Raw genomic sequence first — 57,671 nt, 5'->3', positions numbered from 1 at the left:
GGGGCGGCGGGTACGGGGCACTCCCGCAGCGTCTCCAGCCGCAGGACCCGCACCGGGCCGGGCAGTTCGGCGGCCAGCGGCGCGCAGCCCGCGTCCACCAGGACGGGCGGGCGGCCCAGATGCTCCCACACCGGGCCGACCCGCCGCGCGTCAGGCGCGAGTGGCACCGGCACCAGCCCGGCCGCCAGCGCACCCCAGAACATCGGCTGGAAGTCCTCGCCCCGGTCTGCCAGCAGCGGCAGACAGGTGCCGGGGGCGACCCCGGCCGCGCGCAGACCGCCCGCGACGCGCAGGGACACCTGGAGGAGCTCCCGGAAGGTGACGGCCCTCTCGGTGCCGTCCCCGCGGACATGGACGAGGACTTGCCCGGGGGACTCGTCCGCCGCGATCAGCAGGACGTCCAGGAGCGTTGCAGGAGCCATGGGTCCGTTCGTTCGTGCTCTGGTGGATCGTGTGCGGGTGAATCGTTCATGCGGCGTCGCATGGGCGCCGCGCGGCGGGCCTTCGGTAAGGAGGAGGGCGCAGGCCGGCGCCGCGTTCCCTCGTTCACGGTGCGCCCGGCCCCTCAGTGCGCCGGGCGGGTGCGACCGGCGCGTACCCCGGAGGGGCGCACCTCCCGTGCCAGCGCGGCGATCTGCTCCGGGCCCACCCGGCAGCAGCCGCCCACCAGCCGGGCCCCGGCCCGCCGCCACTGGGCGAGCCGGTCGGCCGAGAAGGTCGCCGGACCGCGCCAGGCGCCCGCCCCGGCGTCCCAGCGCTCACCGCTGTTGGGGTACGCCACCACCGGTTTGCCGGTCACCCGCGCGGCCACCGACACCGCCCGGGCCACCTCCTCCGGGCGGCAGCAGTTGACGCCCACGGCGACGATCTCCTCCGCGTCCGCCGCGACCGCGAACGCCTCCTCCAGCGGCTGGCCCGCCCGGGTCCGGCCGCCCTCCACGCTGTACGACAGCCAGGCCGGCACCCCCAGTCCCCGTACCGCCCGGACCAGGGCGCGGCCCTCGTCGGCGTCCGGCACCGTCTCCAGGGCCAGCGCGTCGGGCCGGGCGGCCGCCAGCACCTCCAGCCGCGGCCGGTGGAACCGTTCCAACTCCCGTACCGACAGGCCGTACTGCCCCCGGTACTCCGAGCCGTCGGCGAGCATCGCCCCGTACGGGCCGGCCGAGGCGGCCACCCACAGCGCCCGGCCGGGGGTGCGCGCCTCCGCCCGCCGGGCCGCCTCCCGGGCCAGCTCCACGCTCCGCACCAGCAGCGCGGCCGCCCGGTCGGGGCCGATGCCGCGGCGGGCGAACCCCTCGAAGGACGCCTGGTAGCTCGCGGTGATCACGGTGCCGGCACCCGCCTCGAAGTACGCCTGGTGCGCCGCGACCACCGCCTCGGGGTCGTCACCGAGCAGCTGGGCCGACCACAGCGCGCCGCCCAGTTGGTGTCCGGTGGTCTCCAGCTGGTGGGCGAGGCCGCCGTCCAGGACGAGCGGAGGGCCGGAGGAGGTGAGCACCTCGCTGAACGACGGCCCGGGAGCGCTGATCATGCCAGGCAAGCTAGTCGAAGCCGGGCCTCGGCGCAGGAGTCGGAACCGTATCGAGACCGATCGGTTCCGATCCGGACCGGTCGCCGCGGACCGACGGCTGATTGGGCCGGCGATCACCGGGTAGCGGGACAGCGGTGCCGGACGAGCGGCGCCCGACGAGCGGCCCGGGTGGCCGCCCGCCCCCGGAAGGAGACCCGCCGTGCTGATGGCGCACCCCGCCGTACTGGACAACCTGGTCGAGGAGTACGCCACGCTGGTGGCCCTGCACGCCGAGGAGGGCGGGCCGGAGGTCCGGGCGCGGATGGACGAGCTGGCCCGCACCTTGTGCACCGCCACCGGCACCGCCGACATCGACACCGCCCTGGTGGCGGCCCGCCACCGGCTCCCGGGCGCCCGCCCCGAGGACGACTCGCTGCTGGTGGCCTGAGCGCCCCCCGCTCTCGCTCCGCCCCCCGGCATTCTCCTCCGCCCGGCCGGGTCAGCCCGGCGGGCAGCGGTCCCGCAGGGCGGCCGGCGCGGGCCACGGCGAGCCGGCGGGGAGGACCCGGCCGGTACGGGCGTCGCGGGCCGGCCGTCCGCCGTGGAGTACGCCATGGGCGGCCGCGCCCCCGGCCGGGTGGGCCGATCCAGGGCACCCGCCCGTACGAGGCGCCCGGGACCGGCACCAAGCCCAAGGCAGCTGTCCCTCACCGGGCCCGGGCCGCCGGGCCGTTGAGGGCGGAGGCCAGCTGGGCGCGGGAGCGGACGTCCAGCTTCTGGTAGATCCGGGTCAGCCGGGCCTCGACGGTCTTCACGCTGACATACAGCCGGGCCGCCGCCTCCTGGTTGCTGGCGCCCGCGCCCACCAGCCGGGCCAGCCGCAGTTCCGCGTCGGTGAGCGCGGCCAGCGCACCGCCGCACGCGGGCTCCAGGGCGGTGGGGCCGTCCGCCGGGGCCGGGCGGTCCGCGGTGAGCCCCAACCAGGGCGCGGCACCGGCCCGTTCGAAGACCGCGGCCGCCGCCTGGAGGGCCGAGGCCGCCGCGGATCTGCGGCGCCGACGGCGCTCCACCCGGGCCAGCGCCACCAGGCACCGCCCCTGCTCCAGCGCCAGCCCGTGCCCGGCGAACCGCTCGGCGGTCTCCACCAGCAGCTCCGCCGCCTCGTCCGGCCGGCCGCCCGCCGCCAGGCAGAGCGCGTACACCCGGTCGTAGCCCAGCAGCACCGTGGCCCGGCCCAGCCGCTCGGCCACCGGGCCCACATCGGCCAGCAGTGCCCGGGCCTCGTCCGGCGCGTCCGCCGCGAGCAGCGCCTCGGCCAGCTCCTCCTGCCAGCGCAGCATCGCCGGGTCCACGGTCGACCGCACCCAGGTGTCGTCCCGCACCCGGCGCAGGGTCTCCAGCGCGGCCGCCACCTCGCCGGTGAGCAGCTGCACCCGGCCCAGGGCGTACAGGGCGCGGGACAGGAACACCTGGTCGCCCTCCTCCTCGGAGGCCCGCACACTGCGCCGGGCGTAGCCGGCCGCCCGGGCGAAGGAGCCGCCCGCGGTCTCGGCCACCGCCAGCGCGTACCAGGCCGGGCCGGGGGAGAGGCCGGCCTCCAGGGTCAGCGCCAGGCACCGCCCGGCGTGCGCCAGCGCGGCGGCGCACTGGCCGCCCCGGGCCTCCACCTCCACCAGGGTGCGCAGCAGGTCGATGGCGTCCTCGGTCGATCCGCGCCGCTCGACCAGCGGCAGCAGCGCGTACGACTGGTCGCGGGCCGCACCGAGCCGGTCGTCGAAGAGGGCGTGCCGGATGGTGAGGAGCTGGGCGGCGTTGCGCACCCCGAGCGGCCGGTCGGTCATCTCCAGCGCCCGGGCCTGGGCGAGGGTGTCCTCGGCGCCGGGGGAGCCCAGGATCCGGTCCATCCGGGCCTGGTGGGTGAGCGCCTGGGCGGCGGTGTGCCGGTCGCCGACCGAGGCGGCCAGCACGGCCGACTCCACCGCGGCCGAGCGGGAGCGCACCGGGTCGGCGTCCGCCAGCACGTACTTGACCGCCAGCCGCAGCAGGACCGCCGCCCGCAGCCCGGGCTCGTCCTCGGAGTCCTCCATGGCGTGCACATACATCTCGTCCAGGTCGGTCAGCCCCTGGCCCGCGGTGTCCAGCACGGCGAGCCGGGCGCGGACCCGGTCGGCGGGGGCCGCGTCCCGGGCGAGGAGTTCGGCGGCGGCCCGCAGCGCCAGATCCGCGCGGGCCGCGCGGGCCGCCTCCTCGGCTGCCTCGACCAGCCGGCCGATGCGCCGCCCGGGCAGCGCGGCCGGGGTGGACTCGGCGGCCAGCAGGGCGAGTTCCGCGGCGAGCGCGCCCTGCCCGCGGCCCCGGGCCCGGTCGGCGGCGCCGGCCACCTCGGCGGCCAGCTCCTCGTCGGGGGCGTCGGCGGCCAGCGCCCGGTGGCGGACCTCCTCCACCGGGTCGTCCGCGATCCGGGCCAGCGCGGCGTGCCCGGCGCTCCGCTCGGTCCAGCAGGTGTCCCGTACCAGGGTGGAGGGGAGCAGCCCGGCGGTGAAGGCGACCGTGCCGTCCTCGGCGAGCGCCACCAGCCCGGCCCGTTCGGCCGCCGCCAGCTCGGCCTCGGCGGCGGGGCGGCCGGCCCGGCGCAGCAGCGCGGCGGTGGGGCGCAGCGCGAGGGCGGCCAGCAGCAGGGTGGCCCGGACCTCGGGGGAGGCGGGGGCGAGCATCCGCCGGGCGGCGTCCCGGGCCCGCCCGGACAGCGGCAGCGCCTCGGCGTGGTGGACCGGCCCGGGGGCGTCGGCCAGCGAGCGGCCGACGGCCAGGGCGAGCCGCGGGTTGCCGCCGCTGGTGCGGTGGATCCGGCCGGCCAGCCGGGCCGGCAGCCCGTGCCGTACCAGCAGCTCGGCCAGTTCGTCGGCTTGGAGCGGCCCCACCAGCAGGACGTCCGCCTCGGCGGCCACCCAGAGCGGCAGCGGGGCGGTGGTGTCCTCCCGCTGGGGTGCCGGGGTCTCCACGGCGAGGACCCGCAGGGTGTCCGGCGCCAGATGGAGGGCGAACCGCAGCAGGTCGGCGCTCTCGGCGTCCACCCGCTGGGTGTCGTCCACCACCAGTAGCACCGGGGCCCGCTCGGCGAGCGCCCGCAGTACCCCGGCGAGCGCCAGGCGCAGCGCCATCGGGTCGAGCGGGGCGCCCTCGGGGGCGGTGGCCTCACGGCAGAGCACCGCCACCGCCTGGCGCTGGGGGCCCGGAAGCCCGTCCAGGGCGTGGCCGGGCACGGAGGCGATCAGGGCGGCGGCGGCCGCGCCGGTGAGATGGCGGTCGGCGGGCTGGGGCGCCAGCCAGACCACGGCCTCGCCGCGGGCCTCGGCCCGTGCGGCGGCGGCGTGCGCGACCTCGGTCTTGCCGATGCCCGGCGGCCCGGTGAGCAGGGCCCGGCCGCGGCCGAGCAGCACCCGGTCCAGCCGTCCCAGCAGCTCGGCCCGGCCGACCGGGCCCAGGCCGCCGGGCGGCGCGGGGTCCATCGGCGCGGAAGGATACGGAGCCGATCTCACCTGCGTGCCACCACCCTCCGGCGCGGCGCGGACCCCCTGTCCACGGCCGTCGCGGCCGGATCAGCGCGGGGATGTGCTGGGGAGCGGCCGTTCGAGCCCAGAGAATACGAACGCCCCGGTCCGCGTCCAGGGGTCGTGTCCGGCATATGGACAGCCGGCCCCGGGCACGGCGGCGGGGCGCGCCCCCGGGACTGACCCGGGAACGCGCCCCTGACCTGCGGTGATGTGCTTTCGCTGGGAGATCAGAAGGTCAGACCCCAGGAGTTGATGTAGCCGGTGTCACCCGATGCCGTATCGCGCACCTGGAGCTTCCAGGTGCCGTTGGCGCTCTCGCTGGAGGCGTTGACCGTGTACGAGCCGGTGACGTTGGCGGCCGAGTCGCTGCCGCTGGAGTTCTTCAGCCGGTAGGCGGTGCCGTCCGGGGCCACCAGGTCGACCACCAGGTCGCCGCGGTAGCTGTGCCGGATGTCCACGTCCACCTTGAGCGCGGCGGGGGCGGCGCCGGCGATCCCGCTGACGGTGATCGGCGAGGAGGCCGTGGCGTTGTCCGCGATGGTGACGTCCGCGGTGTTGGTGAAGCTCTTCCCGGCCGGCGGGGTGGTGCCGCCGGTGACCGCGGCGACCGTCTTGGCGGCGTCGGCGATACCGGTGCCGCAGCCGCCGGAGCAGGTGCCCGGCAGCGGACGGGCGTTGTTCTTGATGGCCGTCTCGATCTGGGCCGGGGTCAGGCTCGACTTGGCCGACTTCAGCAGCGCGGCGAGCCCGGCGATGTGCGGGGCGGCCATCGAGGTGCCCTGGTAGGCGGCGTACGACTCCGCGGACTGGGTCTTCTGGCCGGAGTTCAGCGTGGACCAGATGCCGTTCTGCGGGGTCTGCGTGGTGCCGTTGCGGGTCTCCCCGCCGGGCGCCGAGACGTCCACCGCCGAGCCGTAGTTGGAGTAGTAGGCGCGGCCGCCGGAGCGGTTGGTGGAGGCCACCGTGATGACGTTGGCGCAGTTCGCCGGGGTGGAGTTGGCGGCGGTGGTGTTGCTGTTGCCGGCCGCGACGACCACCGTGGTGCCGCGCGAGAAGGCGCCGTCGATGGCGTTCTTGTAGACGCTCGGGCAGGTGGCGCTGCCGCCGCCCAGGCTCATGTTGATGACCTTGGCCGGGTTGGGGTTGGCCGGCACGCCCGGGACGCTGCCGCCCGAGGCCCAGGTGATGGCGTCGGCGATGTCCGAGGAGGAGCCGCCGCACTTGCCGAGCACCCGCACGTGCTGGACCTTCGCCCCGTAGGCGATGCCCGCGACACCCTTGCCGTTGTGGGTGGTCGCGGCGATGGTGCCCGCGACATGGGTGCCGTGCCAGGAGGACGGGCCCGCCTTGGAGTCGGGGTCGCACTCGGCGTCGTAGTCGTTCCAGTCGCCCTCGTCGCGCGGGTCCGCGTCGCGGCCGTTGCCGTCGCGGGCGTCCGCCGAGGAGGAGATGAAGTCGTAGCCGGTGACCGTGTTGGCGCTCAGGTCGCTGTGCGCGGCGATCCCGGTGTCGATCACCGCGACGGTGACCCCGCTGCCGGTGGTGGTGTCCCAGGCGGTCGGCACGTTCATGCCGCCGGTCGCCTCGAACAGGTCCCACTGCTTGGCGTAGTCGGTGTCGTTGGGGGTGACGGCCAGCGGGTAGGCCCGGATGTCGGGCTCCACGGTGGCGACCGACGAGTCGGCCTTGAAGGCGGCCATGACCTCGGCCAGGTCCTTCTTGCCCTCCGCGCCGGCGCCCAGGTCGACCAGGGCGGCGCCGCCGGCGAGCCGGCGCTCGAAGGACAGCTTCTCGCCGGTCTCCTTCGCCTTGGCCGCGGTGTCGCTGCGGGCCGCCTCGTTGGAGGTGGCCTCGGCGGTACGGGCCTTGTAGGTGACGATGACCTTCTCCACGGGCGCGCCGGCCGGCGTGTCCATGGACTGCGAGACGGGGGAGGGGGTGGGGGTGGCCTCCACGGCGAGTGCCACCGAGGAGGTGGCGGCCGTGCCGGCGATCGTGGCGCAGACCGCCGCGATCGCTATGAGTCTCCGTCGTGAACCGTTCAAAGGTGTTGCCCTTTCCAGGAGCCGCCCCGGCGACTCCCGGGGCGGCTGACGGTGCTGGGTCGCGCCGTTGCGAGTGGCGGCGGGGCACGGGACCGCGGAGACACCGTGGGGGTGGCGCTCCGTGGCCCCTGGGCCGGGTGTTGCCCTGTGCGCCGCCGCCGGCGCGGCGGCCCCTTGGGGAAGGGGCCGTACGGCAGTCGGATTACATGCACCTGACATTCAGGTGCACCGGAACCGCCGGTGCGCCAGACAGTAGGGACAGCCAGGCACCCCCCGATACGGGGAAAACCCTTGTCACCCCCGCCACCTGCGATCCCGCCCCTCGCCCCCGGGCCCGCTACCGGCCCGGAGCCCCCGTCTCCGGTACGAATCCGAAGTCCACCGGGACCCGCGGCGGCCCCTCGCGGCGCACTCCCTCCAACACCTCGGCCAGCCGCGGCGGCCACACCGGCTCGCCCGCGTCCGCCAGTTCCCGGGGCGACCACCAGCGCCACCGCAGGATGCCCTCCTCGGCATGGACGCCGGCCGCCTCGGCGAGCGGGTCCCGGCGCGGCCCGTACGCCAGGAAGATGTCCTCGGACTGGCGCACCGGCACCCCGGCCCGGGTGAAGTCGTGCTCCCAGCGGCACAGCGGGGTGCCCTCGCACTCCACCCCGCTCCAGCCGGTCTCCTCGCGCAGTTCGCGCCGGGCCCCCGCGAGCGGGGTCTCGCCCGGGTCGAGCCCGCCGCCGGGCAGCGCCCAGTGGACGCCGACCTCCTCGTTGTCGTACCGGAACAGGAAGACGGACCCGCTGGGGTCCAGGACCGCGACCCGCGCCGCCCGCCGGGGTATCCGTGTGATCATCGGACCAGTCTGCGGGGGCCCGCGCCCGCTACGAGCCCCGGGCTCCCTTGGTCCAGGCCGCACGGCGGGGCCGGGACCGGTGGGGGAGCACCGGTCCCGGCCCCGGGCGCACTCAGTACGCCGTGGCTATACGGTCAGCGGGTTCAGCGGGCCTCCAGGGTGACGTCGTCCACCACGAAGGAGGTCTGCAGCGACTGGTCCTCCACCCCGGTGAACTTCACGGTGACGCTCTGCCCGGCGAACTGCCCCAGGTCGTGCGTCTTCTGGACGTACCCGGTGTTGCTGTCCACGTTGGACAGGCTGGCCAGGGTCTTGCCGCCGGCCGTCACCGTGAAGGTGTCGTAGACGGTGTTCTCGGTCTCGTCGGTGTCGATGTGCACCCAGTAGCTCAGCTTGGCCGAGGTGCAGCCCGCCGGGATGGTCACCGTCTGCGCGGCGCTGTCGGTGCGCGGCGAGCCCCAGCCGTTCAGCCAGGCCATGTACGAGCCGCTGCGCGGCGACTGGCCGGCCTGGTTGGTGATGACCTCGGTCTGGGTCCAGGGCGAGGTGCCGTTCTCGAAGCCGCCGTTGACGATCAGCTGCGCCGGGGTGCAGTTCCCGCCCCCGCCGCCGACGGTCAGCGTGTAGGCGGTGGAGTGGCTGGTGGTGCCCGCCGCCGTCACGGTGAGGGTGTACGTACCGGGCGCGGTCGAGGCGCCGACCTGCACCGACAGGGTGGCCGAGGCGCCGGTGGTCACCGAGGTGGGGCTCACCGTGGCGGTCACCCCGGCGGGCGCCCCGGAGACCGAGAGGTTCACGGTCTGCGCGGCACCGCTGAGCGTGGCGGTGTTCACCGTGGCGGTGGTGGAGCCGCCCGGGTTGGCACTGCCGGCCGCCGGGTTGAGCGAGACCGAGAAGTCCTGGGCCGGGGTGTCGCTGCCGACCGCCTGCTTCCAGATCGCGTAGGCCACCCCGTCCGCACTGCGGTCCAGCACGGTGGCGTTGATGTTGCTGGAGGTGTCACAGGAGCTGTGGTAGCAGGAGTCGTACGCGGCGTTCGCCGTGCCGCCCCACTTGGACGCCTGCGCCGAGGTCTTGCGGGCGCTGGCGCCGGCCGCGTAGCCGGAGGTGGCGATGCCCGCCTGCTGGAAGGAGTAGTCGTCGCTGCGGCCCTGGCCCTCGGTGTTCTCCTCGGGCGCCAGGTTCAGCGAGGTCCAGTACGCCTTCAGCGGGGCGGCGGCGGTGGAGTTGACGTTGTTGATGAAGTAGCCGCCGTTGGTCGAGCCGACCATGTCGAAGTTGTAGTACGCCTTGATGGCCGAGCGCTGGGCGCTGCTGAGCTGGCCGACGTAGAACTTCGAGCCGTTCAGGCCCTGCTCCTCGTCGGTCCACCAGGCGAACCGGACGTGCTTGGTCATGGTCGGGTTCTTCTGCGCCAGCACCAGCGCGGTCTCCAGCAGGGTGGCCGAGCCGGAGCCGTTGTCGTTGATGCCGGGGCCGGCCGCGACGCCGTCCAGATGGGCGCCGAACATGATCGTCTGGTCACTCGGGCCGCCCGGCCAGTCGGCGATCAGGTTGTTGGACGGGTAGCGGCAGCTGGTGCAGTTCTGCTCGCTGACCTGGAAGCCGGCCGCCTGGAGCTTGCCCTTCACATACGCCAGCGACTGGGTGTAACCGGCGCTGCCGGCCCGGCGGTTGCCGCCGTTGTTGGTGGCGATGGTCTGGAACTGCGACAGATGCGCCCGGACGTTGGCCACGTCGATGTTGGGCGGGTCGGTGCCCGGCTGGGTGCCGCCCACGTTCAGCGTGTAGTCCACGGTGTGCGACAGGGTGCCGCCCTGGCCCTTGACCACCACGGTGGCGGAGCCCGGCGCGGCGTTGGCCGAGGCGGTCAGCGTCAACGTGGACGACTGCCCGGACTGCACGGTGGCCGGGTTGAAGGCGGCGGTGACCCCGGACGGCAGCCCGGAGGCGGTCAGGGTGATCTGCTGGGCCTGCCCGGTGGTGGTGGAGGTGGCCACCGTGGTGGAGACCGAACCGCCCTGCTGGACGGTCCCGGCGGACGGGTTCAGCGCCAGCGAGAAGTCGTTCTGGCCGGACGGGGTGCAGGTCGGGTCACCGGACTGCGCGGGCACGCTGATCGCGTCCCAGGCCGCCTTGGTCCTGGTGAACAGCCCGCAGGTGGCGTCCAGGTTCTTGGCCGAGGTGAGGGTCGCCGTGCGGTACTTCTTGTACGACATGCTGCTGGTCTTCAGCAGCATCCCCCCGTAGAAGACCTTGCCGGCGTTCTGGATGCCCACGCCGGTCAGCGTGCTGTTGTTGCAGGTGGAGCTGTTGGGCTTGCCGCCGCCGGGGCTGGTCCCCTCGGCGAGCAGATAGAACCAGTGGTTGAGCGGACCGGCCGCCGCGTGCACCTCGGTGTTCGGTATCGAGGAGCTGTAGCAGGCCGGGTCGTTGTTGACCGCCGGCGGGTTGTACATGTTGCGGATCGGCCCCCGGCCCTGGAGGTCGATCACCTCGCCGACCGTGTAGTCGGGGGTGTCGTAGGGCGAGGGCTGGTTGATGTACGCTTCGGCGAGCGCGCCGAAGATGTCTCCGGTGCCCTCGCCGAGCCCGGACTCCTGGCCGCTGGTGCCGCCGGGGGTGTTGGTGTCGATCGCGTGCCCGTACTCATGGGCCACCACGTCCACACCGGCGATCCACTGGTTGCGGCTGTTGCGGCCGATGGTGACCTGGCTGCCGTCCCAGTAGGCGTTCAGCTCGTTCAGCCCGACCTTGGCGGGGAAGGAGCGGCCGCTGCCGTTCACCCCGTTGCGGCCCAGCCAGTTCTTCAGCATGTCCCACTGCTTCTGGGCCGCGAACATCAGGTCCGTGCAGCCGGTCTCCTTGGAGGTGGCCTGCCCGGTGCCCCAGGAGTCGGTGGACTTGGTGAAGACCTGGCCCGTGCTGTAGTCCGCGCAGCTCAGCCCCGTCCGGTTGGGGTCCCGCAGCGAGTACGAGGAGCCGGCGGCGGTGGTGTCGATGGTCAGCGGGTTGGGCCCGTTCCACTGGCTGTTGCCGCTGCCGGCCACCACCTCGTCATGGGTGTCCAGCACCTTGCCGGTGCGGGCGTCCACGAAGACATGCAGCCGGCTGGGGGCCTTGGCGGTACGGCCGGTGAGCACCGTCTCCCAGGCCAGCGCCTGCCGCCCGTCGGTGATCTTGACGACCAGCCGGTGGCTGTCGACCTTGTCGACCCTGGCCAGCCTGGACCGGGACACCGTCTCGGCCCGGGCGGCGGTGACGGACGGCTCGGTGGCCACGTCCACCGCCTTGGCGGAGGCGGCCTGCACGGCGCGGACCTCGCCCTCGCCGTCGGCCAGCACCACCGTGTCGCCGCCCACCACGGGCAGCCCGCGGTAGCTGCGCTCATAGGCGACCGAGTAGAGGTTTTTCAGCCAGGGGGTCACCTGGCGCCGCTCGTACTGCTCCTGGGGCGCGTTGACCGCCGCGTCGAGGCCGCTGTGGACGGCCCGGTCGGCGGCGGCGACCGCCCGGGCGGCCGGATCTGCGGCCACCGCGGACGTCGGGGAGGCCGCGGCGGCCGGCTGGACGAGCACGCCGGCGAGCCCGGCGGTCAGTGCCAACGCGGCCGCGGCGGCGGTGAGTCTGGAGGGATGCACGTGGTCACTCCATGGGTGGGGGAGCGCGGACAGGCGGTTGCCCGCGGCGCCGAGTATGGGCGTGAACATGCCGCCTCGGCCCCATCCCGGAAGGGCATACGTGCAGGGTTATGGTGCGCGGCGCACCCGGGTGCGTACGCTGCCGCAATGCAGCTGGAATTGAGACATCTGCAGGCGGTCCGCCGGATCGCGGAGTCGGGCAGCCTGACCACCGCGGCGCGGCGCCTCGGCGTCTCCCAGCCCGCCCTCTCCGCCCAGCTCCGCCGCATCGAACGAGCCGTCGGCGGCGAGCTGTTCACCCGCGGACCGCACGGCGTGGAACCCACCGAGCTGGGCCGCTTCGTGCTCGCCAAGGCCCGCCGGGTGCTCAGCGAGATGGACTCCCTCGGCGCCGAGGTGCGCGGCCGCGCCCCCGGCGGGCCGCTCCGGCTCGGCTGCATCCTGCTGGTGCTGGTCGACGGGCTGCTGGACCGCACCGACACCGTGATGGCCGGCCAGGAACTCACCGTGGACGTGGGCGTCTCGGTGACCGCGCTGGTCCGCGCGCTGGCCGCCGGGCAGTACGACGCCGTCCTCTACGGGGAGGTCAACGAGCACCGGGTGGCGCTGCCGGACTGCGCGGACACCCGCACCGTCGTCCCCCGGGAGCCCTTCTGCGTACGGCTCGCCGCCGACCATCCGCTGGCCGTCCGGGACACCGTGGAGCTGGCCGACCTCGCCGGGGAGCAGTGGCTGGCCCTCGCCGAGGACGACGACGGCGGCCCCGAGGCGCTGGTGGAGGCCTGCGCCCGGGCCGGGTTCACCCCCCGGCTGCGCTACCGCACCACCGACCGCCAGCTCGGCCATGAACTGGTCGCCGCCGGGCGCGCGGTCGCCCTCACCCAGCCCACCGCCAGCGCCACCGCCGGCACCGTGCTGCGCCCGCTGGCCAGCACCCCGCTCACCGGCCGGGTCCGCCTCGCCTGGAACCGCTCGACCGTCACCGCGGCCCAGGCCGGACTGCTGCACCGGGCCGCCGCGCTCGCCTATCTGGCCGTGGTGGACACCAACGCCTTCCACCGCGCCTGGTTTAACGAGCATCCCGGGCTCCACCCGGTGCTGGACTGACCGACCCGCCTTCGAGGCCCCGGGCGGCTCAGCGCCCGGCGCCCACGTTCCACGCGCTCCAGGACGGCGCCACCCCGGTGAGCTGGCAGACCACCAGATACAGCGGGATCGGCGGGGTGTACGGGGAGGTGGCCTCCGGGTGGTGGATCAGCCGGGGCCCCCGGTCCGGCACCCGGGCCCCGGGCGCGTAGCAGGAGGGCAGCGGCCAGCGCAGCTCGGCGTCCGAGCCGGCCGGCACCAGGAACCACCACCACTCCGGGTCGGCGAAGACCAGCCCGCGGCCGGACAGCCGGGACAGCACCCGGAACCCGTGCCGGGCCGGTACCCCCACCGCGTCGCAGCCCAGCGGCGTGGGCAGGGGTGAGCGCAGCCGCACCTCGCCGTCCGGCTCCGGGCGGCGAGGTGGCGGTGTGCGGCGGGAGCCTGCTGCCAGCAGGGAGGCCATCGACCTCAGCATGGTTCGGCGAGGTCGTCGTGGGCGAGCTCCGCCCAGACCACCCGGCCCACTCCATGGCGGGCGTCGTACGCGCCCCAGGCGGTACTGACCGCGTCCACCAGCATCAGCCCTCTGCCGCCCTCCTCGGGGGCGGTCCGGCGCAGCTTGGGCCCGGCGGCCGGGCACCCCTCGTCCTGCACCGCTATCCGCAGCTGCTCGCCGCAGTCCCGCAGCTCGCAGACCACCCGGTGGCTCGCGGTGTGCACCACGGCATTGGTGACCAGCTCGGAGACGACCAGCATCACGCCGTCCGAGACGTCCCCGGACACACCCCAGAGCACCAGCCGCTCCTCCACCAGATGGCGGGCGCGGCAGACCGACTCGGCGCCGGCGGGCAGCTCGAAGGAGAAGCGGCGGACATCAGGGGAGGTCGCGACCGGGGACCGCTGGGCCATGAGCTGGGGGGTGAGCGCATTACCAGGTACCACGGTCGACTGTCCTTACGTGGGAAAGCGGCGCCCTGCGCCGTGTCTCCCCCACGGCGGGCGTGGCAGCCGCGTGAACTGGTTCACCAGGCTGGTTCCAACGGAATACTTTGCTCCTGCCGCGGACACTTGGCAAGTGCCACTCTGAAAAGTGCAGAGTGCCGTGTTCTCGATCGTCTTCCCATGGCACACTCATCGAAACAGCGCGTGGGGAGGTCATCAGTGAGCGAGCCGCGGTCCGCCCCCACCGTGGGGCAGGTCGTACTCGGCAAGCGTCTGCAGGAGCTGCGGGAGGCCGCCGGTCTCAGGCGGGAGGAGGCCGCCAGGGTCCTGAGGGTGGCCCCGGCCACCATCCGCCGCATGGAGACCGCGGAGGTCGCGCTGAAGATCCCGTACGTCCAGCTGCTGCTGGCCGCCTACGGGGTGCCCGCCCAGGAGGCGGAGGGCTTCATCCAGCTCGCCGAGGAGGCCAACCGGCCCGGCTGGTGGCAGCGCTTCCACGACGTGCTGCCGAACTGGTTCTCCATGTACGTCAGCCTGGAGGGCGCCGCCTCCGTCATCCGGGCCTACGAGCCCCAGTTCGTCCCCGGACTGCTCCAGACCGAGGAGTACGCCCGGGCCATCCTGCGCGGCGGCGCGGTCGGCCAGATCCGGCACGACGACATCGAGCGCCATGTGGCCCTGCGGATGGAGCGGCAGTCCCTGCTGACCAGGCCCGAGGCCCCCAGGTTCTGGGTGATCATGGACGAGACGGTGCTGCGCCGCCCGGTCGCCGGCGACCCCGCGATCATGCGCGGCCAGATCGACCGCCTCCTTCAGGCGGCCGAGCTGACCAACGTCACCCTCCAGCTCGCCGAGTTCGCCAGCGGGCACCATCCCGGCACCTACGGGCCGTTCGTGCTCTTCCGCTTCGCCGTGCCGGAGCTGCCGGACATGGTCTACAGCGAGTATCTGACCGGGGCGGTCTACCTCGACGCGCCGCCCGAGGTCGCCACCCATCTGGAGGTCATGGACCGGATGGCCGCCCAGGCGGCCACCGCCCACCGGACGAAGGAGATCCTGCGGGACCTCCGCAAGGAGCTGTGAAGCAACCCATGGATCGCATATACAACGGCATGCCCGCCGCCGACCTCGGCGCCGAGGGGTGGCACAAGCCGTGGAGCGGCGGCAACGGCGGCAACTGCGTCGAGGCGATGAAGCTGGCCGACGGCCGGGTGGCGGTCCGCCAGTCCGCCGACCCCGACGGGCCCGCGCTGATCTACAGCCACGGCGAGATCGCCGCCTTCATCCAGGGTGCCAAGTCCGGCCAGGCCGACTTCCTGCTGAACTGATCACCGTACGTATCGACGCATGCGCGGATTCGGGAGCGCTCCCACGCCCGGAGGGTGGCCGGGAAACCCGAGGCAACCCCGGGAAACCCGAGGCAACCCGGGAAACCCGAGGAATCCCGGGAAACCCGAGGACCGCCCCCGGTCGCCGTCCGCCGCCTCCGAACCGCTACCCTCCGTGCCCGCCCGGCCGGACCAGGGTCACCAGGAAGCTCCGTGCCGCACCGGTGTTCCCGGCCGCGTCGATCGTCCGGTACTCCACCCGGTGGGTGCCGTACTCCGGGGTCGCGTCGTCCCAGGGCACCACCCGCGGGGCGCCCAGCTTCCCGTACACCAGCCCGTCGATCTCGGTCCCGCCCGGGGTGAAGCGGAACGGCGCCTCAGCGTCGGTCGGCCAGCCGTAGTACGTGTACCAGCCGTCGCCGTCCACCCGGAACTGGCGCACCACATACCCCTCCCGGTCGTCCCGGGCGGTCAGCGCCATGGTGAACGGCCCGTCGTAGACGTACTCCACCGGCCGCCCGGGCCGCCGCACCGTACGCAGCGGCTTCGACAGCTCATAGGCCGCCGTCGCCGGCCGGGCGTCCACACTCCAGCGCAGCTCCTGCCCGGTGCCCGCGATCCGGGCGGTGAGGGTGTGCGTCCCCTCCCGCAGCCGCAGCCTCGACAGATCCAGATCCCGGTCGTTCGCCCCGGTCGCCACCGGCCGCCCGTCCAGCCGCCAGCGCACCTTCGGCACGCCCCGGACCGGATGGGTGGTCTCCGCGTACACCGTGGACCAGGCGCCGACCGGCCGGTCCGTGGCGGTGTGCGCGGCGAAGGCCGCCGGCTTCTCGGAACGGGGGGTGCGCACCGCCGGGTCCACCGTCCATTCCACCGTGCGGGTCAGCGCCGCCGAGCCGCGGATCGCCGGGTCGCGGACGAACGGCGTCGGGTCGACGACCCGCGCGGTCAGCCGGTGCTCGCCGCCCCGCAGCCCCAGCCGGCGGAGATCGACGGCCCGGGCGCCGTCGTACCGCCGCAGCGGCCTGCCGTCCAGCGACCAGCGCACCTCCAGGGCCCCGCCCTCCGGATGCAGGGTGTCCACCGAGACGGTCCGGTCGGCGCCGATCGGCTCGGCGTTCGGGGTGTGGCCCTGGAGCAGGTCCACCTTGGCGGAGATCGCCTCCACCATCACCTCCCGGCCCACCTGGTCGAAGGGGTAGCCCAAAGTCTTCATGATCGAGTGCCGACTCGGCCGCCACACCCCCTTGGTGGAGTACAGCCCGCCCTCATGGCGCCCGATCACCCCGCCGGACTCGCTCTCCTCGCCCAGCCACCGCCACCACTTGGCCCGGCGCTCCCGCATCTGCGCCTCGGTGAGCACCGTGTGGTGCGCCGAGTCCGGCTCCCCGCCGGTGTACGTCCCACCGGGCACCCCGCGCCCGTAGTAGTCGTACTCGTCGTCCAGACCGCCCAGCGAGTGCCCGATCTCATGCGGGGTGATCAGCGCGGAGAGCGCGTTGCCGCCCGAGGCGGTGGCCCAACTGCCGCCCGCGCCCCCGTAGGTGTCGCTGTTGGCGAGGGCCACGATCTGCCGGTTGGCGGCCGTGGCGCCCGGCACCAGATCGGCGTACGCGGCGGCCGCGCGGCTGTCCACGGTCAGCAGCCGCTGCACGCTGGAGGCGTTGCAACCGCCCCAGAAGGCCATCCCCAGCGGGGTGTTCCGGCGCGGCGCGTCCAGCGAGGGGTCGCAGTCCACCCCCGACTCGGGTGACGCCACCTCCACCGCCCAGACGTTGATGTACGAGCGGTAGGAGGCGAAGGGCTCCACGCTCCACAGCACATTGAGGTGCTTCTCCACATCGGCCCGGAACTCGGGGAGCTGGTCGGCGGTGTAACCGTCCCCGAGGATCACCAGGTTGAACCGCTTGGCGGCCGGCCCGGTGGTCTGCACCGGGACCACCGTGGCCGCCGGATCCACCACCGGGGCGGCGGTGACGGGGGAGCGGGGGCCAGCGCCGACGGCCGGTCCGGCCCCGGTGAGCCCGGCGGTCAGCAGGGCGGCCGCGACGGCCAGCGCGGCGGCCCGGCGCGTACGGCGAGAGGTTCTGCGAGGTGTCATGGGCGGCGAGCGTACGGCCCTTCGCGTATCCCTGAACAGACCCGCTCCGGTCAGTCGGCCACCCTTCCCGGCCCACCAACTCACCCTTTCATCAATGGAGATACCCCAGCCCCGGGTGCTCGGCCAGATAGCCGTCCAGCAGCCGCCGGGCCACCGCCACCGAGTCCACCAGCGGATGCAGGGCGAACGCCCGTACCGCCGCCTCCCGCGACCCGCTCTCGCTCGCGGCCAGCACCTCCCGCTCCACCGCCTTGACCGCCGCCACCAGTCCCACCGCATGGCCGGGCAGCGGGGAGACCGCCAGCGGATGGGCCCCGTCCGCGTCCACCAGGCAGGGCACCTCCACCACCGCGTCCGCGTCCAGTGCCCCGAGCGCGCCCTGGTTCCGCACGTTGAGGATCAGGGTGGCCCGCTCGTCCCGGGCGATCGCCCGCATCAGCGCCAGCGCCACCTTCTCGTAGCCACCGGACTCCAGATCCTCCCCGCCCCGGTCCCCGGCGCCCGCCGCCTCCCGGTTGGCCGCCATATAGGTGGCCTCCCGGTCGGCGAGGGTCCGCCGCCAGGCCCCCAGCGCCGACCCCTCGCCGTACGCGCCCAACTCCTCGTAGAACCCGGCCTGCTGGTCCCGCAGATACGCCCCCCGGGTCCGCTCCGCGCCCCGGTAGGCGGCGACCGCCTCCCGGTTGAAGTAGTAGTAGTGCAGATACTCGTTGGGCACCGCGCCCAGTCCGCGCAGCCACTCGGCGCCGAACAGCCGCCCCTCCTCGACGGTGTTCAGCGCCGCCTCGTCCGCCAGCAGCCCGGGCAGCAGATCCCGCCCGGCCACCCGCACCCCGCGCAGCCAGCCCAGATGGTTCAGGCCCGCGTAGTCGTAGAACGCCCGGTCCGGGTCGGCGCCCAGCGCCCGCGCCACCCGTCGCCCCAGCCCCACCGGCGAGTCGCAGATCCCGATCACCCGCCCGCCCAGCACCCGGGACATCGCCTCGGTCACCAGACCGGCCGGATTGGTGAAGTTGATGACCCAGGCGTCCGGGGCGAGCGCCGCCACCCGCCGGGCGATCGCCGCCGCCACCGGCACCGTGCGCAGCCCGTAGGCGATCCCGCCCGCGCCGACCGTCTCCTGCCCGAGCACCCCCTCGGCCAGCGCCACCCGCTCGTCCGCCGCCCGCCCGGCCAGCCCGCCCACCCGGATCGCCGAGAACACGAAGTCCGCCCCGGTGAGCGCCGCGTCCAGATCCGTGGTGGCCTCCACCACCGGGGCGTCCCCCGCCCCGGCAGCCGCCGCCTGCTCGGTCAGCACCCGGCCGATCGCGGTCAGCCGCCCGGCGTCCACATCGTGCAGCGCGACCCTGGTCACCCGGCCCTCGCCCCGGTCGGCCAGCAGCGCCCCGTACACCAGCGGCACCCGGAACCCGCCACCGCCCAGAATCGTCAGCTTCATGCCCGCCAACCTACAAGCGGCCCCCGCCGCGCCCCACCACCGGCAATCCGGCGAAACGCCCGCCCCGCCATCCGTCCGGTCGATACGATCCCCAAGGCGCCCGGCGGGCCCCGGGAGCGCCGGATCCGCCGCCGCGACCAGGCGAGGCGCACCCGTCCGGACGCCGGGCCGCCGCATCAGGGGAAGAGACGGCCGCCGACGGGGGAGCGCGTTATGCCACTGGTCTATGTCCACGGGATCGCCAACCGCCGCGGCCGTGGCGCCTATCGGGCCGACGCTCTACGGGACGAGTTGTTCCGCGAGCATCTGCTGTCGGCGCTGCCCGGCGGCCGCGACCAGCCACTGCACACCGCCCACTGGGGCGACCTCGGCGGCTCGCTGGCCTGGAACGGCGACAGTTTCCCGGAGCGGGGCCTGCAGAGGCTCGGCGGTGACGACGACCCGCTGGCCCAGCTGGCGGCCGAGGTCACCGAGGACATCGCCCGCCGCACCGAGCCCCGCCCCGAGCGGCTGGTCCTGGATGTGGCGCTGCGCTCCCTGCCGGACGCGGTGGACCTGCTGTTCACCCTGGCCGGTCTCGAAGGACGGGAGCAGGAGGCCTCTGCCGAGGAACTGGCCTCACTTTCGAGCCGGTTGGCCGACCACTACGCCTTCGCCGAACCGGCCGACCCGGCGGACCGGGAGTCGCCCGGTCCGCCGGACTGGCTGGCCGGGCTCCGCGACGACGACGAGCTGCTGGCGGCGCTGGCCGAGCGGATCAGACCCCCCGGCGCCGTGAATCCGGGTGGCGACGACACGGAGGTGCTGGGGGGAGAACGATCACGCTCGCGGCCGTGGCGCACCCTCGGCTCCGCCGTCAGCCGGCTGCGTCGGACCGTCACCGGCCGGGTGCTGGCCCGGCCGGTCGGCCGCCTCCGCACCCGCGCGGTGGACGCGATCCCGCTGCTGATCGGCGATGTGACCACCTATCTGGCTCGGCGCGGCACCCGGGAGGATCCGGGGCCCATCGTGCGGCGGGTCGGCGGAGTGCTGGAGCGGGCCGCCGCCGAGCGCACCGGCGCCGATCCGCTGGTGGTGCTGGCCCACAGCATGGGCGGCGACATCGTCTACGACCTGCTCACGCACTACCGCCCCGATCTCCCGGTCGACACCCTGGTCACCGTGGGCACCCAGGTCGGGCTGTTCGAGGAGCTGAAGCTGTTCCGGGAGAGCGACCCGGCCGTCACCGGCGGCAGCGGCGCCCGGGTCGCCCTGCCTGCCGCCGTGGGCCGCTGGCTCAATGTGGTGGACGGCGCCGATCCGCTGGCGTTCTGCGCCGAGCCGGTCTTCGAGGGGGTCAGCGACTACACGTACACCTCCGGGGCGCTGTGGGCGCACAGCGCCGCCCTGCACCAGCCGATGTTCCTGGCCAGGCTGGCCGACCGGCTCACCTCGGCCGACGGCGGCTTCGGCGCCGGTGGCGGTGCGGTGTGACGCTGGTCTTCCACCAGGACGTACCCGGCCCGGGGATGCACGCCCTGGTGATCGGCGTGGCCGGCTACCCGCACTGCGGCGCCGCCGCGCCGGAGGGCTCCCTCCCGGCGGGGATCCCCGACGTCTCCACCGCAGAGGTCACCGCGCTGGAGATGGCCGGCTGGCTGGTGGAGACCCAGCGCAAGGACGCGGTGCTGCCGCTGGCCAGCCTGGAGGTCCTGGTCTCCTCGGCGGCGGGCGGTCCGGCGCCGGTGCTGGAGGTGGACGGGCAGTCCAAGAAGGTGGAGGGCGCGGCGTTCGACCCGGTGTGCGAGGCGATCATCCGCTGGCGCGACCGGTGCCAGGACCCCTCGGCCACCGCGCTCTTCTACTTCGCCGGCCACGGTCTCGCCCGCTGGCGGGGCGATGAGGCCCTGCTACTGGCGGACTTCGGCAGACTGCCGGACGCTCCCTTCCAGAAGGCCCTGGACACCCACCGGCTGGTCGACGGCATGGGCTACTGCCAGGCCCGCACCCAGCTCTTCTTCTTCGACTGCTGCCGCGAGATCCGGGAGGAGGCGCTGCAACTCGACCGCCTGAACGCCCAGGTCGTCCTCACCCCGGGCAGGAACGACTGGCTGCGGCGGACTTCGCTGCTCACCCTGCACGCCACCGCCCTCGGCGGCAGTGCCTTCGGCCGGCGTCGGCAGCCGACCCGGTTCTCCCGCGAACTGCGGGCCGCCTTCGACGGGCTGGCGAGCGAGCAGGGCGAGGACGGGGTCTGGCGGATCCAGGCCGGGAAGCTCCTGGGCGCCGTGCAGTCCGTCCGCGACCGGACCACGCTCCCCGGCGACGAGCGCGACCATCTGCCCACCTCGGGATTGGTCGAGGCCCCCACCCAGCTGCCGATCCGCGAGCTCGACGGCCCTCCGCTGGTGCCCTTCAGCATCCGGTGCGACCCTGCGGAGGCCGCCCGTGCGGCCGAACTGCTCCTCACCGATCGGGCGAGCGGGGCGTCGGTCGGCCCGGGGCGGCCCGGCAGCCCCTGGCAGGGGGAGACCCGCGCGGGAATCTACGACCTCACCGCGCGCTTCCCCCACGGCGGCTGGCGGGACGTGTCCGAGAAGAACAGGTGGCTGTTGCCCCCGCGCTACTCCCGCCGGATGCCACTGGAGCGGTCATGACGGGGCGCTCTCCTTGGTATGAGCCCTTCCGGGGATTGGCGGCCCGGGTGTCCCTGGAGACCGATGAGACACCGGCAGGCCAGATCGCCGCGGTGGTACGGGTGATGGACGAGCGGCTGCGCCAGATCGGCCGGCTGGTGCTTCGCGCCCACACCAACGAAAGACTCGAACTGCCCGGGCCGGGCCGTTACCTGCTGGCGGGCCACACCCCCTGGGGCGCGGAGCTGCGGGCGGAGTTGGACACGGCCGAGTGGGTCGGATGGGTAAGGCTGGCAGTGGACCCGCAGTCCGGCACCCAAGCCCCGGGTGGTGAGGCACTACCGCACCTGCGGCTGTACTGGCCCGGCCGCGAAGGCCCGGTGTCCCGTTGGTGGCCGAGCTCGTCGTTCGGCTGGCTGCCCGTCGCCCGGCAGGGATCCTCAGGGCCGGGGAGCTGGATCCTGGAGGCACCCGGACCGGAGGGGCTGAGGGTGCTGACGGTGGTGCCGGAGGGCGGTGAGGTACGGCTGGTGCCGCTGCTCGGCCCCGCCGGCCCCGCCGGCCCCGACGCGCCCGGTGCGGCGTCCCCCCCGCTGCCGCCGGGCTTCGGTCCGCCGCACCCGGCCGCACCCGGCTGGGCGGCCGTCCCGCCCCCCGGTACCGCGCTCACCCTGCTCGGCTACCTCCACCGCGGGTCGATGGACGAGGCCGCCGCGCTCGCCGAGGCGGTGATCTCCGCCCATGGGCCGTCCCCGGACGACCTGCCCGACCCGCTCACCGCACTCGCGGTGGGGCGGCTGCTGCTGGCCGTCTCCGACCCGCGCCGGGACCGCTGGATCGAGGCGCTGGTGGAGACCAGCCCGTTCCGTACCGACGCCCGGGTGCTCGCCTGGGAGGTGGCACGGCGCACCGAGGGAGCCGACGCCGTCGAGGCCGCCGACCGGGCGCGGCGGGCCGCCCGGGAGGCGCCCCCGCTGCTGGCCGACCACCATGAGCGGCTGGTGCGGGCGCTGGACTGGGCCGCCCTGGTGACGGGGGACCAGGACGGCGAGGGTGATCTGCGGCGCGAGTTGCTGCGCGGGTACGCCGCCGTGCCGGGCCTCTTCACCACGTACACCGGTCTGGGGCCCGACGCCCCCCAGCCGGCCGACCGCACCCGGATCGTCGACCGCACCCTCGCGGCTCGGCCGGGCACCCCGCTGCCCCGCCTGCCCTCGACTCCTGACAACGCGAGCCCCTTCCCCGAGTTCACGTCCGGCGCCGCTTGGGGACCGGTCGCGGCGCGGCACGGGGGGCCCGTCCCGATGGGACCGCCGGCCGACGAGGACGAGGATCCGCCCGACTTCCGCGCGGTCCACAGCCTCCCACCCGCCCCGGCCGTGATCGCGATGTCCCGGTTCGCGTCCGCGACCGACCCGGACGCGCCCGATCCGGAGCCGGCCGACTGGGCCACCGGCGACGGCCGGCTGACCGGCACGGTCAGCCCGCAGTCGGGGCGGCAAGCCCTGCTGACCGTTCGAACGACCGCCGCCCGGCCGCCCGCCCCGCCGCCCGGGGTCCCGTTGGCCGCCGTCACCGTCAGCGAGGGCGGTCGCGGGCCGCTGACCCTGCTGGTACCGCTGGCCGCGGAGGAGAGCGAGGCGGAGGCCGACCGGCTGGCCGGCGAGGTCGTCTTCCCCCTCAGCGGCTCCGGAGCCGGGTTCGTCGCGGTGGATCCGGCACTGCGCCAGGCCGGGGAGCTGACCGAACGTGAGGTGACGGCGATCGGGGCGTCCTTCGCCGCCGCCACCCTGCGCGGCCAGAACCTCTGGCGGCAGGTGGCGCGAGCGCTGCCCCCCGACCATCCGGTACGCACCGAGGTGATCGCCGAGATCCGCCGCCAGAGCTGGGGGGACGGCGCCTCCTGACCGCCGCCCCGACAGGAGCGACCGGCCGGTCCCCCGTACGGGACCGGCCCGAACGGGGGACCCGTCATGACCGAGACCGGACACGACCGGGCCGGTGAGACGCCGGAGCGGCCCACCCGGCAGCCCGCCCGGGCCCCGAAAAGCCCCGCGCCGGACCAGCCGTACCAGCGCTTCCGGGAACTGACCGGAGCTGACCGCAACTGGGTCCGGGTGCTGGCCGAGACCCTGCGCGAGGCCCCCGGCGACCTGGACGGACTGCTCGCCCCGGGCAGCGAGGCGTACCGGGCCCTGGCCGAGCACGACGACCGGGGCGGCGAGACCGACCGGGACGACCCGCTCGCCCCGGCCCTCTCCTTCGGTCTGCGCACCGCGAGGGTGCTGCTCGAACTGGCCCGGGCCCTGGCCGACCCGGACGCGGGCACGGGACGGGCGGAGCGGGCGGTGGAGCAGGCCGCCCGGCACTGGCGGGACCGGGGCATGCTGGTGGCGTGTCCGGAGACACCGGCGGCCGGTCCGGGGCCCTTACCGCGGGCCGACGGCTCCGCGGCGGAAGACCTCCTCCCGCCCGGCCTCCCCGCCGTGCGGGCGGCCGTCGAGCGGCTGGCGGACCGCCCCGCCGCCGCGTTCACGGCACTGCTGGTACGGGAGTTGACGGGCCGCCCGGCCGCTTCCGCACCAAGCCGACCACGGTGGCGCCACCGGCGCGGTGAGGCGGCGATCACCGTGCTACTGGTCCGCCAGGGCCGGGGCTTCCCCGCCGAACTCCGGCTGCGCCGCGTACCGGACGGGCCGCCCGGACTCCACCCCGACCCGGCCGTGATGGCCTTCCTCGCCAGCCCCGACGACCGGCTGTCGGCCTGCCTCACCGCGGCCCAGGCCGCCTCCGGCGCGGCGGCGCGCGGTGACTGCGCGCTGTGGGCGGTGACCGAGGCCAAGCCCGTCGGCACCGGCCGCTCCCCGTGCAACGACATCAGCGGAGGCTCGCTCGGCGCGGCCTTCGGGGTGGCGCTCCTCGACCTCTACGGCCGAGGGCCGTTCCGCCCCCCGCGCTGGTCCGTCCTGCTCCGCGAGGACGCCGCACTGAGCGGGGTGCTCGGCGCGGAACGGGAGATCGACCGGGTGGACCAGCTGGGACCCAAGCTCGCCGCGGCCCGCTCCGGCACCCTGGTGGTCCTGCCGATCGGCAACCGCACCGAGGCCCAGCGGGCCGCCCAGGCCGCCGGCACGGGGGTGCGCACCGCGTTCGCGAGCACCCTCGACCAGGCCTACCGGCACACCCACCGGTTCAACCGCGCCCGGGTCCTGCTGGCGACGCTCCTGGCTGTGGTCGTGGTGGCCGCGCCGTTCTCCTGGCGCCAGTGGCAGGAGAACCGGAACGTCGACCGGGAGCAGGCCAGGGCCGACTCGCGGACCCTGGCAGCAGGCAGCAACAAGAAGGCGAAGGTCGATCCGATGGGCGCCACCGTCCTCGCCGCGGCCGCCCTCGACGCCTCGGACACCCCCGAGGCCCGGTCCGCCGCCCGGGCGGTGCTCGCCGCCCAGTCCGGGGCCGTGCTGCCCGGCGCGGGCGCCTGGGCGGGCTTCACCCCGGACGGCCGCGGGCTCCTCGCCGTGGACACCGAGCGGCGGGTGTTCGGCTTCGACGTCCGGTCCCGGAAGCGCACCGGCCGGGTGCTCGACGCCGCCCAGCCCGACCCTGAACGCTGGCGCCAACCGGGTCCCCTCGCCCTCTCCCCGGACCGCGCCACCCTGGCGACCAGCGACGAAGAGGGGCAGGTCTGGCTGTGGGCGCTGCCGGACGGCAAGCCCCGGGGACCGCTGAAAGCATCCGGAGACGATGACTTCGACGGGGAGGAACTCGCCCAGGTGGCGTTCAGCCCCGACGGCCGGACCCTCGCCACCATCCGGGGCACCAACGGCCTGCGCGCGATGGACGCCGCCCATGCCACCGTGACCCTCTGGGACGTCCGCACCGGCAAGCCGCTCCGCCGGCTGCGCACCGACCACACCAGCCCGCTCCGCGCCCTCGCGTTCAGCCCGGACGGCACCACCCTGGCCACCGCCGCCGGTACGGGAGACTGGCCCGGCGCGAAGGACGACTTCACGGTACGCCGCTGGAACCTGGCCGACGGCAAGGCCACCGGCCGCACCATGACCGGCGCCTCCTCCACGGCGACCGTGCTCGCCTTCTCACCCGACGGCGCCCATCTGGCCTGCGGCGCCGAGAACGGCACCTCCCGGACCTGGCTCACCGGTAACGGCCAGGAGTACGGTTCTCCCTTCGGCGCCCACGACGGCGGGGTCAGGGCGCTCGCCTGGCGGCCGGACTCGACGTTGCTGGCCACCTCGGGCGCCACCGATGTGGAAGTCCGGGTGTGGAACCCGGACGGGGCCGACACCGGGCTGCTGCTCGACGGCCACACCGGAAACGTGACCACCCTGGACTGGAGCCCGGACGGCAACCGGCTGGCCTCCGGCGCCCCGGCGGAGGGCGGAGCCGGAGCGGTCCGGCTGTGGAACCTCGACCCGGTGTCACGCCCCGGACTGCCCTTCACCACCGCCGTCGGGGACCGGCCCGGCGCGGTGACCTGGGGACCCGAGGACGGCGCGCTCGCGGCCGGCGGCTGGGACGGAGTGTCCCTGCGGGCGGACGACGAGAATGGGGCGGTCTCCTGGCGGCCGCCGCCGCTGCCTCGGCTGCCCGCGGCGATCACCGGAGTCGCCTACTCCGCGGCGGGGACGGATCTGGCCACCGCCGGAGCAGACGGCTCGGTCCGCCAGTGGTCGCTGTCCCCGAGCCGGGAGCGCTGGTCCTGGCGCGGCGCCGCACCGCTGCGCGCCCTGACGCACGCCTCGGCCGCGCCCGTGCTCGCGGCCGGCTCCGACCGCGGGGAGGTGCTGGTCTGGGACGACGCCGACCGGGACGGGGCCGGAGAGCCCCGCGTCCTGCCGGGCCACCGCGGGCGGGTGACCGCCGTGGCGCTCACCCCGGACGGGGGCGCGCTGCTGTCGGCCGGCCGCGACGGCACCGTACGGCTACGGGAGCGGGCCTCCGGGCGGCAGTTGTGGTTCACGCGGCTCACCGACCCGCGCCGCCCCGGCTCCACCGCCGCGGTGGCGGCCACCGCGCTCGCCCTGGACACCTCCGGGCGCCGGCTGGCGGTGGGCGGCGCCGACGGGGCGGTCCGCGTCTGGACCCTAGGGTCCGGCGGCACGGCGCCCGGGTCCGGCGCCCCGGCCCTCCTCTACGGTCCGCAGAGGGCGATCACCGCACTGGCCTGGCAGGGGACGGACGGCGAACTGGCCGTCGCCGACCTCGGCGGGATGCTCGCGGCCTGGGACGCCGGGGCCCGTCGGCTCACCCAGATCCTCTCCACCGGGAGCACGGTGGCGGGCTGGCGCGCGTACACCGCGCTGGCCTACGCACCGGACGGACGCCGGCTGCTGACCATGGACGAGCGTCTGGCAGTCGCCCTGCTCCCGGCGGACAAGATCAGCGCCGGGGGCGGCGACCAGGTACGGAGCATGGGAAAGGCCCTCACCACCGTCTTCCTCAGCCCGGAGACCGCCCGGGGCACCGTGGTCAGCGTCACCGAACCGACCTCGACCCTGTATCTGCCCGAGGCCCCGGAGGCGACCGTCAGACCGATGGCGGTCCATGTCTGGGACGGCCGGCGCGGCCGGCTGCTCCGCTCCTTCCTGTTGCTGCACGGGGCGCTGCCGGACACCGCCTATCCCCCTTCGGTGAGCGGCGGCCTCGCCTTCCATGTCCGGGACGGCTCGGCCATGGGCACCGGCACCCTCACCCTGGTCGACGCCACGGGCAGGCTCGCCCGGTTCGACCTGGTGACGGGGAAGCAGACCGGTCCCGCACACCGACTCCACGCACCGGGCACGTCGGACACGACGCTCGGCGAGGTGGAGTCGGCCGTCTTCTCGCCGGACGGCACCCGGGTGGCGGTGGTCGACGGCCGGTACGAGGGAGTCCGGCTCACCGTCCACGACACCGCCACCGGGCAGCCCGGCCCGGTACAGGCCACCCCACCCAAGCGGCCGGAGTTGGCCTTCTCCCCGGACGGCCGACTGCTCGCCGCCGCGGGGCACCTCACCGCCGCCGACATGAAACGGAGCGAGGCGAATGGCACGAAGGTGGCGGCGGGGCCCGGTCGGCTCGGGCTGTGGCGGGTCGCGGACGGCAAGCGCCTGGCCGACCCTCCGCTCCTTCCGGAGGATGCCAAGGCCCCGGACGTGGACGGCCTCGCCGTCACCGAGCTGGCCTTCGGCCCGGATGGCCGGAGACTGATGGTCAGCGGCTCGGCGGGCACCCAGCTCTGGGATACGGCCGACCCGGCCCGGCCCCGCGCGGTGAGGGGGCCGAGGGCCGTCGCGCCCGCGGCGGCGCTCTCTCCGGATGGGACCGTACTGGCCATGGTCGGGGTGGACACGGTCTCCCTGTACGCGAGGGAGGGAGGCGAGCGACTGGCGCCCCCGTTCCCCTACGAGATCGAGGACATCTGGCGGGAGACGCATATCAGCGGTGACGGCCGCCGGTTGATCGCCGGATCGTCCGAGGCCGTACCGCGCCGCTGGGATGTCTCCCTGTGGCGCGCCCCGCTGATGGACCGGCTGTGCGAGCGCATCGGCCGAGCGGTGACCAGGGCGGAGTGGGAGGCGGTGGCGCCGCCCGACATCCCGTACCGCGAACTGTGCGACTGAAGGGTGGGGCCCGGGCCGGTGCCCCACCTCCGGCGATGGGCTTCCACCGGGCAGAATGGCCGGATGGCCCGTCGTACCGCCCGCCGCCGTCCCGCCCCGTCCACCGTCGCCACCCCGGCCGCGCCGCCGGGGCCCCAGGCGCCCTGCCCGTGCGGGCTGCCCGCCGCGTACGGCGACTGCTGCCGACCGCTGCACTCCGGCGAGGCGGCGGCGCCGACCGCCGAGCGGCTGATGCGCTCCCGCTACAGCGCCTTCGCCGTGGGCGACGCCGGCTATCTGCTGCGCACCTGGGCACCGGCCACCCGGCCGGCCACCCTGGAGCTGGACCCGGCGATGCGCTGGACCGGGCTGGAGATCACCGGCACCACCGACGGCACCCTGTTCCACTCCACCGGCACGGTGACCTTCACCGCCCGCTACACCCACCACGGGCAGCCGGGTGCGCTCAGCGAGCACAGCCGGTTCGAGAAGGCCGACGGCCGCTGGGTGTACCTGGACGGGACCTTCCCGGACGACGCGTCAGGGGGCTGAGGGGGCGTCAGCGGCCGGGGCCGCCGGGGCGCAGCAGCAGCCGGGGGTTGTAGGCGCCCAGCACCTTGTTGGCGCGGGCCAGCGCGGCCAGCGCGTGTTCGCGGTCGGCCTGGTCCTCGGTGCACAGCGGCGCCTGGAAGCGGCGCACCTCGCGGGCGGCGCACTCGGCGTCGAACTCGGCCTGCAGGATGCCGAGCGGCATGCACGAGCCGATGAGGGCCGCGACCCGGTCGGGGATCGGAACGGGAACGAGGGGCGACGCGATCACGTGGTGTCCTTCTGCTGTACCTGCTGTACCTGCTGTGCGCTGCTTGTGGCAGCGGCCAGTTTGCCGTGCTCCCTCCATGGGTACACCATCTCGTTCACGCTTTTTCCGAAGTTTTGTCTCCGTACGGCAACCGTTCACCGGACCCGCCGGGCATTCCCGGCCGCCGGGCCCGTGGGGTGCGCCCCTGAGCGGCCGTCAGCGGCGGCCGCGTCGCCGCTGGTCACCGCGGAGGTGCAGGGCCCGCAGCACCGCCTCGGTGGCGAACCGGGTGCCCGGCTCGGTCAACCGGCCGCCGTAGTGGGCCTCCAGGTTCCGCATCCGGTAGCGGACGGTCTGCGGATGGACGTCCAGCAGCTCGCCCATCCGCGCGGCGGTGCCCCGGGTCTCCAGCCAGATCCGCAGGGTCTCCACCAGCCGGTCGCGCCGGGTCGGGGTCAGCCCGGCCAGTGGGGCCAACTCCCGCTCGGCGAGCCGGTCCAGCAGCGCCGGGTCGGCCAGCAGCCAGAGCGTCAGCAGATGGTCGGCGCAGAACACCAGCGGGGCGTCCTCGATCACCCCGGCCTCCATCAGCTCCAGCACCCGCCGGGCCCAGCGGATCGAGTCGGAGGCGCCGGCGGGTGCCACGGTCAGCCCCACCGTCATCGGCACCCCCGGGAACGCCTTCGCCAGCAGATCGAGCCGGGTCTCGTCCGCCGGGCCGGGAATCAGCAGGTGGGGCTGGGGATCGGAGAGGTCGGCCAGGACATCGTTGTCGATCGCGACCGCCGGAGAACCCGCGGGGGAGCGGAGCGCCACCAGCGTCACCTGCTCCGGAAGCAGCCATCCGGTCTGCTCGCACAGCTCCGCGATGGCGGACCTCGGCACCGGCGAGCCCGACAGCAGCAGATGCAGCAGCCGTCTCCGTAACGCCTCCGACCGCCCGTCGGTGCCGGCCCGCACCTCCAGATAGCCTTCCCGGGAGACCGCCTCCAACTCGTCGACGTAGGCGAACAGGGTGTCGGCGAAACTCAGCATCAGGGTGGGGGAGAGGTTGTAGCGGCGGCCCACCTTCTTGGCCCGCCGCAGCGCCACCCGGGCGCCCAGCCGATAGGCGCCGCGCAACCGCTCCAACCCCCGCCCCTCGTACGCCTCGAAGCGGCCGAACCGCCGGCAGGCCTCGTCCCGCAGCGGCGTCGGGGCGCCCGGCGAGGCGATCCGCTCGGCGAACGCGGCGATGTGCTGCTCCACCCCGTACCGGATCGCCGCACTGTGGGGGCCGTGCAGCAGCCGCGCGTACTCCGGGTAGGCCCGGGTGATCTCCAGGCCGATCTCCTGGATGAGACTGGGCAGTTCGGGCCGCACGATGGCGGCGAACTCCTGAGGGAGCGGCCCCAGCGGCTCGCCCGCGTCCGACGGCTGAGTGGTTCTCGGCATGCGGGTGGTCCCTCTCGTCTCTGCGGGCCCGTCTCTCCGGCTCGGCTCTCCGGCTCTCTCGGCTCTCCGGCGCGTCTCTTCGGCTCTCTCGTCTCTTGGGAACTGAGCGAGGTCTCTTGGGACGTGCGGCTGCCGAACATAGACCACCGCCGGGTCCCCGGCACACCCGTGTGCGAGGGCCTTGGGGTCCCGCCGCCGCAATCCGGCCGAACCCGCCCCGTCACCGCCCGGCCGGGGCCCGCCGCCGGCCGCCCCGGGGGTGGTTCTGCTCACTTCCGTACAAGAAATCCGGCGGGCTTGCTGCACCGGCGACAAGAAAATACCCACCGGTAAGAGCGCCCGCAGAAACTTACGGTCGCGTATTGCGCCGCCGGTTACCCACTCGTAGCGTCAATCGCGCAAGGTGCTCGGCCTGGTGGCCTATTCGTCTTCTGGCCCCGCGTTCCGTGAAGTGAGCCGCTCGACGGTCTTCGTTTTCCCTTACCCCTCACCGGAATCCCCCTCGTATTCCGCCAAAGCCGTATCGGCGGAATCGAATTCCGGCGGGACCGCTCCAGGAAAACGCCTGACCGCTAATCAGGTACGCCCGATCCGCCTAGGAGGAACAGCCCGTGCGACGTACGACCCGAATCGCCGCCCTTTCCGCCGCCGTCCTCACGGCGGCGGCCGGGATGACCGTCACCACCGCCTCCGCCGCGCCCCAGGCGCAGTGGACCGTCACCAACCCGGCCGCCAACGACACCTTCACCGCGGTCAACCAGACCGGGGTCAACGCCGTCCTGACCAACGTCACCACCGGCGCCACCCTCACCTGCGCCGTCTACGCCGCCAACGGCACCGCGGTCGACGGCACCTACGCCAGCGGCGCCGGTCTGGCCACCATCGCCAACGCCACCTTCGGCACCAGCGCCAACAAGTGCAACGGCCCGCTCGGATCCAAGTGGGTCTCCTCCTCCACCCAGCCCATGAAGCTCAACGGCGTCAGCTACTCCGGCGGCGTCACCAAGGGCACCCTGACCAACGTCAAGGTCAGCCTGACCGGCACCAGCCTGCTCGGCACCTGCAACGCGGTGATCGAGGGCTCCGCCAACACCGGTACGTACACCAACTCCACCGGACTGCTGGCCATCGCGGCCGACGCCACCCCGGCGCTGACCGTCACCAGCGCCTCCGGCTCCTGCGCCGGGCTGATCGCCACCGGCAACAAGGCCAAGTTCAGCGCCACCTACAAGGTGACGCCGATCATCACCGTCACCAGCCCCTGACCCCGCCCCCACCGGGACGGACAGCGGAAGAGCGTCGTGCGGCCGGTGCGCGTGCCGGCCGCACGACCCGCGTTCGGGCAGGGGCAGGCGAGGCCCGAGGGCGCAGACCGGCGCAGTGACGAGGAGGGGGCGCGGTGATCGGCAGCAAGGGGAGGTCCGGGGGTACGGGCCGGGGAGGGCGGCGCGCGCTGGCGCGTACCGCGTCGGTGGGGGCCGCCGTGCTGGTCGCCGGGCTGGTGCCCGGCACCGTGGCGGCGCTCGACGAGGGCGCCCAGGCCGCCGAGGTGTCCTTCGCCTACCGGTGCGCCCTGCCCAGCGGGGAGCATCCGGCGGTGGTACGGGTCTCCGCGGGCCTGCCGCGCCAGGTGGCGGTGGGCCGTCCGATCCGGCCGGTGGACGTGCGAGTGGCCGTCGAACTGCCGGCCGAGGCCGCCGCCGAGCTGACCGCGCGCGGTGTGGCGAGCGCGGGCGGCGCGGTACGGCTGACCGGGCGGGCCACCCAGGGCGAGCACTCCGCCGAACTGCCCTGGACCCAGCTCACCGCCCCGGACACGCCGATTCCGGCCGAGGGCGCCTACGTCCTTCAGGGCGCCGGGGCGGTGCCCTCGGTGACCGCCGGGTCCCCGGGCGTGCTCACCCTCGCCACCGGGCCCCTCACCCTGGATGTGCTGACCCGCACCGCCGACGGCGCCCCCGCCGAGCCACCGCAACTGGCCGTGGAGTGCGCCCCGGAGCCCGACCGGGACACCGTGATCGCCACGGTCAGGGTGCTGCCCGGACCGGGCGGCACAAGTCGGCCCAGCACCCCGCCCGAGGTGGACCAGCCCGGTGAGCCCGGCACCACCCCGGGCCCCTCCGGCGAGCCGTCGGACGGCGGGACGGCCCCGGGGGACGGCGAGGCCGGCCCCGACACACGGCCGCCGACGAAGGAAACCGGCGAAGTCCCCGTGAATCCTCCCGGAAAGGCCCCCGGTGGAAAGGGCGGAAAGGCGGACGACTGCGTGGACCCGCCGCCCCAGGATCTCCCCGCCGTCCCCGCCCACGGATATGTCGCCGGATACGCCAATGTGCTGAAGCTGGGCGCCGCCATGTTCGTGAAGGACCCCGGTCTGATGCGGGTCCGCATGGCGAAGGCGCTGCACATGCACCCCTGCGCCAAAGAGGGCGAACCCGTCTTCACCCTCTACAGCGACGCCACCCTCGACTACCGGGGCAAGCCGCAGTTCCCGCCCGCCCGGTCCACGTTCCTCACCTTCGGGTTCATGCCGACCACGGCGAGCGTGGAACTCGCTCTGGAGGGCCGTCTGGAGATCGCCACGGACAGCTACTTCGCCCCGGACTTCTCCCAGCCGCAGGTCACCAAGGCGACCGGAAAGATACGGGTACGGCTGTACGACGTCGAGGTCAACGGCACTCCGCTGGAGGTCGGCCCCGGCTGCCGCACCGTCCGGCCCATGGAGCTGACCCTGATCGGACGGGGCGGGCAGGATGTGAACGGCGTCCCCTACGGCTACACCGTGGAGCTGGGCGGCCCGCTGACCGGCACCGCGACCATCCCGCCGTTCACCGGCTGCGGCACCGGTGGGGAGGACCTGGACCGGGTGTTCACCGGCGCCCTCTCCGGCCCCGGCAACTACACCAAGATGACCCAGGGCGCGCTCTGCTCCGGAACGCAGGACTTCTGCCCGGACGCGCCGCGACCGAAGCCCGAGCGGTGAGCGCGTCAGCCCACCCGGCGGCGGCACACAGGCACCGATGGCGCCGGATGCGCACCCGGCGGCGTACGGGCACCGATGGGCGCCGGATGCGCACCCGGCGACAAAGGCCGCCCGGCCCGTTTGTCACCCGATGACAAACCGGCGGGTCGTTCCGGGCCCCGGGAATCCGGTCCCGGCACGGATCTTGTCGCCGTCCGATCGCCGAACGTAACGTGCGCTCGCCAAGGCGCTTTTGTCACTTCCTCAGCAAACCGGCACCGGGAGTTTCGTGGTGGGAGCAGAAGTGGTCGTGGAGGGACTGACCAAGTCCTTCGGACGGCAGAACGTCTGGCAGGACGTCACCCTGACCCTGCCCGCCGGTGAGGTCAGCGTGATGCTCGGCCCTTCCGGCACCGGCAAGACCGTGTTCCTGAAATCCCTCATCGGGCTGCTCAAACCGGAGCACGGCCGGGTCCTGGTGGCCGGCACCGACATGGTGAACAGCCGCGAGCGGGACATCTACGAGACCCGCAAACTCTTCGGGGTGATGTTCCAGGACGGGGCGCTTTTCGGCTCCCTGTCGCTCTTCGACAACATCGCCTTTCCGCTGCGCGAGCACACCCGCAAGAAGGAGAGCGAGATCCGCCGCATCGTGATGGAGCGGGTGGAGATGGTCGGCCTGGTCGGCGCCGAGCGGAAACTCCCCGGCGAGATATCCGGCGGTATGCGCAAACGGGCCGGGCTGGCCCGCGCCCTGGTCCTGGACCCGCAGATCATCCTCTGCGACGAGCCCGACTCCGGACTCGACCCGGTGCGCACCGCCTACCTCTCCCAGCTGCTGATCGACCTCAACGCGCAGATCGACGCCACCATGCTGATCGTCACCCACAACCTCGACATCGCCGCCACCGTGCCGGACAACATGGGCATGCTCTTCCGGCGCAACCTGGTCACCTTCGGCCCCCGCGAGGCGCTGCTGACCAGCGAGGAACCGGTGGTGGCGCAGTTCCTCGCCGGGCGCCGCGAGGGCCCCATCGGGATGTCGGAGGAGAAGGACGCGGCCACCCTTGCCCGCGAGCAGCGCGCCGCCCTCCCGTACCCCGAACGCGTCCTCGCCCCCCAGCTGGAGCCCTCGCCGGGGCTGCCGCCCAGGGCCGGTGCCCAGCGCCGCCGGGAACGGGTCCTCGCCATGCTGCCCGAGCTGCCGGAACCGGCCAGGGCCGCGATCCTGCGCAGCTACGCCCCGGTCGGCGGGGCCGTCTCATGACGGTGGCCGACCACCGGCCCGTACCGCCGGACCCCGCCGCACCACCTCCGCCCCCGCCGACCCCCGTGCCCCCGTCGCGCTGGCTGTCCCCGCTGCGGGAGACCGGACGGCTCTTCGCGCTGGCCGGCACGGTGGTCCGGGACACCTTCCGGCGCCCCTTCCAACTGCGGGAGTTCATCGAGCAGTTCTGGTTCGTCGCCAGCGTCACCATTCTGCCCGCCGCCCTGGTCTCCATCCCGTTCGGCGCGGTCATCGCGCTCCAGGTCGGCTCGCTCACCGAGCAGCTCGGCGCCCAGTCCTTCACCGGTGGCGCCAGTGTGCTGGCCGTCATCCAGCAGGCCAGCCCGCTGATCGTGGCCCTGCTGATCTCCGGCGCGGGCGGCTCCGCGATCTGTGCCGACCTCGGCTCGCGCACCATCCGCGAGGAGCTGGACGCCATGGAGGTGATGGGCGTCTCGCCGATCCAGCGGCTGGTGGTGCCCCGGGTGCTGGCCACCATGCTGGTCGCCGTCCTCCTCAACGGCATGGTCTCGGTCGTCGGCACCCTCGGCGGCTACTTCTTCAACGTGATCATGCAGGACGGCACCCCCGGCGCCTATCTGGCCGGCTTCTCCGCCCTCGCCCAGCTCCCCGACCTCTGGATCAGCGAGATCAAGGCGCTGATCTTCGGCTTCCTCGCCGGAGTGGTCGCCGCCTACCGGGGACTCAACCCGCGCGGCGGCCCCAAGGGCGTCGGCGACGCCGTCAACCAGTCCGTGGTCATCACCTTCCTCCTCCTCTTCTTCGTCAACATGGTCCTCACCGCGATCTACCTCCAGATCGTGCCCGCGAAGGGAGCCTGACCATGGCCTCCCCGCTCAGCTGGCTGGACCGCTCCGGCGACCAGCTCGTCTTCTACGCCAAGGCCCTGCTCTGGATCCCGCGCACCCTGCGCCGCTACCTCCGCGAGGTGCAGCGCCTCCTCGCCGAAGTCGCCTTCGGCAGCGGGGGACTGGGCGTCATCGGCGGCACCATCGGCGTGATGATCGCCATGACCCTGTTCACCGGCACCGTGGTCGGACTCCAGGGGTACGCGGCGCTCGACCAGATCGGCACCTCCGCCTTCACCGGCTTCGTCTCCGCCTACTTCAACACCCGGGAGATCGCCCCGCTGGTCGCCGGGCTCGCCCTCTCCGCCACCGTCGGCGCCGGCTTCACCGCCCAACTCGGCGCCATGCGGATCAACGAGGAGGTCGACGCCCTCGAATCGATGGGCATCCGCTCCATGCCCTACCTGGTCACCACCCGGGTCATCGCCGGAGTGGTCGCCATCATCCCGCTCTACGCCATCGGGCTGCTCTCCTCCTATCTGGCCTCCCGGATGGTGACCGTGCTCTTCAACGGCCAGTCGGTGGGCACCTACGACCACTACTTCGGGCTGTTCCTCTCTCCGGACGACGTGCTGCTCTCCGTCCTCAAGGTGTTCGTCTTCAGCGTGATGGTGATCCTCGCCCACTGCTACTACGGCTTCCGCGCCGAGGGCGGCCCGGCCGGTGTCGGCGTCGCCGTCGGCCGCTCGGTCCGCAACGCCATCGTGCTGATCAGCGTCACCGACTTCTTCCTCTCGCTCGCCATCTGGGGCGCGACCACGACCGTGAAGGTGGCCGGATGACCGCGACCGTTCCGCTGTCCACGGCCCGGGAGGTGCGCTCATGACCGCGACCGTCCCCCTCCCCACCACGCGCCCGCCCGCACCACCCGCCCGGGCGGCCCGGGACCGGGGCCGGACCGTCCGCCGCCGACTGGCCGGGGTGGCCTTCCTGCTGGTGCCGATCGTCCTGGTCCGGCTCTCCGTCGCCGTGTACGGCAAGGAGTTCAGCGACGACGCCACGGTCACCGTGCTCACCTCCAGCGCCGGCAACGAGATGCGCCGCGGCGCCGAGGTCAAGCTGCGCGGAGTGGTCGTCGGCGAGGTCCGCGAGGTCCGCGCCGACGGCAGCGGCGCCCGGCTCACCCTCGCCCTCGACCCCGCCGAACTGGACCGGGTGCCCGCCGACGTCACCGCCCAGCTGCTGCCCACCACCCTCTTCGGCGAACGGTTCGTCGCCCTCGTACCCCCCGACGACCGGCCCGCCACCGCCCGCCCGATCGCCGCCGGCGCCGTCATCCCGCCCGACCGCTCCAGCAACGCCGTCGAACTGGAACAGGTCCTGGACCAGGTGCTGCCGCTGCTCACCGCCGTCAAGCCGGAGAAGCTCTCCGCCACCCTCACCGCCATGTCCCAGGCGCTCGAAGGCCGCGGCGAGCAGCTCGGCACCACCCTGGTCACCCTGGACGCCCACTTGAAGAAGCTCAACCCCCATCTCCCCGCGCTCAACCGGGACATCAGCCGGCTCGTCGAGGTCAGCCGGGTGTACGGGGACGCCGCCCCCGGCATCCTGGACGCGCTCACCGACGCCACCACCACGACCGGCACCCTCGACGAGAAGCGCCAGGCACTCGCCGGGCTGTACGGCGCCACCACCGGCACCGCCCAGGACGTCACCGCCTTCCTGCGGCAGAACCGCGAGAACCTCATCCGGCTCTCCGCGACCTCCCGGCCCACCCTGGAACTGCTCGCCGCCAACTCCGCCGCCTTCCCCTGCACCCTGCGCACCCTGGCCGGCTTCGTCCCCGCCATGGACCGGGCGCTCGGCAAGGGCACCGACCGGCCCGGACTCCAGGTGAACCTGCGCACCGTCCCCTCCCTGGGCGAGTACCGGCCCGGCACCGACCGGCCCGCCCCCTACGACCCGGCCGGCCCCGCGCACTGCTACGCCGTCCCCTACACCGGCAAGGCCGCCCCCGCCGCGGCCGCCGGCACCGGAGCCACCCCGCCGAAGCCGCTCGGGCTGCCCAACTCGCCCGAGGAGAACCGCCTCGTCAACGAGCTGATGGCACCCGCCCTGCGCACCACTCCGAACGACCTGCCCGACTGGTCCACCGTGCTGACCGGCCCCGTCTTCCGCGGCACGGAGGTGAGCCTGAAGTGAACCGCCGCCCCCTCGCCGGACCACTCGTCAAGTCCCTGGTCTTCGTGCTGGCCACCGTCCTCGCCACCGGCGTCCTCGCCTTCTCCATCGCCAACAAGGGCGTCGGCGACACCGTCGCCTACACCGCCCGCTTCACCGATGTCACCGGGCTCACCGAAGGGGACGGGGTACGCGTCGCCGGGGTCAAGGTCGGCCAGGTCGACTCCATACGGGTCGCCGACCGCCGGATCGCCGAGGTCCGCTTCACCGTGCAGAAGGGCCGCGCCCTGCCCGCCACCACCACCGCCTCGGTGAAGTACCTCAACATGGTCGGCCAGCGCTATATCGCCCTGGACCGCGGCCCCGGACCGGTCGGCCGCACCCTGCCACCCGGGGCGGTCATCCCGCTGGAGCGCACCAGCCCCGCGCTCGACCTCACCCAGCTGTTCAACGGCTTCCAGCCGCTGTTCGAAGGGCTCAGCGCCAAGGAGGTCAACAGCCTGGCCGGCTCCATCGTCCAGGTCCTCCAGGGCGAAGGCGGCACCGTGGACGCCCTGCTGGAGCACGTCGGCTCGCTCACCACCACCGTCGCCGCCAAGGACCGGGTGATCGGCGAGGTCATCGGCAACCTCACCACCGTGCTGAAGACCGTCAACGACCGCGAGGAGGGCTTCGACCAGCTCGTCACCACTCTCCAGCAGCTGGTCAGCGGCTTCGCCGAGGACCGCAAGCCGCTCGGTGAGACGGTCGCCGCCCTCGGCTCGCTCGCCGGCACCACCGCCGGGCTCCTGGAAGACGGCCGTGCCCCGCTGAAGGAGGACATCCGCCAGCTCGGCCGGCTCTCCGGCCAACTCGCGGACTCCACCCCGCAGATCGAACGGTTCCTCGCCAACACCCCCGCCAAGATGCAGGCCGTGGGACGGCTCGCCTCCTACGGCTCCTGGATCAACCTCTACCTCTGCGAGGCCAGGGTCTCCGGGGTCACCACCTCCGACGGCTCCACCCCGCCCACCGGCATCCCGCTCACCGAATCGAGGTGCCGCGCATGAGGACCCCCTGGTCGCGGGGGAGTGCCGCCACCGGTACCGCCTCCGCCGCTCCCCCCAAGGACGCCCCGGTACGCCCCGGCCGCCGGCGCCCCCGGCTCGCCCGCACCCCGCTCAGCTCCCGCAACCCGGTCGCCGTGGGACTGGTCGGACTGCTGCTGCTCGCCCTGATCGCCGCCTTCGTCTACAAGATCGACGCCTTCACTGGCGGCACCGAGTACACCGCCGACTTCACCGAGGCCGCCGGACTGGACGAGGGCGACGAGGTGCGGATCGCCGGGGTCAAGGTCGGCGAGGTCACCTCCATCTCCCTGGACGGCGCCAAGGTGAAGGTCGCCTTCGAGATCGCGGATAAGACCTGGATCGGGGACGCCACCACCGCCGCCATCGCCATCAGGACCCTGCTCGGCGAGAAGTACCTCGCCCTGGACCCGCTCGGCACCTCGCCCCAGGACCCCACCCGGCGTATCCCCGCCACCCGCACCACCTCGCCCTTCGACGTCACCCAGGCCTTCACCGGCCTCGGGGAGACCATCGACGCCCTGGACACCGACCAGCTCGCCAAGAGCTTCGAGGCCATCTCCGCCACCTTCGCCGACTCCCCGCCCGACGTCCGCGCCGCCGCCACCGGGCTGTCCGCCCTCTCCCGCACCGTCTCCGCCCGGGACACCCAGCTCGCCGAACTCCTCGCCGGCAGCCGCCAACTGAGCAAGAGCCTCGCCGACAAGAAGAGCAGCTTCGAACTCCTCCTGGAGGACGGCTCCGCCCTGCTCGGCGAGCTCCAGGCCCGCCGCGACGCCATCCATCTGCTGCTCACCGGCGCCCGCGACCTCGGCACCCAGCTCACCGGACTGGTCGAGGACAACCACCGCCAACTCGGCCCCACCCTCGCCTCGCTCAGCCGGGTCACCGGGGTGCTCGCCCGCAACCGCGACAGCCTGGACCGCACCCTGGCCCTCGCCGGACCGTACTACCGGCTGGTCGGCAACACCCTCGGCAACGGCCGCTGGCTCGACACCTATGTCTGCGGACTGGTGCCCCGCAGCTATCTGCCCGCCGGCACACCCCCCGCCACCGGCTGTATGCCGCCCACCCCGAAGGGAGGCGGTGCCCGGTGAACCCCACCCGCCTCACCGGAATCGGCGCCGGACTCGTGCTCGTCGCCGTGGCCGCCGCCTCCGGGATCAGCGCCCTGGACCGCTCCGAGTCCACCCGGGTCACCGCCCTCTTCGACCGCGCCACCGGCGTCTACGAGGGCAACGACCTGCGCGTCCTCGGCGTCAAGGTCGGCACCGTGGACGCCGTACGCCCCCGGGGCACCAAGGTCGAAGTGGTCCTCCGCCTCGATGACGACGTCCCCGTCCCGGCCGGTGCCCGCGCCGTGATCGTCGCCCCCAGCCTGGTCGCCGACCGCTACGTCCAGCTCAGCCCCGCCTACACCGGCGGCCCCCGGCTCGCCGACGGCGCCGTGCTCCCCGCCGACCGCAACGCCGCCCCGCTCGACGTGGACGAGCTCTACGCCTCGGTCACCGAACTGAGCCAGGCCCTCGGCCCGGACGGCGCCAACGCCGACGGGGCCCTCGCCGGACTCCTGGACACCGGAGCCGCCAACCTCAAGGGCAACGGCAAGGCGATCGGCGACTCCATCAAGGAGTTCGGCAAGGCCGCCCGCACCCTGGACAACAGCAGCGGCGACCTGTTCGCCACCCTCGCCCACCTCCAGACCTTCACCACCATGCTGAAGGAGAAGGACACAGACGTCCGCGACGCCGAACGCAGGCTCGCCTCCGTCACCGGCTTCCTCGCCGACGACAAGGAGAACCTGGCCGCCGCCCTCAGCGAACTCGGCGGCGCCCTCGCCAAGGTGAAGACCTTCATCGAGGACCACCGCGGGGAGCTCAAGAAGAACGTGGACCAACTGCTCCCGGTCACCCAGGCGCTGGCCGACCAGCGCGCCTCACTCGCCGAACTCCTGGACACCGCCCCACTCGCCGCGGGCAACGCGCTCGCCGCGTACGACCCGGTCCACCGCACCCTCAACGGACGCGCCGACATCAACGAACTCAGCCCCGCCGCCCCCGACTCCACCGCCCCCGCCGGGCTCGTCCCGGTCCAGGACCCCGCCCGCCGCGCCGCCCTCCCTGCCCTCCCGCTCCCCGCCGTCGGCCCCCTCTACGGCACCCCGGAGCAGGCCCCGGCCGCCAAGAGTGCGAGGAAGACCGCTCCGGCGAAGGGAGCCACCCGATGAGCCCCCGGCCGCGCCCCTCCGCAGCCTTCCGCCGTAACCGCCGTCTCCCCGCCGCGCTCGCACTGCTGCTGGCCGCCGCACTAGCCGGCTGCTCCGCCCCCGGCATCGAACTCACCGGCATCGAGCAACTGCCGCTGCCCGGCGGCGCCGACCTGGGCGACCACCCCTACGAGGTCACCGCCGAGTTCGCCGATGTCCTCAGCCTCGTCCCGCAGTCCGCGGTCAAGGTCAACGACGTCGCCGTCGGCCGGGTCACCCGGATCACCCTCGACCCCGAAGACTGGTCCGCCACCGTCACCATGAAGGTCAACGGCGAAGTACGCCTCCCGGCCAACGCCTACGCCCGGCTGGAGCAGTCCAGCCTGCTCGGCGAGAAGTACGTCCAGCTCACCGCGCCCGCCAAGGCCCGCGGCAGTCTCGCCGACGGCGCCCGCATCCCGGCCGGCCGCACCGACCGCAACCCCGAGGTGGAGGAGGTCTTCGGCGCCCTGTCCATGGTGCTCAACGGCGGCGGCATCCAGCAGCTGCGCACCATCGCCGGTGAACTCGGCACCGCGCTGGGCGGCAACGAGACCGAGATCCGCTCACTCCTCACCCGTATCAACACCCTGGTCGCTGGGCTCGACGGCAACAAGGAGGACATCACCGCCGCCCTGGACGGAGTGAACCGGCTGAGCGCCACCCTGGCCACCCGCCGCCAGGACGTGGGCACCGCCCTCACCCGCCTCAGTCCGGGGTTGAAGGTCCTGGAGGAGCAGCGCGGCTCCCTGCTCACCATGCTCCGCGCGCTGGACACCCTCTCCACGGTCGCGGTGGACACCGTGGACCGCGCCAAGGAGGACATGATCGCCGACCTGAAGGCCCTCGGCCCCAGCCTCAAGGCGCTCGCCGACTCCGGGAAGGCACTGCCCGACTCGCTCCAGGTGCTGCTGACCTATCCGTTCACCGACGAGGTGCTGCGCGGCGTCAAGGGCGACTACCTCAATGTCTACCTTGACGTCACCGCCGTCCCCGGCACCCAGATCGTGCCCGCCCTCACCCCGAGCGACGAGCCCCCGGGCCCCCAGCCTCCCACTGATCAACCGCCGGAGCCCCCGGGCGAAGCCCCCTCCGCCGAAAAGGTCCCGGGCCTTCCGCTCCCCCTCCCCTCCACCTCCACCGGGGCCCCGAACGGAGGGGCGACCCGATGATCACCACCGCCATCCGGCTGAAGAACCTCGCCTTCCTGGTCGTCGGCGTCCTGGTCCTGGGCTATCTGGGGGTCCGCTACGCCGGACTCGGCCACCTCGTCGGAATCCGCGACCACTACACCGTCCGCGTACAACTGGCTTCCACCGGGGGTCTGTTCACCCACTCCAACATCACCTACCGCGGAGTGTCCGTCGGCCGGGTCGGCCCGATCAGACTCACCGAGAACGGTGTGGAGGCCGAACTGCGCATCAAGGACTCGGCGCCCGCCATCCCCGCCGAGCTGGAGGCGGTGGTCGCCAACCTCTCCGCCGTCGGCGAGCAGTACATCGACCTCCGCCCCACCCGGGACGGCGGCCCCTATCTCACCGACGGCTCCGTGATCGCCCGCGCCGACACCCGGCTGCCCGCCCCGGTCACCACGGTGCTCGGCAGCGTCACCGATCTGGCCGCCTCGGTGGACACCGAGTCGCTGCGGACCGTCGTGGACGAACTGGGCACCGCGCTGGCCGGCCGGGGCGACGACCTCCAGGTCCTGCTGGACAACGGCGACTCCTTCGTCCGCGCCGCCGACGAGGCGCTGCCCGCCACCACCCGGCTGATCGACGACGCCCAGACCGTGTTGCGGACCCAGGCCGAGGAGGGCAAGGCCCTCACCGACTTCGCCTCCGGCGCCCGGGAGCTGGCCGCCCGCCTCAAGGACTCCGACACCGATCTGCGTACCCTGATCGCCACCGCCCCGCAGGCCGCCGGGCAGTTCAGCGGGCTGCTACGGGACCTCGATCCGGCCCTCGGAGTGGTGCTGGCCAATCTGCTCACCACCTCCGACGTGGCGGTGACCCGCCAGCGCGGCATCGAGGAACTGCTGGTCAAGCTCCCCGCGTTGGCCGCCGCCGGATCGACCGCGATCACCCCCTCCGGGGCCAACCTCGGGATGTCCGTGGCCTTCTTCGAACCGCTGCCCTGCACAGCGGGCTACGGCGGTACCCGCTACCGCAACGGGCTGGACCTCTCCGACCCACCCGCGCTCAACACCCGGGCCCGCTGCACCGCCGACCCCTCCACCGGGGTGAACGTCCGCGGCTCCGCCCAGGCCCCCGGCGGCGGCCCGGTTCCACCCGCCGCCCGCCCCGGCCCGGCGGCGTCCACCTCCACCGGCACGGCGGCCCCCCGGGACATGAGCGACCTGCTGGGCCTCGGCGGACCGGACACGGAGGGCGCCCGATGACCGGCCGCCGACTTCCGGCGACCCGCTGGTGGTGGCTTGCCGCGGGACTGGCGGCGCTGCTCTGCGCGGCGGCCGGCTGGACGTACGCGCAGGCGGCGGGCGCCCCGGACCGCCGGTACGCGCAGGCGCGGGACACCGCCCTGGACGCCGGTACCCGGCAGGTGGCCCGGCTCAGCAGCGTGGACCCGCGCCGGGCCGCCGAGGCACGCGCCGACTGGCTGGCGGCCTCCACCGGCGCCCTCCACGACGAGCTGGAGCAGGCGAAGCCGCCGGCGAGCACCGACCCGGCCGCCCGCGCCACGGTGACCGGGGCCGCGCTCACCGCGCTGGACGAACGGGCCGGCACCGCAGAGCTGATCGCCACGGTGGAGGTGGAGACCAAGCCGCCGAACGGCCGCGCCGCCACCGACCGCAGACGGTTGGAGGCCGGTCTCACCCGTACCGCCGACGGGTGGAAGGTCAGCGCCCTCACCGCCGTCCCGGTGGCCGGCTCATGACCGCCCCAGCCGCCACCGCGACCACCCCGGCCGTCCCCGCGGTCAGCGAGCCCCCGGCCCGCCCCTGGCAGCGCCGGATCGCCGCCGCGCTCACCCTGCTGCTGCTCTCCACCGCGGGCGTTCTGCTGTTCCTCACCACCCGCCTCGCCGACGACCCCGCCCTGGGCAACCGGGCGCTGACCGACACCGAGGCCACCGCACGGGTCGCGGGAGAGGTGGGCGGCGGGCTCGCCGAGGTCTTCTCCTACGGTCCGGACGCCACCGAGCGGGCCCGGACGGCCGCCCGGCGCCTGCTCGCCGGAAAGGCGGCCCAGCAGTACGAGGAGCTGTTCGGCCAGGTCGAGCGGCGCGCCGCCGATCAGCGGCTCACCCTCACCACCCATGTGGTGCGTACCGGGGCCGTCCGGCTCACCGCCGACCGCGCGGAACTGCTGGTCTTTCTCGACCAGGTGGCCCAGCGCACCGGGAAGCCCGCCACCTCGGCCGCCGCCCAGCTCGCGGTCACCGCCGAACTGGCCGGCGGCCGCTGGCGGATCACCACCATCCAGGCCCGATGACCCACCCATCACCCACCCATCACCCACAGGGGGTGTCCGCACGATGGCCCGTACGACGACACGCAACCCGCTGCTGACGGCCGCGGCGGTGCTCGCCCTGCTCGCGGCGGGCGGCGCCGGCTGGGGCGGCTGGTCCTGGTACGCCGCGGCGCACGACGAGTCGGCCGCCTACGCGGCCACCCGCGACGAGGTGCTGGCGGCAGGGGAGCAGGCCGTGCAGAACATGAACACGCTCGACCACCGCGATCTGCGCCGAGGTCTGGAGACCTGGCGCGGCTCGGCCACCGGCGACCTGCTGGCCCAGCTCACCGCCGGGCGCACCGAGTTCGAGCGGCAGATCGAGCAGGCCAAGACGGTGACCAGGGCCAAGGTGCTGTCCGGGGCGGTGACCGAGCTGGACACCAGGGCCGGCCGGGCCAGTGTGATGGTCGCCCTGCGGGTGACGGTGACCCCGCCCAAGGGCGCGCCCACCGAGAAGGAGAGCCGGATGCTCGGCGAACTGACCCGTACCCCCGAGGGCTGGAAACTGAGCGCCCTCGGCCAGGCCCCGGTCGGCAGCGCCGCCACCGGCTGAGAGGACGAGACCATGTCGACCACCCGCCACCTGGTCAACCGGCGCCGCCGCCTGATCACCACCAGCCCACCACCCCGTACCGCCCCCACCGCTACCTCCAAGCCGGCCCCGGAGCCGGCCAAGGCATCACCGGACCCGGTCGAGGCGCCCCCCGCTCCCCACTCCCGCCGCCTGCCCCTCGCCCTGGCTGCCACCACCGTCCTGCTCGGCGCCTTCGGGGCCTGGGCCGCCAGTGAGGCCGCGGCCCTGCGCGAGGCACCCGCCCTGGGCAACACGGCCCTCACCGACATCGGCCGGACCAGCGAGGTGACGGGCCAGATCGGCAAGGCGGTGAGCGCGCTCTTCTCCTATGACCATGCCGCCCCCGCCGCCGCCGACCGGGCGGTCCGCGACCACCTCACCGGCAAGGCGGTCGACCAGCACCGCGCCATGCTGGCCCCGGTCCGCGCCCAGGGGCCCGGGCAGAAGCTCGTGCTGACCACCACCGTCACCCACACCGGGGTCGAGCTGATCGACGGGGACCGGGCCCGGGTGCTGGTCTACGCCGACCAGCGCAACACCCGCACCGCGGCAGCCGAGAAGGGCGCGAAGGGGGCCAAAGGCAAGGCGGCGGCGGGCGGAGACACCACCTACGGCGCCGCGATGCTGGCCGTGGAGGCGGTACGGAAGGACGGCGTCTGGCGGATCAGCGCCATCGACACCCTGGGAGCCGGCTCATGAGCAGCAACCGCGACAGCGCACCCCGTGTCCCCGGCCGCCGGATGCGTCGCGGACTGAGCGGGACGGCCGCCGCCGTCACCGCGATGGCCGCGCTCACCGCCTCCCAGGCCCCGGGCTTACCCGCCCTCACCGCACCGACCGCGCTCGCTGCGGCGGCGACCACTCCCCGTCCCGTACCCGCCGACCAGCCCAACGACGACGTCTACCACACCGAACTCCCGCCCCTGGCAACCCCCGCGCCCCTCCGCCTGGTGCCCCCCACCCGCCCCGGACCGACTCCATCCCCCCTCAAGCCCACCACCCTGCCCGCCGTGTTCACCGGTTCCGGCGCGGCCGCGTCCGCCGCCTCCGGAGTGCCCGCCACCGTGCTCCTCGCCTACCGCCGCGCCGAAGCCGCGCTGCGCCGCAGCGAGCCGGGCTGCCGACTGCCCTGGCAACTGCTCGCCGCCATCGGCAAGGTGGAGTCGGGACAGGCGTCCGGCGGCCGGGTGGACGCCCAGGGCACCACCCTCACCCCGATCCTCGGCCCGGCCCTCAACGGTGCGGGCTTCGCCCGGATCACCGACACCGACGACGGCGCCTACGACGCTGACCCGGTGTTCGACCGGGCAGTGGGGCCGATGCAGTTCATCCCGTCCACCTGGGCGGGCTGGGGCGCGGATGGCAACGGCGACGGCCGCCGCGACCCGAACAACATCCATGACGCCGCCCTCGCCGCCGGACGCTACCTCTGCGCCGGCGATCGCGACCTCTCGACTCCAGGCGGCCTCTCCTCGGCGATCCTCAGCTACAACCGCTCGGACGCCTACCTCCGTACGGTGCTCTCCTGGCTCTCGTTCTACCGGAGCGGGGTGCACTCCGTGCCGGACGGTACGGGCGTGCTGCCCACCGGTCCCGGCCCGGGCGGACGCCTCCCCGCCCAGCGCCCCGGCACCACCCCCGACCGCCCCGGTGACCGGCCGGAGAACCGCCCCGGTGATCGCCCGGGCGACCGTCCCGGAGGCCGCCCCGGCGGTGGAATCGTGGTCGGCCCCCAGCCCACCCCCACCCCAACCCCCACCCGCCCCCAACCCCCTCGCCCCACCCCCTCACCCACACCCACCACCCCCACCCCCACCCCGACCCCCACGCCCCCGGACCCGACCCCGTCCGAACCCACCCCCACACCCACCCCCACACCGACGCCGACCCCCACACCGACGCCGACCCCCACACCCATACCCACCCCCACCTCCTCGCCCGGCACCCCGCCCCCGACCCCCACCGAACCCAGCCCCGACCCGACCCGGACGGGCACGGAGTCTCCCTAGGAATCCGCCCCCGAGAGCACCGCGTCCAGGTCGTAGGAGACCGGCTCCTCCAGCTGGTCGTAGCCGCAGCTCTCCGGCGCGCGGTCCGGCCGCCACCGGCGGAACTGGGCCGTGTGCCGGAACCGGGTGCCCTCCATATGGTCGTACCCGACCTCGCAGACCCGTTCCGGCCGCAGCGCCACCCAGGACAGGTCCTTCCGGCCCGTCCAACGGCTGGGCGCACCCGGCAGCCGAGCCGACTCATGGGCGGCCTCCTCGGCCCAGGCCGCCCAGGGATGGTCCCCGGGGTGCTCCAGCCGCAGGGGTTCCAGCTCCTCCACCAGCTCCGCCCGCCGCTGCGCGGTGAACGCCGCGCACACCCCCACATGCTGGAGCACCCCGGCCCGGTCATGGAGGCCGAGCAGCAGCGAGCCCACCACCGGGCCGCTCTTGTGGAAGCGGTAGCCGGCCACCACCACATCCGCCGTCCGCTCGTGCTTGACCTTGTACATCAGCCGGGCGTCCGGTCGGTAGAGCAGATCGAGCGGCTTGGCCACCACCCCGTCCAGCCCGGCGCCCTCATACCGCTCGAACCAGTCCCGGGCCGTTTCGGTGTCCGTGGTGCAGGGGGCCAGGTGCACCGGGGGAGTGACGCCCGTCAGCATCCGCTCCAGTGCCGTCCGCCGCTCGGTCAGCGGGGTGTCCATCAGCGAGGCGTCGCCCTCCGCCAGGACGTCGAAGGCGATGAACCGGGCGGGGGTGCGCTCGGACAGCATCCGCACCCGGGAGGCGGCAGGATGGATACGCTCGGAGAGCCGGTCGAAGTCCAGCCGCCCGTCATGGGCGATCACGATCTCCCCGTCCACCACGCAGCGCGGCGGCAGCCGCTCCAGCAGCGCGTCCACCAGCTCGGGGAAGTACCGGGTCAGCGGCTTGCCGGTACGGCTGCCGATCACCAGCTCCTCCCCGTCCCGGTGCACGATGGCGCGGAAGCCGTCCCACTTCGCCTCGTACTGCATCCCGGGCGGGATGGTCTTCACCGACTTGGCCAACATCGGCTTCACAGGCGGCATCACCGGCAGGTCCATGCGCCGATTCTGCCGGAGCGCAGTCCGTATTGCCCGCTGGTGCACCATTCATCCTCAATGTGCGAAGGCCTTGGAGTCGCCCTACCGTGGCGACCATGGCGGCCAAGGGAAACGCGGTGGAGCTGCAAGCCGGCGGGCGGACCGTGCGGCTGTCCAACCCCGACAAGGTCTACTTTCCGGAGCGCGGCTTCACCAAGCTGGACGTCGCGCGGTACTTCCTGGCCGTGGGCCCCGGCATCACCCGCGCGCTGCGGGACCGCCCCACCACCCTGGAACGGTTCGTGGACGGGGTCGAGGGCGAGTCGTTCTTCCAGAAGCGGGCACCGAAGAACCTCCCCGACTGGATCCCCACCGCGCACATCACCTTCCCCAGCGGACGGTACGCCGACGAGATCCGCCCCACCGAGCCGGCCGCCGTGCTGTGGGCCGCCAACCTCGGCACCCTCACCTTCCACCCCTGGCCGGTACGGGGCGACGCCACCGACCACCCCGACGAGCTGCGCATCGACCTGGACCCCCAGCCCGGCACCGGCTTCGCCGACGCCGTCCGCGCCGCCCACGAGCTGCGCGGGCTGCTGGACGAGTACGGGCTGCGCGGCTGGCCCAAGACCTCCGGCGGCCGGGGCGTCCATGTCTACGTTCCGATCGAGCCGCGCTGGGACTTCACCCGGGTGCGGCGCTCCGCCATCGCGGTGGGCCGGGAGCTGGAGCGCCGGATGCCGGGCCGGGTCACCACCGCCTGGTGGAAGGAGGAGCGCGGCGAGCGGATCTTCGTGGACTACAACCAGACCGCCCGGGACCGCACCATCGCCTCCGCCTACTCCATCCGGCCCCGCCCGCACGCCCCGGTGTCCGCGCCGCTGCACTGGGAGGAGCTGGACGACGCGGACCCGCGCGATTTCGACCTGGTCACCATGCCGGTGCGGTACGCCGAGCTGGGCGATATCCACGCCGACATGGACGACCACGCCTTCTCGCTGGACGGCCTGCTGGAGCTGGCCGCCCAGGACGAGCGGGATCATGGACTGGCGGATCTGCCGTACCCGCCGGACTACCCCAAGATGCCGGGGGAGCCCAAGCGGGTACAGCCGAGCCGCGCCCGCAAGGAGTCATAGCCCCCTCGGGCTCACAGCTCCTCAGGAGTCATAGCTCCCCATGGCTCACAGCTCCTTGATGCGGATGTCCCGGTAGGAGATCACATCGGTGGTGCCGTGGACCTGGAGCCCGATATGACCGGTGGCGTACCGCCGGCCGTCGGTGCCCGGGTCGTCCGCGCGCGGCGGGGAGAAGTCCTGCCCGCCGTTGTTCTCGAACTCGTTGATCAGCACGCCGTTGCGGAAGACGGAGTAGTGCTGGCCCTCCACCCTTATCTCGTACTCGTTCCAGGTGCCCTTGGGCGTGACCCCGGCGCCGCCGAGCCCGACCCGGTCGAAGCCGTACACCGAGCCGGACTTGTACATGTCGCCGTCCGGCCGGTCCAGGATCTGGAGCTCATGCCCGTACTTGATGGCCACCCACTCGGGGCGCGGCTCCTCCGGGTGGTCGTGGACGTAGGGGAAGCGGACGAAGACCCCCGCGTTGGCGTTGCCGGTGCCCGGCGCGTCGTCCCGCCACTGGAGCTTCAGCGAGAAGTCGCCGTACGTCCGCTGCGGCAGCCACAGCATGCCCATACCGGGCACGGTGCTGCTGCTGGTCATCGACCCGTCGCCGTTCAGCGCGAAGGCGCCGCCGCCGACCTGCTGCCACCTGGCGAAGGACTTCGCCGTCCCGTCGAACAGCGGCCGGTAGCCCTCGGTCTGGCCGGGGGTGCCGATGGCGGACTCCTTGGCGGCCCGGTACACCGTCTTGTGCTCGCGGGCGTCGATCACGCCCTCGGTCAGCAGCCGGTCCAGGACGCCGTCCACATGCTTGAGGAACAGCGCCTGCGAGGACCAGTCCTTCTCGTCCTCGATCAGCTCGCCGACGGTGCACCGGGAGCGGGTCATCCGGTTGGGCACCCCGCTGTCCACCGTGCCGACGAACACGGTCGCCCGCTCGTCCAGCTCCGGGCAGTTCGGCGCGGGCACCCCGCCGCCCTCGGCCACATGGAAGGAGAGTTGCTTGGCCGCCGAGGTGTTGCCGGCCTTGTCGGTCGCCCGGTGCCGCACCGTGTGGTAGCCGGTCCGGTCCACCACCAGCGGCGCGGTGTACGCCAAATAGGGGCCGCCGTCGAGGGAGTACTCGACCCGGTCCACTCCGGAGCCGGTGTCCGTGGCGGTCACCGTCACGGTGGCCCGCCCCACATACGCCCCGTCCGAGTTCACCGTCCCGGTGAGCGCGGCCAGGGTCTGCGGCGGCTCGCGGTCCTCCACCGGCGGGGCGACCACGGTGAAGCGGACGTCCTTCTCGGCCGCCGCGTTCCCCGCCTTGTCGGTGGCCCGGTAGCGCACGGTATGCGCCCCGGCCGCGTGGACCATCACCGGGGCGGTGTAGCTCTGCCAGGCACCGGAGGCGCCCAGCGCGTACTGAACGGTGTTGACCCCGGAGCCGGTGTCGGAGGCGGTGACGGTGACCGTCGCCATCCCCACGTACCGGCCCTCGGCGTCCTTCTCGCCGGTCACCGTGGCCGAGGTCTCCGGCGGGGTGGTGTCGTCCGTCGGCGGGGCGGCCACGGTGAACTCCACGGACTTCTCGGCCGCCACATTGCCCGCCTTGTCGGTGGCCCGGTAGCGGATCTTGTGGTCGCCGACCTGGTGCACCATCACCGGGGCCGCGTAGGTCTGCCAGGGCCCGTCTGCCCCGACCGCGTACTCGATGCGCTGCACTCCCGAGCCGGCGTCGGTGGCGGTGACCGCCACCGTGGCGTGGCCTAGGTAGTCGCCGTCCGCGTTCTGCTCGCCCTGCACGGCCGCCGAGGTCTCCGGCGCGGTGGTGTCCTCACCGCCGCCGCCGTCGGTGACCGTCAGCACGCCCTGCATCTGGCCGTGGCCCGGGATGGTGCAGTAGAAGCGGTACTTCCCCGGGGTCAGCACCACCTGGGCGGTGTGCTTGCCGCCCTCGGCGTCACCGGGGTTGGCCAGGATGTTCAGCTGGACGTCGTTGTTGTACTGGGAGTCGGAGACGTCGAAGGTCAGGGTGTGCGGCATCCCGGTGGTGTTGCCGGTGGCCGTGCTGTTCTCGAAGACGATGGTCGCCGGTCCGGCCACCGCCGACTGCGGCATCGTCAGATAGCGGTCGACCGGGTCCCCGGCCGTCCAGGTCAGTATCTGCTCGGCCGCGGCGGCGGGGCCCTCGCGCTCCGCGTCCCGGCCGTAGGCCGAGCCGGCGGTGATTCCCACCACCAGCAGCAGCGAGCCCAGCACCGCCGTCCACAGCCGCGAGCGGTGCCTCCGTTCCCGCCCCAACGGGGTTCTCCTCTGCTCTCGTCTCACTGCTTGGTCCCCCTCGCGAGCTGTCCGGCGGCCGGGGTGGGCTCGCCTCCGGTATAGGTCACGCGCCAGAGCGCGGAGTTGGCGTCGGAGGTGAAGAAGCCGCGGCCGTAGTCCAGGACGTAGAGCGAGCCGTCCGGGGCGAACTTCCAGTCCATCAGGTTGCGGATACCGCCCGCGCCCACCGGAATGATCTTCCGCAGGGACTCGGCGTGCACCGGCAGCCCGCCCTTGCCGACCGTCTTGGGGTCGGTCAGCACCGCGTGGCGCGGCTGGTCACCGTCGTAGAAGTCGCCGACGAACCACTTGCCGTCCCAGTAGGCCGGCCACTTCACCGCGCTGGTGCTCGCGGTGTCGTACCGGTAGACCGGGCCGTTCATCGTCGCCTGCCCGCCGCCCTTCAGCCAGGGCAGCAGCAGCTTCTGCTCCTCCGTCTTGTAGCTGGGCACCCCGGCCGCGTCGCGCGGGTAGTCCACGCCGCCGCCCTGCGGGGAGTACCAGATGGTGTTGGGGGTGATGGGCGGCAGATTGACCAGGCCGTCGTTGTTGGGCGACTCGTTCTTCGGCTTGGCGCAGTCGTACCAGCCCAGCGGCTTGGCCGGGTCGGGCAGATTGCGGTCGCGGTAGGGCTGGTTGTTGCCCATGCAGTACGGCCAGCCGTGGTTGCCCGCCTTGGTGATCGCCGCGAAGGTGTCGTACTTCGCCGGGCCCCAGGTGGTGGACGGCGCTCCGGCGTCCGGGCCGACCCACCCCGCGTAGAGGATGTTCGTCGTCTTGTCGACGAAGATCCGTGCCGGGTTGCGCACCCCCATCACGTATATCTCGCCCCGGGTCTTGCCGCCGCCCTCGTCCGGCTCCTGGCCGGTGAAGAGGTTGCCGGAGGGGATGGTGTAGGTGCCGTCGTCCTCGGGATGGATGCGCAGGATCTTGCCGTTGAGGTTGTGGGTGTTGCCCGAGGTGCGGCGGGCGTCGGCGAAGGAGACGCCCTTGAAGTGGGGCTGCGGGTTGTTGCCCGAGTAACCGCCGCTGAAGCCGCTGGAGTTGTTGTCACCGGTGGCGATGTAGAGGTTGCCCTTGGCATCCCAGGCCATCCCGCCGCCCGCGTGGCAGCAGCTGTGGATCTGCACCGGCCACTTCAGCAGCACCTTCTCGCTCGCCGGGTCCAGCTTGTTGGTGGCGAGGTCCAGGGTGAAGCGGGAGACATACCGCTCACCCATATGGGTGTCCCGGTTGATCCGGGCGTGCGGGGTGTAGTGCAGATACACCCAGCCGTTGGAGAGGAAGCCCGGGTCCAGCTCGATGCCGAGCAGCCCCTCCTCGTTCTTCACCAGCTCGTCGCCGCCGCCCTTGTTGCCGAAGACGGTCAGCGCCCCGGCGAGCGTGACCTGCCCGGTCCTCGGGTCGTAGACATGGATCTCGCCCCGGCCCTTGCCGATGTCGGGGTTGCCCCAGTCGGTCACCACCGGCCGGGAGGAGTCCGCGCCGCCCCGCCCGATGTACAGCAGCCGCCCGTCCGGCGCGGCGACCAGCCCATGCGGCTCGCCGATCTGGTCGTTCTGCCCCGGCTGGTTGGGCTTGGTGACCCGCTCGGCCTTGTAGTGGGCGTTGATCGTCGCCTTGCAGTCGGCGCGGGAGAGCCGGGTCGTCCACAGCAGCGCCCCGCGCAGATGCTCGCGGAAGTCGGTCTCCGCGTAGGCGTCGGCGGTGCCGCCCATCGCGGTGTAGAAGGAGCGGCCGCCGTCGTAGTCGCGGCACCAGGAGACCGGGTGGTCCCAGCCGTTGGCGCTCGCCCCCGGCGCGTAGCTGCTCTCCCGCACCCGCGCCACGGTGTGCACGGCGCCGGACGGGTTGGTCTGCCAGTTGAGCCACGTGTCGGCGCGCTTCCAGTTCAGCGGCAGCCCCCGGGTGGCCGGGTGCGTCCGGTCGCCGACCTCGACGGTGGCGCGCTGCACCGCCGTCGGGCTGCCGGCGGCCGGCCGGGCCCCCACCAGTCCGGTGAACCAATCCGAGTAGGGCTCGGTGCGCGCGGCGTCGTGCACTCCGAGGAAGCCGCCGCCGGCCTCCAGATACGCCTCCAACCCGGCCTCCTGGGCGGGGTCGAGCACATCCCCGCCCCCGGTCAGGAAGACCACGGCGTTGTACTTCCCGAGCTTGCGCTCGTCGGTGAAGACCGAGGCGTCGTCGGTCGCCTCGGTGGCGAACCGCTGGGCGGCCGGACCGGTCCGCCCGATCGCCTCGACCGCGGCGATGCCCGCGTCCACGGTGGGCGCCTCGGCGGTCGCCGAGGCGTGGAAGACCAGCACCCGGACGTTGTCCCCGCCCGGCGGGGACGGGAGGGACAACGTTGTCCGGGACGGTGGTTCCTGTGGTTCGGGTCCCTGCCTCGGCTCGGCCGTGGCGGCCGTACCGCCGAGCAGGGACGCCGCCAGCACACCCGCGGCGACCGCCGCGGTCAGCGCCTGGCGGGATCTCGACCGGTGATGCGGTGCTCTGCGCATTGCTCACCCACCTTCGTAGGTCACACCCTCAGGGGTCACAGCAAACGACGATGAAGCTAGACCTCTTCCTCGGAGACGCCAATAGCTTCGCAGTAATTCGGCGAACTTTGTCCTGGCTGTGGAAAAACGGTTCTGCTAGCGCTACGGTGTGCCCGGCCCAGGGGCTCACCACCCCGTCATCCTCCGCACCGCACAGGGGAGTTCGGCATGGACGGCGAGAACAGCGGCACGGCCGGCGGTATGGGCAGACGGAGCTTCAGCCGCCGTCTGCTGACCGGGGGAGCGGTGGCGGCGGCCGGGCTGACATCGTTGTCGCTGTCCGGAGCCGCGGGCACCGGGCAGGCCGCGGCGGCGCCCACCGCCGCCACCCCGCCCCGTACCGCCCCGGCGGGCGGCCAGGTGCGCCATCTGCGGATGTACGCCGAGAAACTGCCGGACGGTCAGATGGGCTACGGCACCGAGAAGGGCAAGGCCTCCATCCCCGGACCGCTGATCGAGATCATCGAAGGCGACACCCTGCACATCGAGTTCGAGAACACCATGGACGTGCCCGCCAGTCTGCACGTCCACGGGGTGGACTACGACGTGGCCAGCGACGGCACCCGGATGAACCGCAGCCATGTCGAGCCCGGCGGCACCCGCACCTACACCTGGCGCACCCACGCCCCCGGCCGCCGTAAGGACGGCACCTGGCAGGCGGGCAGCGCGGGATACTGGCACTACCACGACCATGTGGTGGGCACCGACCACGGCACCGGGGGCATCCGCAAGGGCCTCTACGGGCCGCTGGTGGTCCGGCGCGCGGGCGACATCCTGCCGGACAGGCAGTTCACCATCGTCTTCAACGACATGACCATCAACAACCGGCCCGGCCACCAGAGTCCGGACTTCCGCTGCACCGTGGGGGAGCGGATCGAGATCATCTCCATCACCCACGGCGAGTACTACCACACGTTCCATGTCCACGGTCACCGCTGGGCGGACAACCGCACCGGGCTGCTCACCGGCCCCGACGACCCCAGCCGGATCGTCGACAACAAGATCACCGGACCCGCCGACTCCTTCGGCTTCCAGGTCATCGCCGGGGAGCATGTGGGCGCCGGGGCGTGGATGTACCACTGCCATGTCCAGTCCCACTCCGACATGGGCATGGCCGGACTGCTGCTCATCGCCAAGCCCGACGGCACCATCCCCGGATACGACCCGCACCACTCGGCCGCGACCGCCGAGCCCTCCCCGGACCGCCCCGCGTCCAAGGGCCACGCCGGCCACTGACCCGCGCACGCCCGCGCCGACTCCACCGCGGGGTGCCCGCGCAACGCCGCTGCCCACCGCGTTGATCGGCCGTTGACGGGCCGTTTAGCCGGGCCCGGCAACCTGATCCGTATGTACACCCACACCCGTATCCACCCCGAACCGACCGCCCTCACGGACGGCGGCGAGCTGTCCTGGCGGGAGACCGCCCTGTGCGCGCAGACCGGCCCGGAGCTGTTCTTCCCGGAGCCCGGCTCCTCCACCCGGGACGCCAAGCGGCTCTGCGCGGCCTGCGAGGGACGCGACGCCTGCCTGGAGTACGCCCTCGCCAACGATGAGCGTTTCGGTGTCTGGGGCGGCCTGTCCGAACAGGAGCGCCACCGGCTGCGCCGCCAGGGCTGAGCCGTGCCGGACGCGGCGCCGGATCAGAGGCGCTCGACGCGGTAGGACTCCCCGTAGGTCCGCCACACCAGCGGCAGCTTCAGCTCGGTGTTGCCGGCCCGGAGGAACTCCCGCTGGGCGGTGTCGATCCGCGAGGTGTCCCGCTCGCGCTCCGACCGGGCGTTCTTCATGATCTCGCGGCTCGCGTCCAGGAAGGCGTCCAGGTACTTCTTCTCGTCGCCGCCCTCCGAAGGCGTCTTCACCGTCTTCAGCGCGGCGTGGCGGATGCCGTAGAAGCCGTCGGCCCGCAGTCCGGGGCCGTGCAGCACCATCGCGTCGTAGTAGACGAACTGCCCGAGCGTGGACAGCCCGTCCATCTTGGCCAGGTCCACTGCGGGGTCGAAGTAGATGCGGTCGCGTATCTCGTTCTGCGCCGCACGGAACTCGGGCAGCTTCGAGGCCTTCTTCCAGGCGTCCGTGAAGCCCGGGTCCAGTCCCGCGTGCGAGTCGGAGCCGTCCACCTCCCGCAGGGCGGGCAGGTAGGAGGCCAGCGGATTGTCCGGGTGCTCCTCGGTGTAGTGCTCGACCAGCTGGAGCATGTCGTTGGTGCCGGAGCAGAAGCCGATGACCCCCGCGGTGTAGCCGTTGCCGTCGCCGAGGTCCTCGATGTCGTCGTACTGCCCCCGCCAGTCCAGGGTGGAGTTGTCGGCGCTGGCGATCAGCCGGGCGGCCAGCTCCTTCTTGTCCGGCGCGGCGAGCCCGGCCGGCATCGAGGCGATCTCGTCCTTGAGCGCCTTCTCCTTCTCCCGGTCGCCCGCCTTCAGCGGGTTCTCCACCTCGGACTGCGCGAGATCCTCGATGGGGCGCTTGTCACCGTCGCCGCCACCGAGGACGACGGAGACGACAAGGGCGATCGGGGCGCCGATCAACACAAAGCGGGTCACAGGCTTCACGTCGCACAGCGTACGGCCTTCACTCATACGAGTGAGGGCCGCCCCGCCTGCCGTGGCGGGGCGGCCCTCACCAGACCACCGTGGCCGGCCCCGCAGCGGTCCCTGCCGGGGCCGGTCCCGCCTGCCTCAGCCGCCGGACCGGGCGGCCATCCGCGCCTTGCGCGCGGCCAGCCGCTCGTCGAACTTGGCCGCCTCCGCGTCCAGCCCGCCCATGTAGAGCCCCAGCTCCTCCTGCGCCTTCAGCCCCTCCGGGCCCAGCCCGTCGATGTCCAGCACCTTCAGGAAGCGCAGCACCGGCTGCAGCACATCGTCATGGTGGATGCGCATGTTGTAGATGCCGCCGATGGCCATCTGCGCGGCGGCGCGCTCGAAGCCGGGCATACCGTGCCCCGGCATCCGGAAGTGCACCACCACGTCCCGCACCGCCTGCATGGTCAGGTCCGGAGCGATCTGGAAGGCCGCGGAGAGCAGGTTCCGGTAGAAGACCATGTGCAGGTTCTCGTCGGTGGCGATCCGCGCCAGCATCCGGTCGCACACCGGATCGCCCGACTGGTGGCCGGTGTTGCGGTGCGAGATGCGGGTGGCCAGCTCCTGGAACGCCACATAGGCGACCGAGTGGAGCATCGAGTGCCGGTTGTCCGACTCGAAGCCCTCGCTCATATGCGCCATCCGGAACCGCTCCAGCTCGTCCGGATCCACGGCGCGCGAGGCGAGCAGGTAGTCCCGCATCACGATGCCGTGCCGGCCCTCCTCGGCGGTCCAGCGGTGCACCCAGGTGCCCCAGGCGCCGTCCCGGCCGAAGAGGGAGGCGATCTCATGGTGGTAGCTGGGGAGGTTGTCCTCGGTGAGCAGATTGACCACCAGAGCTATTCGCCCCACGTCCGTCACCTTCGACTGGCCCTTCTCCCAGGCCTCTCCGTCCTCGAAGAAGCCGGGGAAGTTCCGCCCGTCCGACCACGGAACGTACTCGTGGGGCATCCAGTCCTTGGCGACCTTCAGATGGCGGTTGAGTTCCTTCTCGACCACCTCCTCCAGGGCGTACAGCAGCCGGGCGTCGGTCCACCCTTCCGAGCTGCCGAGGTGGGGAGTGGTGAGGGTCATGCGGGTGCTCCTGGGGACGGGAGAATTACCTACGGGCTCGTAGGTTACGAGACCGTAGGTTAAGGGCCCGTAAGCGCCTCCCCCAAGTCCACCTCCGTGCATGGGCTGTCACCTGGGGTGATGGGCCCTGTCGCACCAGGGCGGACCACGGCGCGCCGGGGCGCCACATGGCCCGGCCGCCGCGGTACGTGGGACCCCGGCCCGCCGCCGGCTGCTCGCGGCAGCGGACGCCCCAGCGTCCGGGCGGCGAGAAGACGCGGATGTACGTCGCGCCTTCCGGCAGCTCCGACGGCGACCGGACGAGCCGTCCGTCGGACCGCCGCGGCCGGCTGGCCCACAGGCCGGTCCCGTAGCGGCGACCGCCCGTGGTCCGCGACCCGTCCGCGCCACACCGCGTCAGGGTGGACCGTAAGCAGGCCGCGGCGGACGGTGACCCTGGAACTGCCGATCGAGGGGCGGATCATCGACCCGGGCGCGG

At 73.6% G+C, this 57,671-nt stretch carries 45 protein-coding genes (1 of these 45 running past the window's edge); 28 read left to right on the top strand and 17 right to left on the bottom strand.

The window, feature by feature from the left end:
• Both ABZ945_RS23330 and mmuM read right to left on the bottom strand, forming a co-directional pair.
• On the bottom strand, positions 1 to 422 hold the start of the coding sequence (locus ABZ945_RS23330; protein WP_361272715.1) for an amino acid adenylation domain-containing protein. 11,338 nt of this gene lie to the left of the window's left edge; 422 of the gene's 11,760 nt are visible here — the first part of the coding sequence; it begins with the start codon at positions 420 to 422; its stop codon lies beyond the left edge, outside the window.
• A 143-nt stretch (positions 423 to 565) separates the two neighbouring features.
• Complete coding sequence (mmuM, locus tag ABZ945_RS23325; RefSeq protein ID WP_361272713.1) at positions 566 to 1,531, bottom strand: homocysteine S-methyltransferase; 966 nt, start codon at positions 1,529 to 1,531, stop codon at positions 566 to 568.
• A gap of 199 nt (positions 1,532 to 1,730) precedes the next feature.
• Between mmuM and ABZ945_RS23320 the strand changes: the two genes are divergently transcribed.
• A complete protein-coding gene (locus ABZ945_RS23320; RefSeq protein ID WP_361272711.1) occupies positions 1,731 to 1,958 on the top strand; it encodes a DUF5133 domain-containing protein in 228 nt (75 codons plus the stop codon).
• A 259-nt stretch (positions 1,959 to 2,217) separates the two neighbouring features.
• Here ABZ945_RS23320 and ABZ945_RS23315 read toward each other — a convergent pair whose 3' ends face one another.
• The 4 genes from ABZ945_RS23315 to ABZ945_RS23300 form a co-directional block, all read right to left on the bottom strand.
• The gene (locus ABZ945_RS23315; protein ID WP_361272708.1) at positions 2,218 to 5,019 is read right to left on the bottom strand and encodes a LuxR family transcriptional regulator; all 2,802 of its coding nucleotides are present in this window, start codon (positions 5,017 to 5,019) and stop codon (positions 2,218 to 2,220) included.
• A 272-nt stretch (positions 5,020 to 5,291) separates the two neighbouring features.
• Positions 5,292 to 6,980 carry a S8 family serine peptidase gene (locus tag ABZ945_RS23310; RefSeq protein ID WP_361272776.1) on the bottom strand — a complete coding sequence of 563 codons (1,689 nt, stop codon included), beginning with the start codon at positions 6,978 to 6,980 and terminating at the stop codon, positions 5,292 to 5,294.
• A 466-nt stretch (positions 6,981 to 7,446) separates the two neighbouring features.
• Positions 7,447 to 7,953, bottom strand: a complete 507-nt coding sequence (locus ABZ945_RS23305; protein WP_361272706.1) for an NUDIX domain-containing protein — start codon at positions 7,951 to 7,953, stop codon at positions 7,447 to 7,449.
• A gap of 143 nt (positions 7,954 to 8,096) precedes the next feature.
• Complete coding sequence (locus tag ABZ945_RS23300) at positions 8,097 to 11,594, bottom strand: M20/M25/M40 family metallo-hydrolase (RefSeq protein WP_361272704.1); 3,498 nt, start codon at positions 11,592 to 11,594, stop codon at positions 8,097 to 8,099.
• A gap of 147 nt (positions 11,595 to 11,741) precedes the next feature.
• On the opposite strand from ABZ945_RS23300, the gene ABZ945_RS23295 reads away from it, so the two are divergent.
• Positions 11,742 to 12,701, top strand: a complete 960-nt coding sequence (locus ABZ945_RS23295) for a LysR family transcriptional regulator (protein WP_361272701.1) — start codon at positions 11,742 to 11,744, stop codon at positions 12,699 to 12,701.
• 28 nt (positions 12,702 to 12,729) lie between these two features.
• On the opposite strand, the gene ABZ945_RS23290 is transcribed toward ABZ945_RS23295, so the two are convergent.
• Both ABZ945_RS23290 and ABZ945_RS23285 read right to left on the bottom strand, forming a co-directional pair.
• Positions 12,730 to 13,146, bottom strand: a complete 417-nt coding sequence (locus ABZ945_RS23290; RefSeq protein ID WP_361272698.1) for a hypothetical protein — start codon at positions 13,144 to 13,146, stop codon at positions 12,730 to 12,732.
• 5 nt (positions 13,147 to 13,151) lie between these two features.
• Entirely contained in the window at positions 13,152 to 13,592 is a 441-nt protein-coding gene (locus ABZ945_RS23285; protein ID WP_361272696.1) for an ATP-binding protein, read from the bottom strand.
• 252 nt (positions 13,593 to 13,844) lie between these two features.
• On the opposite strand from ABZ945_RS23285, the gene ABZ945_RS23280 reads away from it, so the two are divergent.
• Complete coding sequence (locus ABZ945_RS23280; RefSeq protein ID WP_361272694.1) at positions 13,845 to 14,708, top strand: helix-turn-helix transcriptional regulator; 864 nt, start codon at positions 13,845 to 13,847, stop codon at positions 14,706 to 14,708.
• 8 nt (positions 14,709 to 14,716) lie between these two features.
• Positions 14,717 to 14,953, top strand: a complete 237-nt coding sequence (locus tag ABZ945_RS23275; RefSeq protein WP_361272692.1) for a DUF397 domain-containing protein — start codon at positions 14,717 to 14,719, stop codon at positions 14,951 to 14,953.
• A 166-nt stretch (positions 14,954 to 15,119) separates the two neighbouring features.
• Here the strand turns inward: ABZ945_RS23275 and ABZ945_RS23270 are convergent, their stop codons facing one another.
• Complete coding sequence (locus ABZ945_RS23270) at positions 15,120 to 17,054, bottom strand: M64 family metallopeptidase (protein ID WP_361272691.1); 1,935 nt, start codon at positions 17,052 to 17,054, stop codon at positions 15,120 to 15,122.
• 91 nt (positions 17,055 to 17,145) lie between these two features.
• Positions 17,146 to 18,495: a 6-phospho-beta-glucosidase gene (locus ABZ945_RS23265; protein WP_361272689.1), complete on the bottom strand. Its 1,350-nt coding sequence runs from the start codon at positions 18,493 to 18,495 to the stop codon at positions 17,146 to 17,148.
• A gap of 213 nt (positions 18,496 to 18,708) precedes the next feature.
• Here ABZ945_RS23265 and ABZ945_RS23260 point away from each other — a divergent pair, with 213 nt between their 5' ends.
• From ABZ945_RS23260 to ABZ945_RS23240, 5 genes are all read left to right on the top strand, one after another.
• A complete protein-coding gene (locus ABZ945_RS23260) occupies positions 18,709 to 19,968 on the top strand; it encodes a hypothetical protein (RefSeq protein ID WP_361272686.1) in 1,260 nt (419 codons plus the stop codon).
• The gene (locus ABZ945_RS23255) at positions 19,965 to 21,131 is read left to right on the top strand and encodes a hypothetical protein (protein ID WP_361272684.1); all 1,167 of its coding nucleotides are present in this window, start codon (positions 19,965 to 19,967) and stop codon (positions 21,129 to 21,131) included. Before ABZ945_RS23260 ends, ABZ945_RS23255 begins: the two co-directional genes overlap by 4 nt.
• A gap of 47 nt (positions 21,132 to 21,178) precedes the next feature.
• Positions 21,179 to 23,017, top strand: a complete 1,839-nt coding sequence (locus ABZ945_RS23250) for a hypothetical protein (protein ID WP_361272681.1) — start codon at positions 21,179 to 21,181, stop codon at positions 23,015 to 23,017.
• A 66-nt stretch (positions 23,018 to 23,083) separates the two neighbouring features.
• On the top strand, positions 23,084 to 27,733 hold the full coding sequence (locus tag ABZ945_RS23245; RefSeq protein ID WP_361272678.1) for a WD40 repeat domain-containing protein: 4,650 nt from the start codon (positions 23,084 to 23,086) through the stop codon (positions 27,731 to 27,733).
• Between the two features lie 63 nt (positions 27,734 to 27,796).
• Entirely contained in the window at positions 27,797 to 28,264 is a 468-nt protein-coding gene (locus ABZ945_RS23240) for a YchJ family metal-binding protein (protein ID WP_361272676.1), read from the top strand.
• A 7-nt stretch (positions 28,265 to 28,271) separates the two neighbouring features.
• Here ABZ945_RS23240 and ABZ945_RS23235 read toward each other — a convergent pair whose 3' ends face one another.
• A complete protein-coding gene (locus ABZ945_RS23235; RefSeq protein WP_248635373.1) occupies positions 28,272 to 28,532 on the bottom strand; it encodes a hypothetical protein in 261 nt (86 codons plus the stop codon).
• 195 nt (positions 28,533 to 28,727) lie between these two features.
• Positions 28,728 to 29,945, bottom strand: a complete 1,218-nt coding sequence (locus ABZ945_RS23230; RefSeq protein WP_361272673.1) for a helix-turn-helix domain-containing protein — start codon at positions 29,943 to 29,945, stop codon at positions 28,728 to 28,730.
• 611 nt (positions 29,946 to 30,556) lie between these two features.
• Between ABZ945_RS23230 and ABZ945_RS23225 the strand changes: the two genes are divergently transcribed.
• The 16 genes from ABZ945_RS23225 to ABZ945_RS23150 all read left to right on the top strand — a co-directional run bounded on the left by ABZ945_RS23225 (position 30,557) and on the right by ABZ945_RS23150 (position 46,532).
• A complete protein-coding gene (locus ABZ945_RS23225) occupies positions 30,557 to 31,210 on the top strand; it encodes a hypothetical protein (protein ID WP_361272671.1) in 654 nt (217 codons plus the stop codon).
• 134 nt (positions 31,211 to 31,344) lie between these two features.
• The gene (locus ABZ945_RS23220) at positions 31,345 to 32,928 is read left to right on the top strand and encodes a DUF6801 domain-containing protein (RefSeq protein ID WP_361272668.1); all 1,584 of its coding nucleotides are present in this window, start codon (positions 31,345 to 31,347) and stop codon (positions 32,926 to 32,928) included.
• Positions 32,929 to 33,199: 271 nt separating this feature from the next.
• The gene (locus ABZ945_RS23215; RefSeq protein ID WP_361272665.1) at positions 33,200 to 34,174 is read left to right on the top strand and encodes an ATP-binding cassette domain-containing protein; all 975 of its coding nucleotides are present in this window, start codon (positions 33,200 to 33,202) and stop codon (positions 34,172 to 34,174) included.
• The gene (locus ABZ945_RS23210; protein WP_361272662.1) at positions 34,171 to 35,016 is read left to right on the top strand and encodes an ABC transporter permease; all 846 of its coding nucleotides are present in this window, start codon (positions 34,171 to 34,173) and stop codon (positions 35,014 to 35,016) included. Before ABZ945_RS23215 ends, ABZ945_RS23210 begins: the two co-directional genes overlap by 4 nt.
• Positions 35,017 to 35,018: 2 nt before the next feature.
• Entirely contained in the window at positions 35,019 to 35,825 is an 807-nt protein-coding gene (locus ABZ945_RS23205) for an ABC transporter permease (RefSeq protein ID WP_361272659.1), read from the top strand.
• Positions 35,826 to 35,865: 40 nt separating this feature from the next.
• Complete coding sequence (locus ABZ945_RS23200; RefSeq protein ID WP_361272656.1) at positions 35,866 to 37,185, top strand: MCE family protein; 1,320 nt, start codon at positions 35,866 to 35,868, stop codon at positions 37,183 to 37,185.
• Entirely contained in the window at positions 37,182 to 38,213 is a 1,032-nt protein-coding gene (locus ABZ945_RS23195; RefSeq protein ID WP_361272653.1) for an MCE family protein, read from the top strand. The genes ABZ945_RS23200 and ABZ945_RS23195 overlap by 4 nt, the downstream gene beginning before the upstream one ends.
• Positions 38,210 to 39,328, top strand: a complete 1,119-nt coding sequence (locus ABZ945_RS23190; protein WP_361272651.1) for an MCE family protein — start codon at positions 38,210 to 38,212, stop codon at positions 39,326 to 39,328. The genes ABZ945_RS23195 and ABZ945_RS23190 overlap by 4 nt, the downstream gene beginning before the upstream one ends.
• Complete coding sequence (locus tag ABZ945_RS23185) at positions 39,325 to 40,458, top strand: MCE family protein (RefSeq protein WP_361272648.1); 1,134 nt, start codon at positions 39,325 to 39,327, stop codon at positions 40,456 to 40,458. Before ABZ945_RS23190 ends, ABZ945_RS23185 begins: the two co-directional genes overlap by 4 nt.
• Positions 40,455 to 41,648 (top strand): MCE family protein, encoded by a 1,194-nt coding sequence (locus ABZ945_RS23180; protein ID WP_361272645.1) that lies wholly within the window; start codon positions 40,455 to 40,457, stop codon positions 41,646 to 41,648. Before ABZ945_RS23185 ends, ABZ945_RS23180 begins: the two co-directional genes overlap by 4 nt.
• A complete protein-coding gene (locus ABZ945_RS23175; protein ID WP_361272643.1) occupies positions 41,645 to 42,874 on the top strand; it encodes an MlaD family protein in 1,230 nt (409 codons plus the stop codon). The genes ABZ945_RS23180 and ABZ945_RS23175 overlap by 4 nt, the downstream gene beginning before the upstream one ends.
• Positions 42,871 to 43,371, top strand: coding sequence for a hypothetical protein (locus ABZ945_RS23170; RefSeq protein WP_361272641.1), 501 nt, complete (start codon positions 42,871 to 42,873; stop codon positions 43,369 to 43,371). The genes ABZ945_RS23175 and ABZ945_RS23170 overlap by 4 nt, the downstream gene beginning before the upstream one ends.
• Positions 43,368 to 43,928, top strand: a complete 561-nt coding sequence (locus ABZ945_RS23165) for a hypothetical protein (protein ID WP_361272638.1) — start codon at positions 43,368 to 43,370, stop codon at positions 43,926 to 43,928. Before ABZ945_RS23170 ends, ABZ945_RS23165 begins: the two co-directional genes overlap by 4 nt.
• Positions 43,929 to 43,971: 43 nt before the next feature.
• On the top strand, positions 43,972 to 44,502 hold the full coding sequence (locus ABZ945_RS23160; RefSeq protein WP_248635421.1) for a hypothetical protein: 531 nt from the start codon (positions 43,972 to 43,974) through the stop codon (positions 44,500 to 44,502).
• 12 nt (positions 44,503 to 44,514) lie between these two features.
• On the top strand, positions 44,515 to 45,222 hold the full coding sequence (locus ABZ945_RS23155; protein WP_361272634.1) for a hypothetical protein: 708 nt from the start codon (positions 44,515 to 44,517) through the stop codon (positions 45,220 to 45,222).
• A complete protein-coding gene (locus ABZ945_RS23150; RefSeq protein ID WP_361272632.1) occupies positions 45,219 to 46,532 on the top strand; it encodes a lytic transglycosylase domain-containing protein in 1,314 nt (437 codons plus the stop codon). The genes ABZ945_RS23155 and ABZ945_RS23150 overlap by 4 nt, the downstream gene beginning before the upstream one ends.
• On the opposite strand, the gene ABZ945_RS23145 is transcribed toward ABZ945_RS23150, so the two are convergent.
• Entirely contained in the window at positions 46,529 to 47,599 is a 1,071-nt protein-coding gene (locus ABZ945_RS23145) for an ATP-dependent DNA ligase (RefSeq protein ID WP_361272629.1), read from the bottom strand. The two genes, ABZ945_RS23150 and ABZ945_RS23145, sit on opposite strands and share 4 nt — an antisense overlap.
• Positions 47,600 to 47,694: 95 nt before the next feature.
• Here ABZ945_RS23145 and ligD point away from each other — a divergent pair, with 95 nt between their 5' ends.
• Complete coding sequence (gene ligD, locus ABZ945_RS23140; protein WP_361272627.1) at positions 47,695 to 48,714, top strand: non-homologous end-joining DNA ligase; 1,020 nt, start codon at positions 47,695 to 47,697, stop codon at positions 48,712 to 48,714.
• A 45-nt stretch (positions 48,715 to 48,759) separates the two neighbouring features.
• Here ligD and ABZ945_RS23135 read toward each other — a convergent pair whose 3' ends face one another.
• Positions 48,760 to 50,982 (bottom strand): family 16 glycoside hydrolase, encoded by a 2,223-nt coding sequence (locus ABZ945_RS23135; RefSeq protein WP_361272625.1) that lies wholly within the window; start codon positions 50,980 to 50,982, stop codon positions 48,760 to 48,762.
• Between the two features lie 23 nt (positions 50,983 to 51,005).
• A complete protein-coding gene (locus ABZ945_RS23130) occupies positions 51,006 to 53,504 on the bottom strand; it encodes a ThuA domain-containing protein (protein ID WP_361272622.1) in 2,499 nt (832 codons plus the stop codon).
• 240 nt (positions 53,505 to 53,744) lie between these two features.
• Here ABZ945_RS23130 and ABZ945_RS23125 point away from each other — a divergent pair, with 240 nt between their 5' ends.
• Positions 53,745 to 54,779, top strand: coding sequence for a multicopper oxidase domain-containing protein (locus ABZ945_RS23125; protein WP_361272774.1), 1,035 nt, complete (start codon positions 53,745 to 53,747; stop codon positions 54,777 to 54,779).
• A gap of 111 nt (positions 54,780 to 54,890) precedes the next feature.
• Positions 54,891 to 55,160: a WhiB family transcriptional regulator gene (locus tag ABZ945_RS23120; protein ID WP_361272619.1), complete on the top strand. Its 270-nt coding sequence runs from the start codon at positions 54,891 to 54,893 to the stop codon at positions 55,158 to 55,160.
• A gap of 23 nt (positions 55,161 to 55,183) precedes the next feature.
• On the opposite strand, the gene ABZ945_RS23115 is transcribed toward ABZ945_RS23120, so the two are convergent.
• Together ABZ945_RS23115 and ABZ945_RS23110 are read right to left on the bottom strand one after the other, a co-directional pair.
• Positions 55,184 to 56,083 (bottom strand): chitosanase, encoded by a 900-nt coding sequence (locus tag ABZ945_RS23115; protein WP_361272771.1) that lies wholly within the window; start codon positions 56,081 to 56,083, stop codon positions 55,184 to 55,186.
• Positions 56,084 to 56,218: 135 nt separating this feature from the next.
• Positions 56,219 to 57,193, bottom strand: coding sequence for an acyl-ACP desaturase (locus tag ABZ945_RS23110; protein WP_361272617.1), 975 nt, complete (start codon positions 57,191 to 57,193; stop codon positions 56,219 to 56,221).
• Between the last annotated feature and the right edge of the window lie 478 nt (positions 57,194 to 57,671).

Origin of the sequence: Streptomyces sp. NPDC046887 (assembly GCF_040644755.1) — a bacterium.
Lineage (GTDB): Bacteria > Actinomycetota > Actinomycetes > Streptomycetales > Streptomycetaceae > Streptomyces > Streptomyces lichenis.
The sequence above is the reverse complement of the archived record's forward strand: the minus strand, read 5'-3'. Positions and strand labels throughout refer to the sequence as shown.

Coding starts and splice junctions, on each gene's coding strand:
- ABZ945_RS23260 (WP_361272686.1), top strand. CDS start 18,709: ATGCCACTGGTCTATGTCCACGGGATCGCCAACCGCCGCGGCCGTGGC.
- ABZ945_RS23295 (WP_361272701.1), top strand. CDS start 11,742: ATGCAGCTGGAATTGAGACATCTGCAGGCGGTCCGCCGGATCGCGGAG.
- ABZ945_RS23275 (WP_361272692.1), top strand. CDS start 14,717: ATGGATCGCATATACAACGGCATGCCCGCCGCCGACCTCGGCGCCGAG.
- ABZ945_RS23240 (WP_361272676.1), top strand. CDS start 27,797: ATGGCCCGTCGTACCGCCCGCCGCCGTCCCGCCCCGTCCACCGTCGCC.
- ABZ945_RS23150 (WP_361272632.1), top strand. CDS start 45,219: ATGAGCAGCAACCGCGACAGCGCACCCCGTGTCCCCGGCCGCCGGATG.
- ABZ945_RS23130 (WP_361272622.1), bottom strand. CDS start 53,504: ATGCGCAGAGCACCGCATCACCGGTCGAGATCCCGCCAGGCGCTGACC.
- mmuM (WP_361272713.1), bottom strand. CDS start 1,531: ATGATCAGCGCTCCCGGGCCGTCGTTCAGCGAGGTGCTCACCTCCTCC.
- ABZ945_RS23265 (WP_361272689.1), bottom strand. CDS start 18,495: ATGAAGCTGACGATTCTGGGCGGTGGCGGGTTCCGGGTGCCGCTGGTG.
- ABZ945_RS23180 (WP_361272645.1), top strand. CDS start 40,455: ATGAGCCCCCGGCCGCGCCCCTCCGCAGCCTTCCGCCGTAACCGCCGT.
- ABZ945_RS23230 (WP_361272673.1), bottom strand. CDS start 29,945: ATGCCGAGAACCACTCAGCCGTCGGACGCGGGCGAGCCGCTGGGGCCG.
- ABZ945_RS23165 (WP_361272638.1), top strand. CDS start 43,368: ATGACCGCCCCAGCCGCCACCGCGACCACCCCGGCCGTCCCCGCGGTC.
- ABZ945_RS23190 (WP_361272651.1), top strand. CDS start 38,210: ATGAGGACCCCCTGGTCGCGGGGGAGTGCCGCCACCGGTACCGCCTCC.
- ABZ945_RS23125 (WP_361272774.1), top strand. CDS start 53,745: ATGGGCAGACGGAGCTTCAGCCGCCGTCTGCTGACCGGGGGAGCGGTG.
- ABZ945_RS23245 (WP_361272678.1), top strand. CDS start 23,084: ATGACCGAGACCGGACACGACCGGGCCGGTGAGACGCCGGAGCGGCCC.
- ABZ945_RS23110 (WP_361272617.1), bottom strand. CDS start 57,193: ATGACCCTCACCACTCCCCACCTCGGCAGCTCGGAAGGGTGGACCGAC.
- ABZ945_RS23270 (WP_361272691.1), bottom strand. CDS start 17,054: ATGACACCTCGCAGAACCTCTCGCCGTACGCGCCGGGCCGCCGCGCTG.
- ABZ945_RS23155 (WP_361272634.1), top strand. CDS start 44,515: ATGTCGACCACCCGCCACCTGGTCAACCGGCGCCGCCGCCTGATCACC.
- ABZ945_RS23205 (WP_361272659.1), top strand. CDS start 35,019: ATGGCCTCCCCGCTCAGCTGGCTGGACCGCTCCGGCGACCAGCTCGTC.
- ABZ945_RS23120 (WP_361272619.1), top strand. CDS start 54,891: ATGTACACCCACACCCGTATCCACCCCGAACCGACCGCCCTCACGGAC.
- ABZ945_RS23200 (WP_361272656.1), top strand. CDS start 35,866: ATGACCGCGACCGTCCCCCTCCCCACCACGCGCCCGCCCGCACCACCC.
- ABZ945_RS23290 (WP_361272698.1), bottom strand. CDS start 13,146: ATGGCCTCCCTGCTGGCAGCAGGCTCCCGCCGCACACCGCCACCTCGC.
- ABZ945_RS23175 (WP_361272643.1), top strand. CDS start 41,645: ATGATCACCACCGCCATCCGGCTGAAGAACCTCGCCTTCCTGGTCGTC.
- ABZ945_RS23160 (WP_248635421.1), top strand. CDS start 43,972: ATGGCCCGTACGACGACACGCAACCCGCTGCTGACGGCCGCGGCGGTG.
- ABZ945_RS23210 (WP_361272662.1), top strand. CDS start 34,171: ATGACGGTGGCCGACCACCGGCCCGTACCGCCGGACCCCGCCGCACCA.
- ligD (WP_361272627.1), top strand. CDS start 47,695: ATGGCGGCCAAGGGAAACGCGGTGGAGCTGCAAGCCGGCGGGCGGACC.
- ABZ945_RS23305 (WP_361272706.1), bottom strand. CDS start 7,953: ATGATCACACGGATACCCCGGCGGGCGGCGCGGGTCGCGGTCCTGGAC.
- ABZ945_RS23310 (WP_361272776.1), bottom strand. CDS start 6,980: ATGGACACGCCGGCCGGCGCGCCCGTGGAGAAGGTCATCGTCACCTAC.
- ABZ945_RS23170 (WP_361272641.1), top strand. CDS start 42,871: ATGACCGGCCGCCGACTTCCGGCGACCCGCTGGTGGTGGCTTGCCGCG.
- ABZ945_RS23315 (WP_361272708.1), bottom strand. CDS start 5,019: ATGGACCCCGCGCCGCCCGGCGGCCTGGGCCCGGTCGGCCGGGCCGAG.
- ABZ945_RS23285 (WP_361272696.1), bottom strand. CDS start 13,592: ATGGCCCAGCGGTCCCCGGTCGCGACCTCCCCTGATGTCCGCCGCTTC.
- ABZ945_RS23145 (WP_361272629.1), bottom strand. CDS start 47,599: ATGGACCTGCCGGTGATGCCGCCTGTGAAGCCGATGTTGGCCAAGTCG.